54 protein-coding genes and 1 pseudogene (1 of these 55 cut by a window edge) are annotated in these 55,597 nt (G+C 72.1%); 35 read left to right on the top strand and 20 right to left on the bottom strand.

What is annotated here, in order from left to right:
- Positions 1 to 69: 69 nt before the first annotated feature.
- Genes ACWD4B_RS14220 through ACWD4B_RS14230 form a run of 3 tightly spaced genes read right to left on the bottom strand, consistent with a single transcriptional unit; the run spans position 70 to position 2,478 of the window.
- Positions 70 to 648 carry a hypothetical protein gene (locus ACWD4B_RS14220; protein WP_451420992.1) on the bottom strand — a complete coding sequence of 193 codons (579 nt, stop codon included), beginning with the start codon at positions 646 to 648 and terminating at the stop codon, positions 70 to 72.
- Between the two features lie 19 nt (positions 649 to 667).
- Complete coding sequence (locus ACWD4B_RS14225) at positions 668 to 1,516, bottom strand: siderophore-interacting protein (protein WP_451420993.1); 849 nt, start codon at positions 1,514 to 1,516, stop codon at positions 668 to 670.
- 56 nt (positions 1,517 to 1,572) lie between these two features.
- Entirely contained in the window at positions 1,573 to 2,478 is a 906-nt protein-coding gene (locus tag ACWD4B_RS14230) for a 5'-3' exonuclease (RefSeq protein ID WP_451421043.1), read from the bottom strand.
- A 159-nt stretch (positions 2,479 to 2,637) separates the two neighbouring features.
- Here ACWD4B_RS14230 and ACWD4B_RS14235 point away from each other — a divergent pair, with 159 nt between their 5' ends.
- The 3 genes from ACWD4B_RS14235 to ACWD4B_RS14245 all read left to right on the top strand — a co-directional run bounded on the left by ACWD4B_RS14235 (position 2,638) and on the right by ACWD4B_RS14245 (position 6,358).
- Complete coding sequence (locus ACWD4B_RS14235) at positions 2,638 to 3,684, top strand: quaternary amine ABC transporter ATP-binding protein (RefSeq protein ID WP_451420994.1); 1,047 nt, start codon at positions 2,638 to 2,640, stop codon at positions 3,682 to 3,684.
- Positions 3,677 to 5,485 carry an ABC transporter permease/substrate binding protein gene (locus ACWD4B_RS14240; protein ID WP_451420995.1) on the top strand — a complete coding sequence of 603 codons (1,809 nt, stop codon included), beginning with the start codon at positions 3,677 to 3,679 and terminating at the stop codon, positions 5,483 to 5,485. The genes ACWD4B_RS14235 and ACWD4B_RS14240 overlap by 8 nt, the downstream gene beginning before the upstream one ends.
- Before the next feature lie 144 nt (positions 5,486 to 5,629).
- Positions 5,630 to 6,358 (top strand): helical backbone metal receptor, encoded by a 729-nt coding sequence (locus ACWD4B_RS14245; RefSeq protein ID WP_451420996.1) that lies wholly within the window; start codon positions 5,630 to 5,632, stop codon positions 6,356 to 6,358.
- On the opposite strand, the gene ACWD4B_RS14250 is transcribed toward ACWD4B_RS14245, so the two are convergent.
- Positions 6,285 to 7,373 (bottom strand): TDT family transporter, encoded by a 1,089-nt coding sequence (locus tag ACWD4B_RS14250; protein ID WP_451420997.1) that lies wholly within the window; start codon positions 7,371 to 7,373, stop codon positions 6,285 to 6,287. The genes ACWD4B_RS14245 and ACWD4B_RS14250 overlap by 74 nt on opposite strands.
- Positions 7,374 to 7,443: 70 nt before the next feature.
- Between ACWD4B_RS14250 and ACWD4B_RS14255 the strand changes: the two genes are divergently transcribed.
- The gene (locus ACWD4B_RS14255) at positions 7,444 to 8,391 is read left to right on the top strand and encodes a LysR family transcriptional regulator (RefSeq protein ID WP_451420998.1); all 948 of its coding nucleotides are present in this window, start codon (positions 7,444 to 7,446) and stop codon (positions 8,389 to 8,391) included.
- A gap of 414 nt (positions 8,392 to 8,805) precedes the next feature.
- Here the strand turns inward: ACWD4B_RS14255 and tgmC are convergent, their stop codons facing one another.
- From tgmC to ACWD4B_RS14270, 3 genes are read right to left on the bottom strand one after another with little or no spacing between them, the layout of a single operon-like run.
- Positions 8,806 to 9,927, bottom strand: coding sequence for an ATP-grasp peptide maturase system methyltransferase (tgmC, locus tag ACWD4B_RS14260; RefSeq protein ID WP_451420999.1), 1,122 nt, complete (start codon positions 9,925 to 9,927; stop codon positions 8,806 to 8,808).
- Positions 9,924 to 10,880 (bottom strand): ATP-grasp ribosomal peptide maturase, encoded by a 957-nt coding sequence (gene tgmB, locus ACWD4B_RS14265; RefSeq protein WP_451421000.1) that lies wholly within the window; start codon positions 10,878 to 10,880, stop codon positions 9,924 to 9,926. Before tgmB ends, tgmC begins: the two co-directional genes overlap by 4 nt.
- A gap of 10 nt (positions 10,881 to 10,890) precedes the next feature.
- Positions 10,891 to 11,112 carry a putative ATP-grasp-modified RiPP gene (locus ACWD4B_RS14270; protein ID WP_451421001.1) on the bottom strand — a complete coding sequence of 74 codons (222 nt, stop codon included), beginning with the start codon at positions 11,110 to 11,112 and terminating at the stop codon, positions 10,891 to 10,893.
- Between the two features lie 917 nt (positions 11,113 to 12,029).
- Here ACWD4B_RS14270 and ACWD4B_RS14275 point away from each other — a divergent pair.
- Both ACWD4B_RS14275 and ACWD4B_RS14280 read left to right on the top strand, forming a co-directional pair.
- On the top strand, positions 12,030 to 13,349 hold the full coding sequence (locus tag ACWD4B_RS14275) for a tetratricopeptide repeat protein (RefSeq protein ID WP_451421002.1): 1,320 nt from the start codon (positions 12,030 to 12,032) through the stop codon (positions 13,347 to 13,349).
- Positions 13,350 to 13,614: 265 nt separating this feature from the next.
- Positions 13,615 to 14,214 (top strand): SMI1/KNR4 family protein, encoded by a 600-nt coding sequence (locus ACWD4B_RS14280; RefSeq protein ID WP_451421003.1) that lies wholly within the window; start codon positions 13,615 to 13,617, stop codon positions 14,212 to 14,214.
- A gap of 56 nt (positions 14,215 to 14,270) precedes the next feature.
- Here ACWD4B_RS14280 and ACWD4B_RS14285 read toward each other — a convergent pair whose 3' ends face one another.
- From ACWD4B_RS14285 to ACWD4B_RS14300, 4 genes are all read right to left on the bottom strand, one after another.
- Positions 14,271 to 14,573 carry a hypothetical protein gene (locus tag ACWD4B_RS14285; RefSeq protein WP_451421004.1) on the bottom strand — a complete coding sequence of 101 codons (303 nt, stop codon included), beginning with the start codon at positions 14,571 to 14,573 and terminating at the stop codon, positions 14,271 to 14,273.
- Positions 14,574 to 14,741: 168 nt separating this feature from the next.
- Complete coding sequence (locus ACWD4B_RS14290; RefSeq protein ID WP_451421005.1) at positions 14,742 to 15,449, bottom strand: gamma-glutamyl-gamma-aminobutyrate hydrolase family protein; 708 nt, start codon at positions 15,447 to 15,449, stop codon at positions 14,742 to 14,744.
- 29 nt (positions 15,450 to 15,478) lie between these two features.
- Positions 15,479 to 16,939, bottom strand: a complete 1,461-nt coding sequence (eat, locus tag ACWD4B_RS14295) for an ethanolamine permease (RefSeq protein WP_451421006.1) — start codon at positions 16,937 to 16,939, stop codon at positions 15,479 to 15,481.
- Between the two features lie 108 nt (positions 16,940 to 17,047).
- A complete protein-coding gene (locus ACWD4B_RS14300) occupies positions 17,048 to 17,776 on the bottom strand; it encodes an FCD domain-containing protein (protein ID WP_336414272.1) in 729 nt (242 codons plus the stop codon).
- Positions 17,777 to 17,860: 84 nt separating this feature from the next.
- On the opposite strand from ACWD4B_RS14300, the gene ACWD4B_RS14305 reads away from it, so the two are divergent.
- The 4 genes from ACWD4B_RS14305 to ACWD4B_RS14320 all read left to right on the top strand — a co-directional run bounded on the left by ACWD4B_RS14305 (position 17,861) and on the right by ACWD4B_RS14320 (position 22,771).
- Positions 17,861 to 19,228: a glutamine synthetase family protein gene (locus ACWD4B_RS14305; RefSeq protein WP_451421007.1), complete on the top strand. Its 1,368-nt coding sequence runs from the start codon at positions 17,861 to 17,863 to the stop codon at positions 19,226 to 19,228.
- 11 nt (positions 19,229 to 19,239) lie between these two features.
- The gene (locus ACWD4B_RS14310; protein WP_451421008.1) at positions 19,240 to 20,613 is read left to right on the top strand and encodes an aldehyde dehydrogenase family protein; all 1,374 of its coding nucleotides are present in this window, start codon (positions 19,240 to 19,242) and stop codon (positions 20,611 to 20,613) included.
- A gap of 19 nt (positions 20,614 to 20,632) precedes the next feature.
- Positions 20,633 to 21,418, top strand: coding sequence for a 3-oxoacyl-ACP reductase (locus ACWD4B_RS14315; protein ID WP_336414275.1), 786 nt, complete (start codon positions 20,633 to 20,635; stop codon positions 21,416 to 21,418).
- 81 nt (positions 21,419 to 21,499) lie between these two features.
- A complete protein-coding gene (locus tag ACWD4B_RS14320) occupies positions 21,500 to 22,771 on the top strand; it encodes a haloacid dehalogenase-like hydrolase (RefSeq protein ID WP_451421009.1) in 1,272 nt (423 codons plus the stop codon).
- A gap of 193 nt (positions 22,772 to 22,964) precedes the next feature.
- Here ACWD4B_RS14320 and ACWD4B_RS14325 read toward each other — a convergent pair whose 3' ends face one another.
- Positions 22,965 to 24,185, bottom strand: a complete 1,221-nt coding sequence (locus ACWD4B_RS14325) for an alanine racemase (RefSeq protein WP_336414277.1) — start codon at positions 24,183 to 24,185, stop codon at positions 22,965 to 22,967.
- Between the two features lie 199 nt (positions 24,186 to 24,384).
- Between ACWD4B_RS14325 and ACWD4B_RS14330 the strand changes: the two genes are divergently transcribed.
- From ACWD4B_RS14330 to ACWD4B_RS14345, 4 genes are all read left to right on the top strand, one after another.
- Positions 24,385 to 25,218: a hypothetical protein gene (locus ACWD4B_RS14330; RefSeq protein ID WP_451421010.1), complete on the top strand. Its 834-nt coding sequence runs from the start codon at positions 24,385 to 24,387 to the stop codon at positions 25,216 to 25,218.
- Positions 25,215 to 26,360 (top strand): type VII secretion-associated serine protease mycosin, encoded by a 1,146-nt coding sequence (gene mycP / locus ACWD4B_RS14335; protein ID WP_451421011.1) that lies wholly within the window; start codon positions 25,215 to 25,217, stop codon positions 26,358 to 26,360. Before ACWD4B_RS14330 ends, mycP begins: the two co-directional genes overlap by 4 nt.
- 184 nt (positions 26,361 to 26,544) lie before the next feature.
- Positions 26,545 to 27,282 (top strand): SseB family protein, encoded by a 738-nt coding sequence (locus ACWD4B_RS14340; RefSeq protein WP_451421012.1) that lies wholly within the window; start codon positions 26,545 to 26,547, stop codon positions 27,280 to 27,282.
- A gap of 97 nt (positions 27,283 to 27,379) precedes the next feature.
- Complete coding sequence (locus ACWD4B_RS14345; protein ID WP_451421013.1) at positions 27,380 to 28,186, top strand: MIP family channel protein; 807 nt, start codon at positions 27,380 to 27,382, stop codon at positions 28,184 to 28,186.
- A 94-nt stretch (positions 28,187 to 28,280) separates the two neighbouring features.
- Here the strand turns inward: ACWD4B_RS14345 and ACWD4B_RS14350 are convergent, their stop codons facing one another.
- Entirely contained in the window at positions 28,281 to 28,643 is a 363-nt protein-coding gene (locus ACWD4B_RS14350; RefSeq protein ID WP_336414280.1) for a DUF1844 domain-containing protein, read from the bottom strand.
- Between the two features lie 342 nt (positions 28,644 to 28,985).
- On the opposite strand from ACWD4B_RS14350, the gene infC reads away from it, so the two are divergent.
- From infC to ACWD4B_RS14400, 10 genes are all read left to right on the top strand, one after another.
- Positions 28,986 to 29,630, top strand: a complete 645-nt coding sequence (infC, locus tag ACWD4B_RS14355) for a translation initiation factor IF-3 (protein WP_171085848.1) — start codon at positions 28,986 to 28,988, stop codon at positions 29,628 to 29,630.
- 125 nt (positions 29,631 to 29,755) lie between these two features.
- The gene (gene rpmI, locus ACWD4B_RS14360; RefSeq protein ID WP_171085849.1) at positions 29,756 to 29,950 is read left to right on the top strand and encodes a 50S ribosomal protein L35; all 195 of its coding nucleotides are present in this window, start codon (positions 29,756 to 29,758) and stop codon (positions 29,948 to 29,950) included.
- A 101-nt stretch (positions 29,951 to 30,051) separates the two neighbouring features.
- Positions 30,052 to 30,438: a 50S ribosomal protein L20 gene (gene rplT, locus ACWD4B_RS14365; RefSeq protein WP_171085850.1), complete on the top strand. Its 387-nt coding sequence runs from the start codon at positions 30,052 to 30,054 to the stop codon at positions 30,436 to 30,438.
- Between the two features lie 122 nt (positions 30,439 to 30,560).
- Positions 30,561 to 31,415 carry a TrmH family RNA methyltransferase gene (locus ACWD4B_RS14370; protein WP_336414281.1) on the top strand — a complete coding sequence of 285 codons (855 nt, stop codon included), beginning with the start codon at positions 30,561 to 30,563 and terminating at the stop codon, positions 31,413 to 31,415.
- Positions 31,416 to 31,454: 39 nt separating this feature from the next.
- Entirely contained in the window at positions 31,455 to 32,573 is a 1,119-nt protein-coding gene (locus ACWD4B_RS14375; RefSeq protein ID WP_451421014.1) for an ATP-binding protein, read from the top strand.
- Positions 32,574 to 32,738: 165 nt separating this feature from the next.
- Positions 32,739 to 33,860 carry a phenylalanine--tRNA ligase subunit alpha gene (pheS, locus tag ACWD4B_RS14380; RefSeq protein ID WP_451421015.1) on the top strand — a complete coding sequence of 374 codons (1,122 nt, stop codon included), beginning with the start codon at positions 32,739 to 32,741 and terminating at the stop codon, positions 33,858 to 33,860.
- A complete protein-coding gene (gene pheT / locus ACWD4B_RS14385; RefSeq protein WP_451421016.1) occupies positions 33,860 to 36,364 on the top strand; it encodes a phenylalanine--tRNA ligase subunit beta in 2,505 nt (834 codons plus the stop codon). The genes pheS and pheT overlap by 1 nt, the downstream gene beginning before the upstream one ends.
- Positions 36,365 to 36,603: 239 nt before the next feature.
- Complete coding sequence (locus ACWD4B_RS14390; protein WP_451421017.1) at positions 36,604 to 37,725, top strand: PP2C family protein-serine/threonine phosphatase; 1,122 nt, start codon at positions 36,604 to 36,606, stop codon at positions 37,723 to 37,725.
- Positions 37,726 to 37,809: 84 nt separating this feature from the next.
- Positions 37,810 to 39,147: a tetratricopeptide repeat protein gene (locus ACWD4B_RS14395; protein ID WP_451421018.1), complete on the top strand. Its 1,338-nt coding sequence runs from the start codon at positions 37,810 to 37,812 to the stop codon at positions 39,145 to 39,147.
- A gap of 56 nt (positions 39,148 to 39,203) precedes the next feature.
- On the top strand, positions 39,204 to 39,734 hold the full coding sequence (locus ACWD4B_RS14400; RefSeq protein WP_336414287.1) for an NUDIX hydrolase: 531 nt from the start codon (positions 39,204 to 39,206) through the stop codon (positions 39,732 to 39,734).
- A 65-nt stretch (positions 39,735 to 39,799) separates the two neighbouring features.
- Here the strand turns inward: ACWD4B_RS14400 and ACWD4B_RS14405 are convergent, their stop codons facing one another.
- Together ACWD4B_RS14405 and ACWD4B_RS14410 are read right to left on the bottom strand one after the other, a co-directional pair.
- On the bottom strand, positions 39,800 to 40,060 hold the full coding sequence (locus tag ACWD4B_RS14405) for a hypothetical protein (RefSeq protein WP_451421019.1): 261 nt from the start codon (positions 40,058 to 40,060) through the stop codon (positions 39,800 to 39,802).
- A 153-nt stretch (positions 40,061 to 40,213) separates the two neighbouring features.
- A complete protein-coding gene (locus ACWD4B_RS14410) occupies positions 40,214 to 41,071 on the bottom strand; it encodes a 3-hydroxybutyryl-CoA dehydrogenase (protein WP_451421020.1) in 858 nt (285 codons plus the stop codon).
- A 158-nt stretch (positions 41,072 to 41,229) separates the two neighbouring features.
- Here ACWD4B_RS14410 and ACWD4B_RS14415 point away from each other — a divergent pair, with 158 nt between their 5' ends.
- On the top strand, positions 41,230 to 42,468 hold the full coding sequence (locus ACWD4B_RS14415) for a glycoside hydrolase family 10 protein (protein ID WP_451421021.1): 1,239 nt from the start codon (positions 41,230 to 41,232) through the stop codon (positions 42,466 to 42,468).
- A gap of 13 nt (positions 42,469 to 42,481) precedes the next feature.
- Here the strand turns inward: ACWD4B_RS14415 and ACWD4B_RS14420 are convergent, their stop codons facing one another.
- Both ACWD4B_RS14420 and ACWD4B_RS14425 read right to left on the bottom strand, forming a co-directional pair.
- A complete protein-coding gene (locus ACWD4B_RS14420; RefSeq protein ID WP_451421022.1) occupies positions 42,482 to 42,682 on the bottom strand; it encodes a DUF1918 domain-containing protein in 201 nt (66 codons plus the stop codon).
- Between the two features lie 56 nt (positions 42,683 to 42,738).
- The gene (locus ACWD4B_RS14425) at positions 42,739 to 43,632 is read right to left on the bottom strand and encodes a DMT family transporter (RefSeq protein WP_451421023.1); all 894 of its coding nucleotides are present in this window, start codon (positions 43,630 to 43,632) and stop codon (positions 42,739 to 42,741) included.
- On the opposite strand from ACWD4B_RS14425, the gene ACWD4B_RS14430 reads away from it, so the two are divergent.
- Positions 43,631 to 45,064, top strand: a complete 1,434-nt coding sequence (locus tag ACWD4B_RS14430) for an aminotransferase-like domain-containing protein (RefSeq protein ID WP_451421024.1) — start codon at positions 43,631 to 43,633, stop codon at positions 45,062 to 45,064. The two genes, ACWD4B_RS14425 and ACWD4B_RS14430, sit on opposite strands and share 2 nt — an antisense overlap.
- A 20-nt stretch (positions 45,065 to 45,084) precedes the next feature.
- On the opposite strand, the gene ACWD4B_RS14435 is transcribed toward ACWD4B_RS14430, so the two are convergent.
- On the bottom strand, positions 45,085 to 45,993 hold the full coding sequence (locus ACWD4B_RS14435; protein ID WP_451421025.1) for a LysR family transcriptional regulator: 909 nt from the start codon (positions 45,991 to 45,993) through the stop codon (positions 45,085 to 45,087).
- Between the two features lie 67 nt (positions 45,994 to 46,060).
- Here ACWD4B_RS14435 and ACWD4B_RS14440 point away from each other — a divergent pair, with 67 nt between their 5' ends.
- Together ACWD4B_RS14440 and ACWD4B_RS14445 are read left to right on the top strand one after the other, a co-directional pair.
- Entirely contained in the window at positions 46,061 to 47,467 is a 1,407-nt protein-coding gene (locus tag ACWD4B_RS14440) for an MFS transporter (protein WP_451421026.1), read from the top strand.
- Positions 47,468 to 47,872: 405 nt separating this feature from the next.
- Positions 47,873 to 48,420 (top strand): annotated as a pseudogene (locus ACWD4B_RS14445) (transposase); the annotation flags it as partial.
- 66 nt (positions 48,421 to 48,486) lie between these two features.
- Here ACWD4B_RS14445 and ACWD4B_RS14450 read toward each other — a convergent pair.
- The gene (locus ACWD4B_RS14450; RefSeq protein ID WP_451421027.1) at positions 48,487 to 49,170 is read right to left on the bottom strand and encodes a type III effector protein; all 684 of its coding nucleotides are present in this window, start codon (positions 49,168 to 49,170) and stop codon (positions 48,487 to 48,489) included.
- A 126-nt stretch (positions 49,171 to 49,296) separates the two neighbouring features.
- Here ACWD4B_RS14450 and ACWD4B_RS14455 point away from each other — a divergent pair, with 126 nt between their 5' ends.
- Both ACWD4B_RS14455 and ACWD4B_RS14460 read left to right on the top strand, forming a co-directional pair.
- Positions 49,297 to 49,728 carry an Hsp20/alpha crystallin family protein gene (locus ACWD4B_RS14455; RefSeq protein ID WP_451421028.1) on the top strand — a complete coding sequence of 144 codons (432 nt, stop codon included), beginning with the start codon at positions 49,297 to 49,299 and terminating at the stop codon, positions 49,726 to 49,728.
- A 102-nt stretch (positions 49,729 to 49,830) separates the two neighbouring features.
- Positions 49,831 to 50,226, top strand: coding sequence for a DUF2267 domain-containing protein (locus tag ACWD4B_RS14460; protein ID WP_451421029.1), 396 nt, complete (start codon positions 49,831 to 49,833; stop codon positions 50,224 to 50,226).
- A gap of 150 nt (positions 50,227 to 50,376) precedes the next feature.
- Here the strand turns inward: ACWD4B_RS14460 and ACWD4B_RS14465 are convergent, their stop codons facing one another.
- Complete coding sequence (locus ACWD4B_RS14465; RefSeq protein WP_451421030.1) at positions 50,377 to 51,597, bottom strand: beta-ketoacyl-[acyl-carrier-protein] synthase family protein; 1,221 nt, start codon at positions 51,595 to 51,597, stop codon at positions 50,377 to 50,379.
- Between the two features lie 244 nt (positions 51,598 to 51,841).
- Between ACWD4B_RS14465 and argC the strand changes: the two genes are divergently transcribed.
- The 5 genes in view from argC to ACWD4B_RS14490 are tightly spaced (at most 26 nt apart) and all read left to right on the top strand, a layout consistent with a single transcriptional unit that may run on beyond the window.
- Complete coding sequence (gene argC, locus ACWD4B_RS14470; RefSeq protein WP_451421031.1) at positions 51,842 to 52,870, top strand: N-acetyl-gamma-glutamyl-phosphate reductase; 1,029 nt, start codon at positions 51,842 to 51,844, stop codon at positions 52,868 to 52,870.
- Complete coding sequence (locus ACWD4B_RS14475; protein ID WP_451421032.1) at positions 52,867 to 52,992, top strand: hypothetical protein; 126 nt, start codon at positions 52,867 to 52,869, stop codon at positions 52,990 to 52,992. The genes argC and ACWD4B_RS14475 overlap by 4 nt, the downstream gene beginning before the upstream one ends.
- Complete coding sequence (gene argJ, locus ACWD4B_RS14480; protein ID WP_451421033.1) at positions 52,989 to 54,140, top strand: bifunctional glutamate N-acetyltransferase/amino-acid acetyltransferase ArgJ; 1,152 nt, start codon at positions 52,989 to 52,991, stop codon at positions 54,138 to 54,140. Before ACWD4B_RS14475 ends, argJ begins: the two co-directional genes overlap by 4 nt.
- Positions 54,137 to 55,045, top strand: a complete 909-nt coding sequence (gene argB / locus ACWD4B_RS14485) for an acetylglutamate kinase (RefSeq protein WP_451421034.1) — start codon at positions 54,137 to 54,139, stop codon at positions 55,043 to 55,045. The genes argJ and argB overlap by 4 nt, the downstream gene beginning before the upstream one ends.
- A 26-nt stretch (positions 55,046 to 55,071) precedes the next feature.
- On the top strand, positions 55,072 to 55,597 hold the 5' portion of the coding sequence (locus ACWD4B_RS14490; RefSeq protein ID WP_451421044.1) for an acetylornithine transaminase. Its footprint extends 656 nt past the window's final position; only the first 526 of its 1,182 coding nucleotides appear in the window; the start codon lies at positions 55,072 to 55,074; the stop codon falls past the right edge of the window.

Below are 55,597 nucleotides of genomic sequence, written 5' to 3' on the forward strand. Positions count from 1 at the left end.
GACTCTCGTACCGACGGGTGCGCTCCCCACACCCACGTCCCCCCCCCCCCCCCCGGGGCGCGGGGCGGGTCAGGGGCTCCTCCTCCTGCGCCGCGTCACCAAGTACGTCGCCGCAGACGCCAGCACGGCGGACAGCACCGCGGTCCCCGCGATCACCGCCGCCAACTCGCCCAGGCCGACGCCCCCGTCGCCGTCCTCGTCCGGATCCGGTGCCGTCTCGCTCGTCCGGTCCACCGCGTCCTCGTAACTCGCGTGCGACGCACAGAAGTCCCGGTTCCCCGGGTCCATGTCGGAGGTGACGGTCAGTTCGGCGGTGTCCACCGTCTCGTCGTCCTCCTTCAACTCCACGGGGTACGTGCCCGGTTCGATGTCGCAGGGGACCATGCCGGCCACCCTGGTGTAGAGCTCGCCGTCCTTGCCCGTACGGAACCGTTTCTCCCCGAGCGTGAGCTTCTTCACGAATGCCTCCGACTCCACGGTCAGACTGCCGTGGCCCTGGTCGGCCGTCACCGTGAAGACCGTCTCCCGGCCGCGCTGGGCGGCGCTGCCCTCGTGCACCAGCGACGAGTCGCCGGAGCCGGGGTCGGGGGAGGACAGGGCGAGCGTGGCCACGGTGGCCGCGGCCACGGCTGTCCGGGCAAGAATCATGCAGCGAGGATACGGGGCGTCAGGCCGCTGCCGGGCCTTCCTGTTCGGCCTCGACCTGCTGGTTCCACTCGCGCTTCGACGCCTGCCAGCCGTCCTCGTCGTGGCCCCGGCGCCAGTAGCCGGAGATCGACAGCCGCTCGCGCGGCACCCCGCGCTCCATGCGCAGGTGGCGGCGCAGCTCCTTCACGAAGCCGGCCTCGCCGTGGACGAAGGCGTGCACGTCGCCCGGCGGGAAGTCGAGCGAACGCACCGCCTCCACCAGGGCCTTGCCGACCGGCGCGCCGTCGCGGTGCAGCCAGGAGACCTCCACCCCGGCGGGCAGCTGCAGCTCCTGCCGCTCCCGCTCGTCGGCGACCTCGACGAAGGCGTGGACCACGGCGCCCTCCGGCATCCGCTCCAGCGCCGCGGCGATGGCCGGCAGCGCGCTCTCGTCGCCCACGAGCAGGTGCCAGCCGGCGGCCGGGTCGGGGGCGTAGGCGCCGCCGGGGCCCAGGAAGAGGATCTCCGTGCCCGGTTCGGCGCGGACGGCCCACGGCCCGGCGAGGCCCTCGTCGCCGTGGACGACGAAGTCGACCGTGAGCTCCTGCGCCGCGCGGTCGAAGGCGCGGACCGTGTACGTGCGGGTCCGCGGCCATGCGTGGCGCGGCATGTCGCGGCGGATCGCGTCGATGTCGAACGGCTCGGGGTAGTCGACGCCCTCGACGGGGAAGAGCAGCTTGACGTAGTGGTCGGTGCACTCGCCGGCGCCGAACCCGGCGAGCTCCTCGCCGCCGAGCACCACTCGGACCATGTGCGGGGAGAGGCGCTCGGTGCGCACCACGCGGGCGCGGGTCACCTGCGATTTCTTGCGGACGGGACGCTCTGCCACGGCTGTCTCCCTGGGGCGCGATGCAACGATTGGTAAGGTGTGCCTAACTTTACAGCTCACCCGGCCAGGACGGTGAGCAGCCGCTGCAGGGATCCGCCCAATCCCCAGCGCGCCGCGAGCATTTCCAGCGCATCCGGATCGCGGGGCCCGGCCGGCAGGGCGATGTCGCACGGCGGCACCGGCACGTCGGAGGCGACCCGCACCACCGTGGGCGCCACCTCCAGGTACGGGCGGGACTCCAGCAGCCGCCTGCGCTGCGCGGGTGTCAGCCGGGACGCCGGGTCCTCCGCGGCGGCCATGATCCCGGCGAGGTTCCCGTACGCCGCCAGCAGCTTCGCGGCCGTCTTCTCGCCGATGCCCGGCACGCCCGGCAGTCCGTCGCTGGGGTCGCCGCGCAGCAGCGCCAGGTCCGCGTACCCCGGCCCGTCCACCCCGTACTTCTCGCGCAGCACCGCCTCGTCCACGGTCTGCAGCGTGCCGACGCCCTTGACCGGGTACAGCACGCGCACGCCGCGCGCGTCGTCGACGAGCTGGTAGAGGTCGCGGTCGCCGGTGACGATGTCCACCGGGCCCCGCGCCCGCGCGGTCAGGGTGCCGATCACGTCGTCCGCCTCGTACCCCGCGGCGCCGATGCGGGCGATGCCCAGCGCGTCGAGCACCGCTTCGATCACCGGGACCTGGGGGGACAGCGTGTCCGGCGTCTCTTCCTCGTCCGGCCCGCCCTCGACCTCCTCGGCCACCCGGTGCGCCTTGTACGAGGGGATCAGGTCCACCCGCCACTGCGGGCGCCAGTCGGCGTCCATGCAGGCCACCAGGTCGTCCGGATGGTGGTCGGCGACGAGCCGGGCGATGAAGTCGAGCAGGCCGCGCACCGCGTTCACGGGCGTGCCGTCCGGGGCCTTCACCGACTCCGGCACGCCGAAGTAGGCGCGGAAGTACAGGGAGGCGGTGTCGAGGAGCATCAGGCGTCGCGTCACGGGTCAGATGATGCCGTATGCCACCGACATGTGAACTGGCTCACTGTTCGGTTTGACCGGAATGGGCCGGGGCAGGCGCGGTCCGTTGTACACCCGGCTCGTCGGGGGAGGCCGGGTGAAACGAGTTCGACCCGAGAGGTGTATGTGATCAGGCTGCAGGCCGAGCACTTGTACAAAGTGTTCGGCAAACGACCCGAAGCCGCCGTGCCGCGGCTCAAGAGCGGCGCGAGCCGCGAGGAGCTGCGTGCGGAGGGCACCACGGCGGCGGTCATCGACGCCTCGTTCGAGGTCGAGGCGGGCCAGATCTTCGTGGTGATGGGTCTCTCGGGATCCGGCAAGTCCACGCTGCTGCGCATGCTCAACGGACTGGAGGACACCACCGCCGGCCGGGTGCGCTACGACGGACAGGACCTGACCGCCCTGTCCCCGCGCGAGCTGCGCGAGGTCCGCTCCCGGAACATCAGCATGGTCTTCCAGCACTTCGCCCTCTTCCCGCACCGCAGCGTGCTGGAGAACGCGGCCTACGGGCTGGAGGTGCGCGGCGTGCCCCGCGGGGAGCGCGAGGAGCGGGCCACCGAGGCGCTGCACCTGGCCGGGCTGAAGGGCTGGGAGAAGTCCTGGCCCGACGAACTCTCGGGCGGCATGCAGCAGCGCGTCGGCCTCGCCCGCGCGCTGGCCACCGACGCCGACCTGCTGCTGATGGACGAGTCCTTCAGCGCCCTCGACCCCCTGATCCGCCGCGACATGCAGGACCAGCTGCTCGACCTGCAGAAGCGACTCAAGAAGACGATCGTGTTCATCACCCACGACCTCAACGAGGCCATGCGCCTGGGCGACCGGATCGCCGTCATGCGCGACGGCCGCATCGTCCAGAACGGCACCGCCGAGGACATCCTCGTCCGGCCCGCCGACGACTACGTCGCCTCCTTCATCCAGGACGTCGACCGCTCCCGGGTCCTCACTGCGGGATCCATCATGGAAAAGGCCGCTGCCGTCCCGGACGGCGCCGCGACCGTGAGCGCCGAGGCGCCCGTCGCCGAGCTGTTCGCCCCCTTCGCGTGCAACGGCGACCCGGTCGTCGTCACGGACGAGGCCGGACGGCCCACCGGCGTGGTCACCCGGGACCGCCTCATGGCGGCCCTGAGCGACCGGCCGGTGCAGCGCGCCGAGGAGGTGACCGCCGGTGCCTAGGATCCACCTCGGAAGCTGGGCCAAGAGCGCCGTCGACTGGCTCCAGGCCCATCTCGGCGGTCTCTTCGACGCCATCAGCACCGTCCTGAGCGGTATGTACGACGGCGTGGACGCGGTGCTCGGCGCCCCGAACGCGCTGCTCATGGCCGGCATCCTCGCGGTCGTCGCCTGGTGGCTGCGCGGCCTGCTCGCCGCCGTGCTCGCCTTCGCGGGCCTCGCGCTCATCGACTCCTTCGGGCTGTGGCACGAGGCCATGTCCACGCTGTCCCTCGTGCTCGTCGCGAGTGTCCTCACCCTGCTGACCGCCGTGCCGCTGGGCATCTGGGCGGCCCGCAACCGGCGGGTCAGCGGCGTGCTGCGCCCCGTCCTGGACGTCATGCAGACGATGCCGGCCTTCGTCTACCTCATCCCCGGCGTGATGTTCTTCTCCATCGGCACCGTGCCGGGCCTGATCGCGACGGTCGTCTTCTCGATGCCGCCGGGCGTGCGGATGACCGAGCTCGGCATCCGCCAGGTCGACGGCGAACTCGTCGAGGCGGCCAAGGCGTTCGGCACGCCGCCGCGCGAGACCCTCACCCGGGTCCAGCTGCCGCTGGCGCTGCCCACCATCATGGCGGGCGTCAACCAGGTCATCATGCTCGCGCTGTCCATGGTCGTCATCGCCGGCATGGCGGGCGCGGGCGGCCTGGGCGAGGCCGTGTACGCGGCCGTCACCCAGGTCGACATCGGCCGCGGCGTGGAGAGCGGCCTCGCCGTCGTCGTCCTCGCCATGTACCTGGACCGGATGACGGGCGCGCTCAGCCGCCGGGTCTCGGCGCTGGGCCGCCGGGCCGCCGCGGCGCAGGGTGCCGTGGGCCTCTCGCGCTACGCGAGCGTCCTGCGCTACCGGCCGGGCACGGCCGTGGCCACCGTGGGCGTCGTCGTCCTCGCACTCGTCGCGGGCGGCATGCGGATCGCCGGCGGCGACGGCGACCGGGACACCGTGGCCGCGGGCAAGAACGTCGGCCAGGGCAAGACCGTGAAGCTCGGCTACTTCCCGTGGGACGAGGCCGTCGCCTCGACCTACCTGTGGCAGAACATCCTGGAGGACCGCGGCTACAAGCCGGACGTCAAGCAGCTCGACCCCGGGCCGCTCTACACGGCCCTGGCCCAGGGCCAGATGGACGTCCAGTTCGACTCGTGGCTGCCCACGACGCACAAGCAGTACATGGACCGCTACGGCGACAAGCTCACCGACCTCGGCTCCTGGTACGGGCCGACCTCGCTGGAGCTGACCGTTCCCTCGTACGTCAAGGACGTCAACTCGCTGGCCGATCTCAAGGGCCGGAGCGCCGAGTTCGGCGGGAGGATCGTCGGCATCGAGGCCAGCGCCGGGATGATGGGCAAGCTCAACGACAAGGTGCTCAAGGAGTACGGCCTGGACGGCGAGTACAAGGTCGTCTCGTCCTCGACGGCCACGATGCTGGCCGACCTGGACCGGGCCATCAAGAAGAAGGAACCCGTCGTGACCACCCTGTGGTCGCCGCACTGGGCCTACGGCACCTACGACCTGAAGAAGCTCAAGGACCCCAAGGGCGCCTGGGGCGAGGGCGAGCAGATCCACGCGGTGGGCAAGAAGGACTTCGCCAAGGACTTCCCGAAGATCGCGGAGTGGGTGAAGAACTTCAAGATGTCGGAGAAGGACCTGTCGTCCCTGGAGGCGGAGATCCAGAAGGGCGGCAAGGGCAAGGAGAAGGAGTCCGCACGTCGATGGCTCGACGCGCGGCCGGGGCTGGAGGACAAGATGGCGCCGGTGCACTAGCGCCCCGAAGGGGCGCGGGGAACTGCGCGACCAGCCACGACGCGCCCGCAGTCGACGCACCGCCCCGGACCCCGCCGAGGGTCCGGGGTTCGGGGCGAAGCCCCGAGAAACGGCGAAAGGGTGGGACCGGGGCATCATCACCCCATGACCGTCCGCCGAGTCGTCTCCCTCGTCCCCTCCCTCACCGAGGCCGTGGCCGCCACCGCCCCCGAACTGCTCGTCGGTGCAACCGACTGGTGCGACCACCCCGCAGACCTGGACGTCGTCCGCATCGGCGGCACCAAGAACCCCGACACGGCCCGCATCGCGCGCCTCGCGCCCGACCTCGTCATCGCCAACGAGGAGGAGAACCGCGCCCCGGACCTGGACGCGCTGCGCGCCGCGGGGCTGACGGTGCTCGTCACCGAAATCCGCACGCTGGACCAGGCGTTGAGCGAGCTGGAGCGCGTCCTGGTGGACGCCTGCGGGCTGTCGCGCCCCGCCTGGCTGGACGCGGCCCGTACCGCCTGGCACCAACTGCCGCCCGCAGGGCCCCCGGTGCGGGCCGTCGTGCCCGTGTGGCGCCGGCCCTGGATGGTCCTCGGCCGGGACACCTTCGCGGGCGACCTCCTCGCCCGCCTCGGCGTGGCCAACGTCCACGCCGGGCACGCCGAGCGCTACCCCAGCATCCCCCTGGACGAGCTCAACTCATCCGGCGCGGAACTGGTCGTCCTGCCCGACGAGCCCTACCGCTTCGCACACGACGACGGCCCCGAGGCGTTCCCGGGGCTGCCGTCCGCGCTCGTCAGCGGGCGTCATCTCACCTGGTACGGACCATCACTGGCACAGGCACCAGAGGTGCTGGGGCGGGCGCTGCGAGCAGCCGTCCGCTGACCAGCCCGGCCAGCGTGCGGGTCCCGGCCACCGCCCAGGCGGTCACCAGCAGCACGTACAGGGCGACGGCCAGCCAGGTGAAGGCGTGCAGCCCGGTATGGCGGCCCAGCGCGGCCGCGCCCGTGACGCAGGTGCCGACGGGGAAGGTGAACGCCCACCAGGTCATCGCGAAGCCCATGCCCCGCCGGAAGGCCCGTACCGTCATCGCCATGGAGATCAGCAGCCACAGCACGGCGAAGCCGATCACGGGGACGCCGTAGAGCACGGCGAACGCGGCGGTGGCGGAGGCGTACGGGCCGCCCGCGGTGGCATCGGCGAGGTTGTTGACGGCCGTCACGGACTGGCCCAGCGGGCCCAGCACCAGGAACAGCGCCGGGGTGAGCGCGAGCGGCAGCGGCCCGTGGTGGACCAGCCGCGAGAAGACCAGCGGCAGGATGAGGAGAACGGTGAGCAGGCTCATGCCGAACAGGGCGTAGCAGCCCAGCGTCATCGCGTCCCGCCACTGCCCGGCAGGCAGGTGCGGTACGAGCGCGGGGCCCAGCGCGGCGGACACCATCGGCGCCACCACGGGCAGCAGCCACACCGGGGAGGCCTGGCCCGGCTCGATGCGGTGCCGGGTCACCATCAGGTACGGGACGCCGGCCGCCGCTATCAGGCCGACGACGGTGCCGGCGGTCCACAGCACGGCGTCGGCGGCCACGGCCGGGCCCTGCCCGATCACCCTGGAGCCGACGGAGAGGGTGGCGCCGCCCACGGCGAGGAGGGCCATGGCCAGGCAGCCGTAGAAGGGGGCGACGGCCGGGTCGTCCAGGTGCCGGCGGGCCTGGTCGGAGTGGCGGGTCCAGTGCACGGCCCGTGCTGTGAGCAGGGTCAGCAGCATGAGGGCGGCCAGCGCCCACACGGCTTCGTAGGCGCCGCGCAGTCCGGGCGCGTGCAGCGGGAGGGCGGCGCCGGCCGCGGCGACGATCGCCGTGCCCATGACCGAGGCGTACCAGTTGGGGCCGAGGTGTCTCATGGGTCCACGGTCTCCCGCGGCCGGGGCTCCCACCAGGGACGTTGTGGCTATGAGGGCATAAGCTGGGGTTATGAGCGAGGAGAACGGTCCGCAGGTTCCGCTGGCGCACCGGGTGCCCGACCTCGGGGCGCTGGAGCTGCTGCTCGCCGTGGCCCGGCTGGGCAGCCTGGGGCGGGCGGCCCGGGAGCTGGGCATCACCCAGCCCGCCGCCAGCGGGCGCATCCGCAGCATGGAGCGGCTGCTCGGCGTGGCCCTCGTGGAGCGGTCGCCGCGCGGCTCGCGGCTGACGGACGCCGGGGTGCTCGTCACCGACTGGGCACGACGGATCGTGGAGGCGGCCGAGGCCTTCGACGCCGGGGCACAGGCGCTCCGGGGGCGGCGCGACTCGCGGCTGCGGGTGGCGGCGAGCATGACGATCGCCGAGTACCTGCTGCCCGGCTGGCTGGTCGCGCTGCGCGCGCAGCGGCCCGGTACGGCGGTGTCGCTGCTGGCCGGGAACTCGGCGGCGGTGGCGGAACGGCTGCTGGCGGGGGAGGCGGACCTGGGCTTCGTCGAGGGGCTCGACGTGCCGGCCGGGCTCGACGGGGTGGTCGTGGGGCACGACCGGCTGGTGGTGGTGGCCCCGCCGGGCCACCCGTGGGCGCGACGCCGTTCCCCGCTGGACGCGGGGGAGTTGGCGGCGACCCCGCTGATCCTGCGGGAGCGGGGGTCGGGGACGCGGCAGGTGCTGGATGCGGCACTGGGGGGTGTGACGGCTGCGCCGCTGCTGGAGCTGGCGTCGACCACGGCCGTGAAGTCGGCCGTGGTGGGCGGCGCGGGGCCGTCGGTGCTGAGCGAGCTGGCGGTGCGGGACGAACTCGCGTCCGGGCGCCTGGTCGAGATCCACGTGGCGGGGCTCGCTTTGCGGCGGGCGTTGCGGGCGGTGTGGCCGCACGGGCAACGGCCGACGGGGCCGGCGCGGGACTTGCTGGGGCTGACGCGGCCGGTGTCTTCTGGGGCTGCGCCCCGGTCCTCCTGAGAAACGGCGAATCCCGGTGTTCGTAGCTGGGCGTTTGCTCCTGCACGGGGTGTCCGCTCCTGGAATGGGACGGTCCGTCGTGACGGTGCTGGTATGGGGCCGGGGCGGCTCTGTCAGCGGGTGATGCGTCGTGTACCAGCTGCAGGGGCTTGAGGTTGAATACCGGGGTGGAAGGCGCTCTGTGGGAAAGACTCCCGTGCGACGTTCAGGCAGAGGTGGATCACCTCATTGCCGACGGGTGCAATGTTCAGGCGATCGCGCTGATGCGCGCGTGCGTGGGCGAGCCAGCGCCCAGCATCCATGAGTGCGTTGACCTGGTGGACCAACAGTTCGCTCGCCTCCGGCCCACACAGGGCTGAGGTGCGACGCGAGGTGGACGGGTCGGGTAGTGAGTTCAAGGCGCGTTGGTAGCGATCACGCCCACGCAAGGCGTTGCCCATCGGGGGTGACGTGCAGCTGCATTCGCTCGGCTGGTGGTTGCCCGTCCTTCTGCCACTGCGTGACGCGCTCGGTGATCATGTCCCACAGCCGTTCGGGGCCAGCTTGCCGGACCATCCACCGCCCGTCTTCCTGGTACAGGACTGCCCGCGCTTCGGCATGTACATCGATGATGACGTGTTCCGTCCGTCCGTTGCGTTCGAGCGTAAGCCTCTGGGCATTCGGCGTGGCGAACTGGGCGACGAACCGCGTCGTCCAGTCGTCCAGCACGTCAGCCCCGAGCCCCGCCGGAGAGGCTGTGCCCGAGTCGAGATCGGGCAGCAACCCGAACGGGGGCGGAAGCTGCGGGCGGGCGAGCATGAACGACACCTGCCCCCCGAGGATCGGACCGCTTGCCGTACCGTCTTCGGCGACTGTCAGTCGCACCAGCTCGGACGCGTTCATCCACCCGCCGACCGTCACCAGGACTTCCCCGCCGGGCCGAGTCTGCGCGACCCACTCAGCCGGGACGGTTTGGACGCCGCAGGTAGCGACCACCCGGTCGTACGGACTGCTGTGCGGGTAGCCCGTCAGGCCGTCCCCGACCACACGATTGGGCCAGTATCCGGCTTGGGCGAGAGCCATCCCCGCACGGTCGGACAGCTCTCGGTCCACTTCCACCGTGGTCACGTTGTCCTCACCGACGACGTGCGACAGAAGCGCAGTCGAGTATCCCGTCCCCGTCCCGATCTCCAGAACCTCCGTGCCCTCGGATACGTGCAACTCTTCCAGCATGCGGACCACAAGCCCGGGAAGTGTGGAAGACGACGACGGGGCACCGGAAATGCGTCCCTCTACCTGCTCAGGGAACACCGAACCGGCCACCTGCGTCACAAGGGTGTCGTCCTCGTACACCCGTGCCAGAGCTGTAGCGGAGTCGGGGTGTACGGGGCGATACCAGCCACCCCCGTCGTGCTCGAACCACCCTCGCGACAGAAACGCTTCACGGGGTACGGCCGTCACCGCGGCTTCCCACAGCGGGTTTCGGAGCACGCCGGCTTCCTTGAGTCGGCGGGCGAGTCCGGCCCGCAGATGCTCGGACGACTTGGGGTCGGTCATGGTTGGCGCTCTCCGTTCTCCAGCACATCCGCAATCGCAGCAGTGATCGGCAGTCCGGCCGCATCTTCCAGCCAAGCCCACTGACCATTCGGGTTGCACTCCAGGAACCACCACGAGTCCTCAGCGGTTACAGCGAAGTCGAAGGCACCGAACTTGAGCCCGAAGTCTCTGACGAACTGCACCAGGGCACGGCGTACGTCCTCGGGACACCCGGCGGACTCGTAGGTCAAGTTCCGGTAATCGGCTCGCCAGTCGAGCACGCCGGGCGGTGCCGTGATGCGCACGCAGAACGCCCGGTCATCCACCACCACAGCGCGCACGTCGGCCACCTTCGGTACTTCTGCTTGAAACAGGTGAGCGCTGTGCTTCACGGCATCGTCGATCTCGCCCGCTTCCACGCGAGCGGCCCAGATACCTGCTGGCTCGTCGTCCATGGTGTACGCGCCCGCGTGCAACGGCTTGTAGATCGTGGCTTGTCGGGCGCAGAACTCTTTGGCTCGTGCAGGGTCGTTGGTGATCAATGTTTCGGGCACTAGCAGCCCGAGCCGCAAGGCCGCGGCGAGCTGTGCGGGCTTGTACTCCGTGTGGGCAATGGCCTGCGGGTGACTGAGGTAGAGGCACCCGGGCAGCGCACCGAGCACGCCCCCCAGCCCGCGGCGGTTCTCCTGGGCCGCGAACACTGAGTTCTGGTCGTCCCCGTTCGGTGTGAACGGGTTCGGTCGTCGGTGATAGAGCGCGCGCACGCTGTGCAGCTCGGCTGTCCGGCCCCCGATGGCCAGGGTGCCGGACCAACCGTCCTCTCGGGTGCTCGCCGTGAGCACGGCGGCCCCGGGGAAGTCTTGTCCGGGGTCGAGCCGTAGGACGGGCACCCGGCGACGGTTCAACTCGGCTATGACGAGATCAGCGGTCGGGTCCTCGTACTCGGTCGAGACCAGCACCGGGCGTCCGTCCATGGGGTCTCCCTTAATCCTGGGTCGCGTCGTGGCCCGAGTCGCTGTCCTGCTTACCGTCCTTGCTCAGCTGCGTGGGCGGGTAAGTGTTGACGGATGTTCCGTGTTTGCCGAGTTCGGCGGGGGTCATCTGACCGTCGCTGCCAACCCAACGGCCGGTCTGTGTCTGTGGGTCGAGTCCCGCGTACTGCCACGGGGAGGCCTCGCCATTACGGAGCGGTTCCATGCGGCGCATGCCCCAAGGGACAGTAGTCGCCGACGTGTTATGCACGATCACTCCTTTGGTTGATAACTCGTAGTTCCCGAGCCGTCCGGTTGCCAGCTGGTTCGACGCGCTGACGGCCTAACGGCCCCGCCCTCCTGACACGGGCCAGCGAAGGTGACCCGAGTGGTCAGGGGGCGTCTGCCGCAGCGGCATTCTCCTTACACCTCTCCCGCGCGGCGATCAGGTTGCGGCAGGTGCTGCAGTCCACGTAGTGAATCGAGCCGCCAGTTGCCGTGTGCGGAAGGGATACGACCGGCGGGGCCGGATAAGTGATCGGATGAACGTGTGGACGGGGCATCAGCGCGCCGACCCCCGCGCGGCTCGTCGGCGACGGACGCGAGCCCGGACCTGGCGACCACGATCCTGCGGCGAACAGCCTTGCTGTTCACTGCGTGCTCTTGGTCCTTCGCCCCGCGAGCCGCTGACAGCCTCACTGTTGAGTCCGGTCGGCCCCGTCCCTCGCGGTGCTCGGCACAGATGCAGTCGGGGTACTTCATCGTGCCCGGAGTGAGGTCCGCACTGTCCGCTGACTCTCCGAAGCCGTCGGGCCGGTACTTCAGAGGCTGGAGCTTGGCGCTCTCCACCAGCAGGGCACCGCCCTTTCCCTGAGCGGCCATCATCGGGCCCAGGTGGGCCGGTGATGTGCTCCTCACGAGGCCTACCGCCGGGTAGCCCCCTGCCGACCGACTAGGACGGACAGGTGTCCGTAGGTGCTCGTCTGTGCGGGTTCCTGAGGAGATGAACTCTATGTTCACTTATGGCCTCCGCTCTCGGCGATCTCTCCCGACCTCTACGCAACCGCGCGGACACGCGCGGCGGTAGCGTTGCAGCGGAGCGGCGGATTTAAAACGTTTAACGCGTCGTGGTGAGCGGGGAGTTGAGCGACCATGTCGAATGAGGGTCTGCAAGCACTGTTCAAGGAAGCCGGCTGGAAGCTGAGCCAGTGCGCGCGAGCGGTGAACCTTGTGGGCGCGGAGGACGGCACCCCTTTGCGGTACAACGCATCTGCGGTGCATCACTGGCTGACTGGGACAAAACCCCGGGAAGGGGTGCGACCCTACATTATCGAGGCATTCTCACGGCGCCTCGAACGTCAGGTCACCTATACCGAAGCTGGCTTCGGAGTTCCGGCGGACGACCAGGGACAACCGCTCGATACCCTGGCGGAACTGGTCGAACTGGGGAAGGCCAGCATGTTTCCTTCGCGGCGGGGCATCCTCGGTGCTGGTCTCTTCTCTGTCGCGCTGACGATCCCTGAGTGGCCGGACGTTGTAGGGCGCTTGGAAGCCGTTCAGGCAGGCCACGCTCGCCGCATCGGGATGAGGGAAGTAGATGCGGTGGTGGCCATGACGGAGAAGGTCTCAGAACTGGACGACCAGTTCGGAGGGCGACACGCACGCCCTATGGCCGCCGCCTTCCTCGTCAACACTGTGGCCGCTCATCTACGGGCCGACGCTTCCGAGGTTGTCCGCAAGGCGCTTCTGTCTGCGACAGCTGACCTCTTGTACTTGACGGGGTTCATGGCCGTCGATGAGGGAGCCCATGGTCAGGCACAGCGGTACTACTCGCTCGCCCTCAAGTACGCCGGGGCGGCCGAGGACCACTTGACGTTCTGCACCACCTTGCGTGGTATGAGCCTCCAAGCAATCGACCTCGGACACACCGCCCGCGCTATGCGGTTGGCGGACTCTGCCGCCTCGGCGTCCCCCGCAGCAGGGCCACGGATGCGCGCATTTCTTGCTGGCCAACAAGCCCACTCCTACGCTGCTGACGGTGACCGAACGCAAGCGCTCGCCTACATCAAAGAGGCGGAAGTCGCCATGGACAAGGCCGAGTCGAGGGCAAAGGCCTTCGGCAGCTACGCGCCGTCGTCCCTGGCCTACCACGTCTCACAGGTCCGATACGGGCTCGGAGACAAAGCCGGGTCAATTGAGTCTCTGAAGGAATCAGATCGGCTGCGTGACAGCCACTATCGACGAAGCAGCGTCCGCTACAACGCCCTGTTGGCCGAACGGCAGCTGGAGCTAGGCCACTTGGAAGAGGCCTGTGCAACGTGGAATCACGTGCTGGACGACTACCCTCTCGTGCAATCAGGAAGCGCGGATGTCAAGATCCAAAACATGAAGGCACTGATTCGACCGTATCTCCGCAAGGGAGCGGCTCAGCGTCTATACGAACGCGCGCAGGCTGTGACTCTTCCCGCGTAATCGCCTTGGCAGCCACCGTTGGACCGCGGAGCGCACGGTGGTGTAGCTGTCCGGATGCCGCTGTCTGCGTCGCCGCTACGAGCGCAAGGCCGAACACTTTCGGGCCTTCGCCGGCACCTCCGCGGCCCTGATCTGCTACCGCAGGCTGACGGCCTGACCGGCGAGACCTCCGAGCTGGGATGATCCATGCTGTAACCGGAATGCCCCCGATAGAGGGCTGCCTGTCGTCCTGCCGCAAAGACGGCGCGCACCAGCGAGGACCATCATGACCGACTACCTGGCCGCCGCCATAGCGATGCTCGGCCCGGCTCAGAATCGCTACGCGGACCCCGCCTCCTGGGACCGTCTCCACACCGAACTCGGCATCCGGCTGCCGTCCGACTACCAGGCCCTCGTGGATGCGTACGCTCCCATCCAGCTCAACGGCCACCTGTACCTGCATCACCCTGCGACTGAACGCTGGAACCTGGGCCAGGGCATACGGGACGCGGTCCATGCCTGGTCCGAGGTGTCCTGGGAAGACCTCGACCCGGACGAGGACCCTCGCTTGCTGTTCGGACTCACGGAGTTGAGCTTCGGCACCCGCAACGGACTATGGCCGATCGCCAGCACCGACCGAGGCGAGACGCTCTTCCTCGTCGCTGCGGACGACACGGTCCCCTGGCTCCTGGTCGAAGACGGCGAAGGCGGCTGGGTACGGTACGACATGAGCTTCGCCGAATGGCTCTACCGCTACCTCATTGGCGAAGACATGGCCAGCCCCAACACCTCCGCCTACCATCCCGGTCCAGTACAACTGCGTCGGCTTCCGATGACGGTCGACGAACGGCCAGAGCCGTGGAGCGGCCCGGACCGCGGCATGTAGCCCCACCCGTCCCGACAGCCGCAGCCTGTGTCGCGACCAGGGTCGCTACTGATCGCCTATGAGCCGACTGATTCTGCCGACTCATAAGCTGTGAGGGTGAGACGGCCGCCGTGCTCCGCTGTAACGACGTTGACCAAGATCTCGCTTCCCTCGTCGAATCGCAGGGTGAAGACCGGGTCGACCTGCACCAAGACGTCGAAGCTCTCCTGATGGTCTTCCGGCAGGGGATCTTCGAGGACCGCGTCACATGTCCAGCCACTGCCGGTAGCGCAGGCCGTGACGCTCACGTTGAACCCTCCCAGGATCGTTGAGCGATTGGCCTGCCACTCAAGCCCCGCAGGGCCCTCATAGGTATCCATCTACCAAGTATTGCGGGAAGTCGGACAGCCAAACGCGAGTGGCTAGCACCTGTGTCGACAAGATCGTGTTACGAGCTCTCAGGGGCCTTTACCTGGGATGATGCCGCCACTCCTGATTACTCCAGAGCTACCCGTCAGGAAAATCGGGAAGAGGGCAGGCCCGGCCCATCAACCCCTAGCCGCCTCCACCACCCCCCGCACCAGCCCGAATTCGTCCCCCACCTCCGGGTGCCACTGCACCCCCACCGCGAAAGTGGTGCCCGCGAACTCCACGGCCTCCACCGTCCCGTCCTCCGCAAACGCGCTGGCCACGAGCCCCTCGCCCAGCCGGGCCACCCCCTGGTGGTGATGCGTCGCCACCGCCACGGCCCCGGGCTCCACCAAGGACGCCGTCCGCGTCCCCGGTACCACCGTGACCGCATGGTCCCTGAACGCCCCCACCACCGGGTTGTGCCCCTCGTGTCCCACCTCGTCCGGCAGGTGCTGGCACAGCGTGCCGCCCGCGTGGACGTTCATCAGCTGCATGCCGCGGCAGATGCCCAGCACCGGAACCCCCTGCTCCAACGCCGCCTCCAGCAGCGCCAGTTCCCAGCGGTCCCGCTCGGGCACGGGAGCGCCTGCACGCGCATGCGGGCGCTCCCCGTAGAGCGCCGGGTCGAGGTCCTCGCCGCCTGCGAGTACGAGCCCGTCCAGGCGGCGCAGCAGCGGGGCCGCCGCCGCGGGGTCGTCCGGCGGGAGCATCGCCACCAGGCCGCCGCCGCGCCGGACGTACTGCGGGTACGCGTCCGGCAGCAGTGCCGCCGGGAGGTCCCACGCGACGCCCCAGCGGGCCCGGCACAGGTAGGTGGTGACGCCGATGAGGGGCTGAACGGGCATGTTCCTTACGATCCTTTCGGTTGTGCGGGTCACTCGCGCGACAGCTCCGCCTCGGCCGCCGCCAGGGCCGCGAACTCCTCCTCGGGTGCGTTCGCCACCAGCCGGTGGCGGCTGTAGAACCCGAAGTAGGCCGCCGCGACCGCGTAGACGCCCAGCGCGATGAAGGCCGCCGTCACGTCCACCAGGAACGTGGCCACCAGCGCCGAACAGGCCAGTACGAAGGCCACCGTCGACGTCACCGTGCCGCCCGGGGTGCGGTACGGGCGGTGCAGCCCCGGTTCGCGGCGGCGCAGCACGATGTGGGAGAGCGACATCAGGGCGTACGAGATGGTGGCGCCGAAGACCGCGACGTTGAGCATGCGTGCCCCGTCCCCCGTTGCCGCGGCGAGGGCGAAGCCCAGGGTGCCCGGTACCAGCAGGCCGAGCCAGGGGGCCTTGCGGCGGCTGGTGAGGGAGAGGAAGCGGGGGAGGTAGCCGGCCCGGGAGAGGGCGAACAGCTGGCGCGAGCCGGCGTAGATCAGGGAGAAGAAGGAGGCCACGAGGCCTGCCAGGCCGGCGTAGTTGACGATCCTGCTCAGGGTGGTGGCGTGCCCGTCCGGCTGCAGCGCGGTGACCAGCGGGTTGCCCGCGTCCTTGATCGCATCGGCGCCGCCCGCCCCGCCGGCGGCGACGAACGTGAGCAGGGCGAGGAGCAGCAGGATGCCCATGGACGTGGCCATCGCCTTCGGGAGCGTGCGCGCCGGATCCTTCGTCTCCTCCGCGGCCAGCGGCACCCCCTCGACGCCGAGGAAGAACCACATGCCGAACGGGAAGGCCGCCCAGATGCCCAGCAACCCGAACGGCAGCCAGGAGGAAGCCCCGACGGCCGAGTGGTCGACGGGGATGTCGTTCAGCCGTCCGGCGTCGAAGTGGGTGAACGCCCCGGCGGCGAAGACCAGCAGCGCGGCGACCGCGATCCCGGTCACCACGAAGGAGAAGCGGAGTGCCTCGCCCACGCCCCACAGGTGGATGCCTATGAAGACGGCGAAGCAGGCCAGGTAGACGGGCCATCCGGAGGTGAGCCCGAACAGATGCAGCGAGGCGACGTAGTCGCCGATGAAGATGGAGATGGCGGCGGGCGCGAGGACGTACTCGATGAGGATCGCGGTCCCGGTGAGGAAGCCGCCCCACGGGCCGAGCGCGCGCCGGGCGAAACCGTAACCGCCGCCCGCCGTGGGCAGGATGGCGGCCAGTTCGGCGAGGGCGAAGACCATGCAGGTGTACATCACGCCCATCAGGGCGGCGGCCGCGGCGAGTCCGCCGAACCCCCCGTGCGCCAGGCCGAAGTTCCAGCCGGAGTAGTCGCCGGAGACGACGTAGGCCACGCCGAGTCCGGTGAGCAGCAAGGGGCCGGCGCTGCCCCGGCGCAGGGTGCGCTTCTCCAGATACGCGTCCTCGGGAGAGGGGGAGCCGACAGGCGCAGCGCCGGCGGTGTCCGTGCGATCGGCCATGAGCCGCTCCTTCGGGCAATGGTTTTGCGCCATACCTTTGCCGGACCGGCCGGCAAAACACAACCCCCCTGCGTTAAACCGGAGTAACGCAGCCCGGCATCACGCCCGTCACACCAGGAATCCGCGCAGCAACGCCGCCGTGCCGCAGCAGTGCTCCCGCATCACCTCGCGCGCCTGGTCCGCGTCCCCCTCCAGCACCGCCGCCACCAGTGCGGTGTGCTGCCGTTGCGAGTGCTCCAGGTTCCGCACCAGCAGGGGAATGCAGTCCAGCAGGTCGTTGACCGTGGCGCGCACGGCAGCGTACTGCGCGGCCAGCGAGGGGGAGCCCGACAGTTCGGCCAATGTCAGGTGGAGCCTGGTGTCCAGGCGGCGGTAGTCGTGCAGGGGGGCGTTGTGTGTGGCCGCCAGCGCTTCGTCCAGGCGCTGCGCCTGTTCCGCGGTCAGCCCGTGCGTCGCGCACAGCCCTGCCGCGCCCGTCTCCAGCACCTCGCGGAAGCGCAGCGTGTCCTCGACGTCCACCGCCGCGACCCGGCGCCGCAGTTCGGCCTCGCCGTGGGCCGCGGGCCGGGCGAGCACGAACGTACCGCCGTAGCGGCCGCGCCGGCTCTCCACCAACCCCTGGTCGTGCAGCACCTTCAGCACCTCGCGCAGCGTCACCCGGCTGATGTGCAGCCGGTCCGCCAACTCCCGCTCGGCGGGCAGCCGTTCGCCCTGTGCGACCAGACCCAGACGCAGGAGCTGGAGTATCTGCTGCAGGGCCTCCTCGAAGCCGTTGCCCGCACGGACCGGCCGCAGCACCGGCGCCAGCCGCTCCGCCGCATCCGCATCCTCGTTCATCGGACCCCTTCCCAATCAATGGTCTACCGGCCTACCTTAAGACCTCCGGTCGCACCGCCGAAGGCCCGACAGGGAGGCACCACCGTGGCAGACCGCACACCCCCGCTCGCCGTCGACGAACTACGTCGGCTCGTCGACGCCGGGGAGATCGACACCGTCGTCCTCGCCTTCACGGACATGCAAGGACGGCTCCAAGGAAAGCGGTTCGCCGCCCGGTTCTTCCTCGACGACGCCCTCGACCACGGCACGGAGGGCTGCAACTACCTCCTCGCCGTGGACACCGACATGAACACCGTCGACGGCTACGCGATGTCGTCCTGGGAGCGCGGCTACGGCGACTTCGCCCTGCACGGGGACCTCGCCACCCTCCGCCGCACCCCCTGGAACCCCGGCACCGCCCTGCTCACCGCCGACCTCGCCTGGCACGACGGCTCGCCCGTCCTCGCCTCCCCGCGGCAGATCCTGCGCCGCCAGCTCGACCGGCTGGCCGAGCACGGATGGACCGCGTACGCGGGCACGGAGCTGGAGTTCATGGTCTTCCGGGACACCTACGAGCAGGCCTGGAACCGCGGTTACCGCGACATGACCCCCGCCAACCAGTACAACTGCGACTACTCCGTCCTCGGCACCGGCCGCATCGAGCCCCTGCTGCGCCGCATCCGCAACGAGATGGGCGCGGCCGGCATGACCGTCGAGTCGGCCAAGGGCGAGTGCAACCTCGGCCAGCACGAGATCGCCTTCCGCTACGCGGACGCGCTCACCACCTGCGACCAGCACGCCGTCTACAAGACCGGCGCCAAGGAGATCGCGGCCCAGGAGGGCATGGCGCTCACCTTCATGGCCAAGTACGACGAGCGCGAGGGCAATTCCTGCCACATCCACCTCTCGCTGCGCGACGAGGCCGGGCACCCCGTACTGGCCGACGACAGCGGCCCGTACGGCATGTCCCGCGTCATGCAGCACTTCCTGGCCGGACAGCTCGCCGCCCTGCGGGACTTCACCCTGCTCTACGCCCCCAACATCAACTCCTACAAGCGCTTCCGCCCCGGCTCCTTCGCCCCCACCGCCGTGGCCTGGGGCCCCGACAACCGCACCTGCTCCCTGCGCGTCGTCGGCCGCGGGCACTCCCACCGCTTCGAGAACCGGCTGCCGGGCGGCGACGTGAACCCCTACCTCGCCGTCGCCGGCATGGTCGCGGCCGGGCTGTACGGCATCGAGCACGAGCTCGAACTGCCCGAGGTGTGCACGGGCAACGCGTACGCGGGGGACGCCGTGCACGTCCCGGCCACCCTGCGCGAGGCGGCGGAGTTGTGGGAGGCCAGCCCGATAGCCCGCGCCGCCTTCGGCGACGACGTGGTCGAGCACTACCGGCACATGGCCCGCGTCGAGCAGGAGGCGTACGACACCGCCGTCACGGACTGGGAGCGGTTCCGCTCCTTCGAGCGCCTGTAAGGACCCCTGTTGTGAACGAGCAGCACCAGCACGAGATCGTCAACCCGGCGACCGAGGAGGTCGTCGCCGTCGTCCCCGGCACCTCCCCCGAGGAGGTGGACGCCGCCGTCCGCCGCGCCGCCGCCGCACAGCGCCGCTGGGCGGCCCTCGCCCCCGGCGACCGTGCCCGCCAACTGCGCCGATTCGCCGCGGCCGTGGACGGGCACCTGGAGGAACTCGCCCTCCTGGAGGTCCGCGAAGCGGGCCATCCCCTCGGCAACGCCCGCTGGGAGGCGGGCAACGTCCGCGACCTGCTCGACTACGCGGCCGGGGGAGTGGAGCGGCTCCTCGGCGCCCAGATCCCCGTCGCCGGCGGCCTGGACGTCACCTTCCACGAGCCGCTGGGCGTCGTCGCCGTCATCGCCCCCTGGAACTTCCCCATGCCCATTGCCGCGTGGGGCTTCGCCCCCGCGCTGGCCGCCGGGAACGCGGTGCTCGTCAAACCCGCCGAGACCACCCCGCTGACCGCCCTGCGGCTGGCCGGACTCGCCCTGGAGGCCGGGCTGCCCGAAGGGCTCCTCCAGGTCCTGCCCGGGGCCGGGCCGGTCACCGGCAACGCCCTGGTCGAGCACCCCGGCGTCGCCAAGGTCGTCTTCACCGGCTCCACCGCCGTCGGACGGCAGGTCATGGCCAAGTGCGCGGCGGACGTCAAACGCGTCACCCTCGAACTCGGCGGCAAGAGCCCGAACATCGTCTTCGCCGACGCCGACCTCGAACACGCCGCGGCCGCCGCCCCCGGCTCGTTCCTCGACAACACCGGCCAGGACTGCTGCGCCCGCAGCCGCATCCTCGTCCAGCGCTCCGTGTACGACCGCTTCATGGAACTGCTGGAGCCCGCGGTGCTGTCCTTCGTCACCGGCGACCCCACCGACCCCGGTACGCAGATGGGCCCGCTCGTCTCCGCCGCGCACCGCGAGCGCGTCCGCTCCTACGTCCCCGAGACCGCGCCCGCCGCCATCCGCGGCAACGCCCCGGCGGGCAAGGGCTATTGGTACCCGGCGACCGTGCTGGAGGGCCGCCCGGAGGACCGCGCCGCGGTCGAGGAGGTCTTCGGGCCGGTGGCCGTCGTCCTCCCCTTCGAGGACGAGGAGGAGGCGGTACGCCTCGCCAACGCCACCGCGTACGGGCTGGCGGGCTCGCTGTGGACGCGGGACGTCGCCCGCGCCCTGCGCGTCTCGCGCGCCGTCGCGGCCGGCAACCTCTCCGTCAACTCCCACAGCAGCGTGCGCTACTGGACGCCCTTCGGCGGCTTCAAACGCTCCGGTCTGGGCCGCGAGCTCGGCCCCGACGCGCTGTCCGCCTTCACCGAGACCAAGAACGTCTTCATCAGCACCGATCAGCACTGACCAGCACTGAGGAGAGCAAGTGACCGACCAGACCCCCGTCTGCCGCCGCCTCGTGGGCCGCACGGCCGTCGTGACCGGAGCCGGCAGCGGCATCGGGCTGGCCGCCGCGCGGCGGCTCGCCTCCGAGGGCGCGCACGTCGTCTGCGCCGACATCGACGAGAAGGCCGGCAAGGCCGCCGCCGAGGAGGTGGGCGGCCTGTTCGTCAAGGTCGACGTGACCAGCCCGGAGGAGGTCGAGGCGCTCTTCAAGACGGCGTTCGACACCTACGGTTCGGTCGACGTCGCCTTCAACAACGCCGGCATCTCCCCGCCCGACGACGACTCCATCCTCACCACCGGCCTCGACGCCTGGAAGCGCGTCCAGGAGGTCAACCTGACCTCCGTCTACCTCTGCTGCAAGGCCGCCCTGCCGTACATGCAGCGCCAGGGCCGCGGCTCCATCATCAACACCGCCTCCTTCGTGGCCGTCATGGGCGCCGCCACCTCGCAGATCAGCTACACCGCCTCCAAGGGCGGCGTGCTGGCCATGTCCCGCGAACTGGGCGTGCAGTTCGCCCGCGAGGGCATCCGCGTCAACGCGCTGTGCCCGGGGCCGGTGAACACCCCGCTGCTGAAGGAGCTGTTCGCCAAGGACCCGGAGCGGGCGGCGCGCCGGCTCGTGCACGTGCCCGTGGGCCGGTTCGCCGAGCCCGAGGAGATCGCGTCCGCCGTGGCCTTCCTCGCCAGCGACGACTCGTCCTTCGTCAACGCCGCCGAGTTCCTCGTGGACGGAGGCATCGCGGGCGCCTATGTGACCCCGCTGTAGGGTCCATGATCGGATACGGAACCGGCCGTCCGGTCGGTTCCGGTGTCCTGCCCTGCCCGTTTCCTGCACCGAAGAGTTCTGATGCGCAAGAAGACCGCCATAGTCGTCGGCCTCGCTGCCGCCGCGACCCTCGCCGCCCCCCTGCCCGCCGGAGCGGCCCCCGCCCACGGCGCGCGGGCCGCGTGCCCGCAGCTCGACAAGAGCCTCGCCTGGTTCGGCGACAACCGCGACAGGCTGCAGAAGATGATCGACGAGCGCGGCACGTGCTCGGGCAAGGGCGGCCCCCGTCCCGTCGCCGCCTTCGACTGGGACAACACCGTCGTCAAGAACGACATCACCGACGCCACGCTGGCCTGGGCGCTGCAGCACGACATGATCCTGCGGCCGAAGTCCTGGAAGGACACCAGCAAGTGGCTGACCCCGGCCGCGGACGAGGCCCTCACCCGGGCCTGCGGCACCGCCGTGCCGGCCGGCCGCCCGCTGCCCACCTCCCGCAACACCGCCTGCGCCGACGAGATCTTCGAGATCCGCGAGAAGTCGCAGACCATGAGCGGCGCCGCCGCCTTCGCCGGTGACTGGAACCACCGCCGCACCGTGCCCGCGTACGCCTGGATCCCGCAGCTCTTCGCCGGGCACACGCCCTCCGCCCTGACCTCCTTCGCCCGCAAGGCCCGTACGGAGCAGCTGGCCGCTCCCGTCGGCAGCACGCAGACGGTCGGGACGCACAAGCTCGCCGGGTACGTGCGCTACTACGATCAGCAGAAGGACCTGATCCGCACGCTCAAGGCGGCCGGCTTCGACGTCTACATCGTCTCGGCCTCGTCCGAGCCGATCGCCGAGGCCTGGTCGGGCGGCGTGGGCATCGACCGCAAGCACACCATCGGCATCCGCAGCATCGTCCAGAAGGGCCGCCTGACCACCGGCATCCGCGGCTGCGGCGACGTCCCGGACGGGAAGGGCGAGGCCCTGCCGTACATGGACGGCAAGCGGTGCCTGATCAACCAGGAGATCTTCAAGATCAAGGGTGCGAAGGCGTGGGAACGGCAGGACGCCGCGCACCGCATCGCCCTCGGCGCGGGGGACGCGGACACCGACGTGACCTTCGTCGGCGACGCGACCGGTGCGCACGTCGCGATCAACCGGAACAAGGCCGAGCTGATGTGCCGGGCGTACGACGACGCGGACGGGCGCTGGGTGGCGAACCCGATGTTCATCGACCCGATGCCGCGGAAGTCGGGCGCGTACCCGTGCGCGACGAGCGCGTACACCGCGCCGGACGGTTCGCACGGGCCGGTGCGGCGGGCGGACGGCACGGTGGTGCCGGACCAGGTGGACAGGGCGTTCGCCCCGTAAACGGCTTCGCCGCGTGGGCGCGCGGCACGATGGCGCCCCGTCAGGGGCGCGGGGAACTGTGCGACCAGCCCCCGCCGGCCCGCAGCCGACGCACGACCCCAGGGGTCCGGGGCGCAGCCCCGAGCACCTCGGCTGCAGGCGCGTCGTGGCTGAGCGCGCAGTTCCCTGCGCCCCTGGCGGGGCGCGGAACCACTCAGAGGAACGCGTACCCCTCGCCGCGATACGTGGGCACCGTCTCCGTCACCCGGTCCCCGTCCACCAGGTGCAACACGGCGAAACGCTCGCACAGTTCGCCCGCCTTGGCGTGCCGGAACCACACCTTGTCGCCGATCAGCAGGTCGTCGGCGGCCTGTCCCAGCAGCGGCGTCTGCACCTCGCCCGCGCCCTCCTGCGGGGCGAGGCGCAGGCCCGCCGGGAGGTGCGGGACCGGCAGCCGGTCGCGGCCCGGCGCGCCGGAGGCGGGGTAGCCGCCGCCGAGCACGGTCACCACGCCCACGCCCGGCCGCCGCACCACCGGCAGGGCGAACAGGGCCGCCGGGCGGCCGTGGAAGGACGTGTAGTCGTCGAAGAGGCGCGGTACGAACAGCCCCGACCCCGCGGCGACCTCCGTCACCGCCGCCTCGGCCGCGGTGTGCTGCACGCTGCCCGTGCCGCCGCCGTTCACGAACTCCAGGTCCGCCACCGCCCGGACCGCCGCCACGGCCTCCGCCCTGCGGACCGCGAGCTCCCGGCGGGCGGCGGCCTGCATCAGCCGCACGGCCCGGGCCCGTACCGGGTGCCCGGCCGGGGCGTCACCGACACCGGCCACATGCGCCTCGTACGCCATCAGTCCCACCAGCCGCACGCCCCGTCGGCGCCCGACGGAGCGCGCCAGCTCCGCCAGGCGCTCCGGGTCGCGTACCGGGGAGCGCAGCGCCCCCAGCCGCACCCGGCCGCCGAGCAACTGCAGCGAGGTGTCCAACTCCAGGCAGACCCGCACCACTTCGCGCCCCGCGCGGGCGGCCTCGACCAGGGCGAGCTGGGCCGGGTCGTCGATCATCACGGTCACCGCACGCGCCAGCCCCGCGTCCGAGGTCAGCTCCGCGAAGCCCGCCCGGTCCGCCGACGGGTAGGCCACCAGCACGTCGTCGACGCCCGAACGCGCCAGCCACAGCGCCTCGGCGAGCGTGAAGGCCAGTACCCCCGCGAACCCGTCCCGGGCCAGCACCCGCTCCAGCAGCGCCCGGCAGCGCACCGACTTGCTCGCCACCCGCACCGGCTTGCCCCGCGCCCGGCGCACCAGGTCGGCGGCGTTGGCGTCGAAGGCCCGGAGATCGACCACGGCCAGCGGCGCGGTCAGACCGCCGGTGGCCCGGTCGAAGCGGGCCCGGTCGGCGGTGGAGCCGGTGACGCGTGGAGCGGTCGCTGACGGCATGGGCGCAGCTTGCCAGAGCCGATCACCGCTGACCAGGGGCCGGGAGAGGGCGGATGGCCGGGGCCTCCGGAGGCCCCGTAGAGTGGCGCGGACGCCCGGCCGCGGAGCCGTGGCGGCGAGATGTCGTGATACGAACCGGCCTGCCCCGAAAGGCGATCGGGCGATACGGCGAGCCGGCTCGCGAGGGGGAGCGCACAGGGTGAGCACCGAAGCGGACGCCCCGCCCTGCCCGACGGCACCGCCCCACATCCCGCCGTACCCCGCCCGCCCGCCGCGCCGCACCACCGGGCGCACCGTCGCGGCGGCCGTGTGCGGGGTGCTCGGCACGGGGCTCATCGCCGGGGCCCTCGCCGGGAGTTGGCTCGTGGACGGGCCGGACGCGCCCTCCGCCGCCGAGGCCGCCTACGCGCACGGCGCAACCCGCTGGCAGGAGGAGCCCGTCGACCGCCTCTTCCCCCCTGCGATCCACAGCGACGCGGCGGGACCCGGCGGCGCCGCCCGCGACTGGACGCGCCTCGGAGTCGCCCCCGACGGCGGCTGCACCGACGCCTTCGACCCGCTGCTGGCCCGGGCCCTGGCCCCGGCCGGCTGCCGGCGCCTGCTGCGCGCCACGTACGCCGACGCCACCTCCACCCGCGTCACCACGGTCGGCCTCCTGATCACGGACACCGACCGGGCGGGCATGCGCACCCTGAACCACCGCTTCTCCGACGAGCACCTCGACGAACGCACCGACCTGATGCCCCGCCCCTACGCCCCCGCCGGAACCGTCGCCGGGAACTTCGGCGACGCGCAGCGCGCCAGCTGGCGCATCTCGGTCCTCACGGACGTACCGGCCGTGGTGTACGCGGTCACCGGTTTCGCGGACGGCCGCACCGGCGTGCCGCCCCAGCCGGCCCCCGCGGCCGTCGCCCCCGGCGCCACGACGACCGCCGCCCAGGCCGGGCTCGGCAACGACGCGACCGCGCTGGCCGCCCAGATCGAGCGCGGCTACCGCGACGCGGCCCGCTCGGCGGACGGGGAGACCCCGTGAGGGCCCGCGCCCTGACCGCCGTCGCCACCGCCGCCGCGCTCGTCGCGCTGTCCGCCGGGCCGGCCGGCGCCGATGCGATACGGGACCAGGAGTGGGCGCTGGACGCCCTGCACGTCCAGGACGCCTGGCGGACGACCAAGGGCGCCGGCATCACCGTGGCCGTCCTCGACACCGGGGTCGACGAGGGCCACCCCGACCTGCACGGCCGGGTGCTGCCCGGCAAGGACTTCATCGGCTTCGGCGCCGCACCCGGCGAGCGCGCCTGGGCACGGCACGGCACCGCCATGGCCGGCATCATCGCCGGACGCGGCCACGGCCGGGACGACGGCGACGGGGTCGTGGGCGTCGCGCCCGAGGCCCGGATCCTGCCGGTGCGGGTGATCCTGGAGGACACCGACCCCGCCCGGCCGAAGGCCCGCAGCTCGCGCGGCGGCGCGCTCGCGGACGGCATCCGCTGGGCCGCGGACCACGGCGCCGACGTGATCAACCTGTCCCTCGGCGACGACAGCGACACCGCGCACCCCGAGCCCGGGGAGGACGCCGCGGTCCAGTACGCCCTCGCCAAGGGCGCCGTCGTCGTCGCCTCGGCCGGCAACGGCGGGGAGCACGGCGACCACGTCTCCTACCCGGCCGCCTATCCCGGCGTCATCGCCGTCACCGCCGTCGACCGCTACGGCAACCACGCCGCGTTCTCCACCAGCCGGTGGTACGCCGCCGTGAGCGCGCCGGGCGTCGACGTGGTGATCGCCGACCCCGACCGCCGCTACTACGAGGGCTGGGGCACGAGTGCGGCATCCGCCTTCGTCTCCGGCTGCGTCGCGCTGATCCGCGCCGCGCACCCCGGGCTGACCCCGGTGCAGGTCCGCCGCCTCCTGACGGCAACGGCCCAGGACGCGCCGGCCGGGGGCCGCAACGACGGGGTGGGGGCGGGGCTGGTGGACCCCGCGGCCGCCATCGCGGAGGGTTCGCGGCTGGGCCGCGACACCTTGGCGTCCCGGGCGTACGGGGCCAGGTACTTCGGGGCGGGGCCCCGGTCCCGGGGTGCGGAGCCCACTGGTGACGGCCCGCGGACGGCGGCGGTCCTGGCCGGCGCGGCCGGGGTGTTGCTGCTGGGCGCCGCCTTTGCGTTGCGGCGGCGGTGACGCGGGTACCGCGAGGTTGTGCGGCCCGGTGGTCGGGTTGTGCCCACCCGTTCCGCCTTGCGGAACGCCTGCCCACAACCGGAGGGGGCGCCCCCGTAAGGGGCGCGGGGAACTGCGCGACCAGCCCCCACCGGCCCGCAGCCCCCGGCAAACGTGGCCAAGACGCCCCCGATACCCTGCCCTGGTGGCCCTCAAGAACATTCCTGACCCCGGTTTCGCCGACGACGACGGCTCCGCCGACGTCGAACTGACCGCGGCCCTGGCCGCATGGGCGGCCGACCCGGCCACCGGCGAGCCCCGCGTGCTCACCGCCCTGCGCGGCGCCCGCCTGCTGGTGCCCGTCGTCGCCGTGCTCGGCGAGGTGGAGACCGGCCCGGACGGGCTCAAGCGCGAGAAGACCAGCGACATGGCCGTCCCCACCCTGCAGGCCCCGGACGGCCGCAAGGCGCTGCCCGCCTTCACCTCCCTGGAGACGCTGGCCCGCTGGCGGGCCGACGCCCGCCCGGTGGCCGTGCCCCTGCACCAGGCGCTGCAGGCCGCCGCGCACGAGAAGGCGGACACCGTCGTCCTCGACCTGGCCGGCCCGGTGACGTACCCGCTGACCGGCCAGGCCCTGCTCGCCCTCGCCGAGGGCCGGCAGAGCACCGACCCGCTGGCCGACCCGGCCGTCGTGGAGGCGCTCCGCACCGTGCTGGCCGCCGAGCCCGGCGTGCTGCGCGCCCACCTGGCCCCGTCCGCCGAGGCCGACGGGACTCTGGCGCTCGCCCTGGTCCCGGGCACGGCACCCGGCGAGACGGTGCCGCGGGTGGCCGAGGCCCTCGCGGCCGACGAGGTGCTGCGCGCCCGGCTCGTCCGGGGCCTGGACCTGGCCCTGCTGCCGCCGGAGGCGACGGTCCCGGGGGAGCCGCTCTTCAGCCGCTGAACCGGCCGCCGAGCCGGCCGCTGATCTCCGACAGGCGACCCGGGGCGGACCGTCCGACAATGCGAGAGGGACGGTCCGCGAGATCCAGGAGGTCGCCATGGTCGCCCTGAAGCTGGAAACCCTGCAGCTGAATCCCGTGAAGACCCGCGCCATCGCGTCCGAGTTCCTCGGGACCCTGCTGCTGGTCTTCTTCGCCGTGGGCTCCGCCGTCCTGGCGGCCGACTACATCGGGGTGCTCGGCATCTCCCTGGCCTTCGGCTTCACCCTTCTGGCCCTGGCGTACGCGCTGGGCCCGGTCTCGGGGTGCCACGTCAACCCGGCGGTGACGCTGGGGATGCTGGTGGAGCGGCGCATCACGCTCCACACGGCCATCGAGTACTGGATCGCCCAGATCCTGGGCGGCATCGTCGGCGCAGCGGTGCTGTTCCTGGTGGCCAAGCAGGTGCCGGGGCTGAAGACCAGCGGCTCCTTCGGCAGCAACGGCTTCGGCGACCGCTCCGCCGTGCACATCAACACGGGCGGCGCGTTCCTCGCGGAGGTCGTCCTGACCTTCCTGCTGGTCTTCGTCGTGCTCGCGGTGACCCACAAGATCGCCCTGGTGGGCTTCGGCGGCCTGGCCATCGGCCTGGCCCTCGCAGTGATCCACCTGGTCGGCATCCCGCTGACGGGCACCTCGGTGAACCCGGCGCGCAGCATCGGCCCCGCGCTCTTCGCGGGCGGCAGCGCGCTCTCGCAGCTGTGGCTGTTCGTCATCGCGCCCCTGGTGGGCGCCGTGCTGGCGGCGTACGCGCACCGCCTCACCCATCCGCCGCAGGCGCCTGTCCTGGTCGCCGACGAAATCGCCTCGGGCAGCTACGAGGCCCCGCCGGGCCACCTGACGGGCAAGCCCGAGAGCGCCCCGTAAGGAGAGCGCCCCGTGAGGGGCGCGGGGCAGCTACATCATGCGGCTCCGCCGCGTGGGCGCGACCAGCCACAGCGAACCCGCGCCCGAAGAACGGTCAGGCGTAAACCGGCCCGGTGAACTTCTCGCCGGGCCCCTGCCCGGGCTCGTCGGGCACGACAGACGCCTCGCGGAACGCCAACTGCAGCGACTTCAGCCCGTCGCGCAGCGGCCCCGCATGGAAGTTGCTGATCTCGGTGGCGCTCGCCGTGACCAGGCCGGCCAGTGCGGTGATCAGCTTCCGCGCCTCGTCCAGGTCCTTGTGCGCCTCGCCCTCCTCGGCCAGGCCCAGGTTGACCGCCGCCGAGCTCATCAGGTGCACCGCCACCGTGGTGATCACCTCGACCGCGGGCACCTCCGCGATGTCACGGGTCAGGGAGTCGAAGTCGGGGGTCTCGCCGGTGGGGGTTGCGTCGCTCATGCCGCACACGATACGTGCCGTCACCGAATCGGTTCGCCACGGGTTGGGCCCTCTGCCCGACAGCTGGTAATGTGGTGGATCGACCGGCTGGACACGTGCGTGCCCGGCCCACAAGTGGAGGCTCCGAACTCCCACCTCGCCGACCCCGGGTCGGCAGGTCGTTTCCGGTCAGGTGGTGGCCATCGTTCCGTACGGACGATGGAGCCGCCCGATTGCGCCCCGCGGCTTTCCGTGGCGGTGTTCCGGTTTCTTGGAGCCCCGCCTGTGCCGTCCGGGGCATTTTTTGTGCACCGGCGCGGTTGGTCCGTACGTACAACAGACGCGGCTGTCCGCCGGACGGCCGTGTGGTGCTACCGAGGAGGATCCATCAGCGCCGAGCCCCGCATCAACGACCGGATTCGCGTTCCCGAGGTGCGACTTGTCGGTCCCAGTGGCGAGCAGGTCGGCATTGTGCCGCTTGCCAAGGCCCTGGAGCTTGCGCAGGAGTACGACCTCGACCTGGTCGAGGTGGCGGCGAACGCACGCCCGCCGGTCTGCAAGCTCATGGACTACGGGAAGTTCAAGTACGAGTCGGCCATGAAGGCCCGTGAGGCGCGCAAGAACCAGGCGCACACGGTCATCAAGGAGATGAAGCTCCGGCCGAAGATCGACCCGCACGACTACGACACCAAAAAGGGTCACGTCGTCCGGTTCCTCAAGCAGGGCGACAAGGTCAAGATCACGATCATGTTCCGTGGTCGCGAGCAGTCCCGGCCCGAGCTGGGCTACCGACTGCTGCAGCGTCTCGCGGAGGACGTCCAGGACCTGGGTTTCGTCGAGTCGAACCCCAAGCAGGACGGCCGCAACATGATCATGGTCCTCGGTCCGCACAAGAAGAAGACCGAGGCGATGGCCGAAGCCCGCGAGGCGCAGGCCGCCCGCAAGGCCGCTCGTGAGGGCGGACCGGCGGACGCCGCGGACGCCGCCGAGGAGCCTGCAGAGGCGTGATCCCGGGGCCCTGTGCCCCGGATCGCCCCCGGGGTGAGAGCCCCGGACCGCAATCGAACACAGCTGACGCTCCCTTGTGCCCGCCCCGGCGGGCGGGAGCGCCACCGACGAGGAGATACGGCGCGATGCCGAAGAACAAGACGCACTCCGGTGCCAGCAAGCGCTTCAAGATCACTGGCTCCGGCAAGGTCCTGCGCGAGCGCGCCGGCAAGCGCCACCTGCTCGAGCACAAGTCGTCCAAGCTGACGCGTCGCCTCACCGGCAACGCCGAGATGGCCCCGGGCGACGCCGCGAAGATCAAGAAGCTTCTCGGCAAGTGACGCCCTGCACCCCGCACCGCGGGGTGCGCGTCCGACCGGGACCCCATCGATTTCCGGGTCGTGTGAGAACCCACCACGGCCCCGCTACAAGGAGTTAACAAGTGGCACGCGTCAAGCGGGCAGTCAACGCCCACAAGAAGCGCCGGGCGATCCTCGAGCAGGCCAGCGGCTACCGCGGTCAGCGCTCCCGCCTGTACCGCAAGGCCAAGGAGCAGGTCACCCACTCCCTGGTCTACAACTACAACGACCGCAAGAAGCGCAAGGGCGACTTCCGTCAGCTGTGGATCCAGCGCATCAACGCCGCTGCCCGCCAGAACGGCATGACGTACAACCGCCTCATCCAGGGTCTGAAGGCCGCCAACATCGAGGTGGACCGCAAGATCCTGGCCGACCTCGCGGTCAACGACGCCAACGCGTTCGCCGCGCTGGTCGAGGCTGCCCAGAAGGCGCTGCCGGCCGACGTGAACGCCCCGAAGGCCGCCGCCTGATCCGGCGCCCCACGGCACCCGAGCGGACCCGCAGGCCTCCGAGGCCTGCGGGTCCGCTGCCGTCTGTCACCCGGCGCGCGCCCGCGCCCGTACGCCCCACCCAGTGAAGTGAGCCGCCGCCCATGGGCACCCCCGAGCTGATCTCCCCGCGCTCCCCCCGCGTCGTCGCCGCCCGGCGGCTGGCCAGGAGAAACTTCCGGGTCAAGGAGCGCCGGTTCATCGCCGAGGGCCCGCAGGCCGTCCGCGAGGCCATCGAGCACCGGACCGCGGGCGAGTCCACCCTCATCGAGCTCTTCGCCACGGTCGAGGCCGCCGTGCGGCACTCCGAGATCATCGAGGCGGCGCTGGCCGCCGGCGTCCGGGTGCACCACGCCACCGACGAGACGGTGGCCGACATCTCGCAGACCGTGACCCCGCAGGGCCTGGTCGGCGTCTGCCGGTTCCTGGACACCCCCTTCGAGGAGATCCTGGCCGCCCGGCCCCGACTGGTGGCCGTCCTCGCCCACGTGCGCGACCCCGGCAACGCCGGCACGGTGCTGCGCTGCGCGGACGCCGCCGGCGCGGACGCCGTCGTGCTGACCGACGCCTCGGTGGACCTCTACAACCCCAAGTCGGTCCGCGCCTCCGTGGGCTCCCTCTTCCACCTGCCGGTCGCCGTCGGCGTCCCCGTCGAGCAGGCCGTGCGCGGGCTGCAGGACGCCGGGGCCCGGATCCTGGCCGCCGACGGCGCGGGCGAGAAGGACCTGGACGACGAGCTGGACCAGGGCACCATGGGCGGCCCTACCGCCTGGATCTTCGGCAACGAGGCCTGGGGCCTGCCGGAGGAGACCCGCGCACTCGCCGACGCCGTGGTGCGCGTTCCGATCCACGGAAAGGCCGAGAGCCTCAACCTCGCCACGGCCGCCGCCGTGTGCCTGTACGCCTCCGCCCGTGCGCAGCGCGCGTCCGGAGGGTGCCGCTCCGTGACCTCCAGCTAGTAGGGTGGCGCTCCTGGGGCTCGGGAGGGGTGTCGGGTGATGAACGTCAGGACGTCCGGGAGTGCGGCCGGGCGCTCCGCGCCCGCGGTCGCCGACGGGCCCCTGCCGCATCCCGACGACCTGCCGGACGGCCTGGTCGTCGCCGACGAGACCGGCCGCGTCACCTGCTTCAACGCCGCCGCCGCCCGGATCACCGGCCTCGGTTCCGCCGAGGCGCTCGGCCGGCCGCTGGAGAAGGCACTGCCGCTGGAGGATCTGGACGGCCGCCGCTGGTGGGCCCTGACCGACCCGTACGGCGGCCTCACCATCAGGGCGGGCCAGCCCGAGCGGAATCTGCTGCTGCCCGGCGGCCGCCAGGTGCTGGTCTCCGCCCGGTACGTGCGCGAGCGGCCGACCGGGCGCGTGGTGAGCGTGGTCGTCCAGCTGCGCGGCACCGAGGCGCGGCGCCGCACCGAGGCCAGTCACGCCGAGCTGATCGCCACCGTCGCCCACGAGCTGCGCTCGCCGCTGACCTCGGTCAAGGGCTTCACGGCCACGCTGCTGGCCAAGTGGGAGCGGTTCACCGACGACCAGAAGCGGCTGATGCTGGAGACGGTCGACGCCGACGCCGACCGGGTCACTCGGCTGATCGCCGAGCTGCTCGACATCTCCCGCATCGACTCGGGGCGGCTGGAGGTGCACCGTCAGCCGGTCGACATGGTCGCCGCCGTGCACCGGCACGTCGAGGCGCACACCCGGGCGGGGCAGCCGCGCGAGCGGTTCGTCGTCAAGGTCTCCGAGCAGCCGCTGCCCGCGTTGTGGGCGGATCCGGACAAGGTGGACCAGGTCCTGGGCAACCTCCTGGAAAACGCCGTGCGCCACGGCGAGGGACGGGTGACCATAGAGGTGGCACCGGCCCTGCTGACGGCGCGGAGGGAGGGGACGGCCGTGACGGTGAGCGACGAGGGCCCCGGCATCCCCGAGGAGTCCATGACGCGCGTCTTCACCCGCTTCTGGCGCGGCAGCAAGCGCGGCGGCACGGGCCTGGGCCTGTACATCGTCAAGGGCATCATCGACGCCCACGGCGGGACGATCACGGTCGGACGGGCCGCCCGCGGCGGCGCCCTGTTCCGATTTACCCTGCCCGTGGGCGCCCCGGCCTTCCTGGACCGGGCCTGACCGAAGCCCACGGGCCGCCACCCTCCACGCGCCCCTTAGACTCGACCTTTGGCACCCTTGGCACCGCCTCTGGACCAATCGCCGCCGGGCGAAGCCGCGCAGCGCAGCGAAGCCTGGGGGCACCTCCCAGCGGTAGCTGGGGGACAATCGGAAGCACGGGAAGAGATGTCCGCACCCAATAAGTCGTACGACCCTGTCGAGGTCGAGGCACTGAAACCGGAAGAGATCGAGCGCATGCGGGACGAGGCGCTCGCCGCCTTCGCCGCCGCGGCGAGCCTCGATGCCCTCCACGAGGCCAAGGTCGCGCACACCGGACCCACCTCCCCGCTCGCTCTCGCCAACCGCGAGATCGGCGCCCTGCCCCCGCAGGCCAAGGCCGAGGCCGGCAAGCGCGTGGGCATGGCCCGCGGTGCCGTCAGCAAGGCCCTCGCCGCCCGGCAGGCCGAGCTGGAGGCCGAGCGCGACGCCCGGGTGCTGGTCGAGGAGGCGGTGGACGTCACCCTGCCCTACGACCGCATCCCCGCAGGCGCCCGCCACCCGATCACCACGCTCTCGGAGCGCATCGAGGACGTCTTCGTGGCCATGGGCTACGAGGTCGCCGAGGGCCCCGAGGTCGAGGCCGAGTGGTTCAACTTCGACGCCCTGAACATCGCCAAGGACCACCCGGCCCGCGCGATGCAGGACACCCTCTTCGTCCAGGGACCGGACAAAAAGGCGGAGTCCGAGGTCGTGCTGCGCACGCACACCTCGCCGGTGCAGGTCCGCACCATGCTCGACCGCGAGCCGCCCATCTATGTGATCTGCCCGGGCCGCGTCTACCGCATGGACGAGCTCGACGCGACGCACACGCCGGTCTTCAACCAGGTCGAGCTCCTCGCCATCGACGAGGGCCTGACCATGGCCGACCTCAAGGGCACCATCGAGCACATGGTGCGCTCCCTGTTCGGCGAGGGCCTGACGACCCGGCTGCGTCCCAACTACTTCCCGTTCACCGAGCCGTCCGCCGAGCTGGACATGCAGTGCTACGTGTGCCGCGGCGCCTCGGCGGGCGACCCCGAGCGCCCCTGCCGCACCTGCTCCAGCGAGGGCTGGATCGAGCTGGGCGGCTGCGGCATGGTCAACCCGCGGGTGCTGACCGCTGCGGGCATCGACCCGGAGAAGTACAGCGGCTTCGCGTTCGGCTTCGGCATCGAGCGACTGCTGATGTTCCGCCACAACGTCGAGGACATGCGAGACATGGTCGAGGGTGACGTCCGCTTCACCCGGCCGTTCGGGATGGAGATCTGATGCGCGCCCCGCTTTCCTGGCTGCGGGAATACGTCGACCTGCCGGCCGGTGAGACCGGCCGCGACGTGCAGGCCAAGCTCATCGCCGCGGGCCTCGAGGTCGAGCGCGTCGAGCAGCTCGGCGGCGACCTCACCGGCCCGCTGGTGGTCGGCAAGGTGCTGGCCATCGAGACGCTCGAGGACTTCAAGAAGCCCATCCGCTACTGCCAGGTCGACGTCGGCCGGGCCAACGGCACGGGCGAGCCGCAGAACATCATCTGCGGTGCCACCAACTTCGCCGTCGGCGACAAGGTCGTCGTCGTCCTCCCCGGTGCCGTGCTGCCCGGCGACTTCCACATCTCCGCCCGCAAGACCTACGGCAAGGTCTCCGAGGGCATGATCTGCTCGTCCCGCGAGCTGGGCATCGGCGACGACCACGACGGCATCGTCGTGCTCCCGCCGGAGCACGAGGTCGGCACCGACGCGATCGAGCTGCTCCAGCTCGTCGACGAGGTCCTCGACATCGCGGTCACCCCCGACCGCGGCTACTGCCTGTCGATGCGCGGCATCGCCCGCGAGGCCGCCATCGCCTACGGCCTGCCGCTGCGCGACCCGGCCCTGCTGGACGTCCCGGCGCCCAACGCCCACGGCTACCCGGTGCAGATCGCCGACCCGGTCGGCTGCAGCCGCTTCACCGCGCGCACGGTCACCGGCATCGACGCCGAGGCCCGTTCGCCGCTCTGGCTGCAGCGCCGGCTGCAGAAGGCCGGCATGCGCCCGGTCTCGCTGACGGTCGACATCACCAACTACGTGATGCTCGAGCTCGGCCAGCCGCTGCACGCCTACGACCGTTCGCTCCTGGACGGCCCGATCGGCGTGCGCCGTGCGCAGCCCGGCGAGAAGCTCACCACGCTCGACGGGGCCAAGCGCGTCCTCGACGTCGAGGACCTGGTCATCACCGACAACCGCGGCCCCATCGGCCTCGCGGGCGTCATGGGCGGCGCCGAAACCGAGATCTCGGACCACGGGGCGGCGCAGAGCTCGTCCGAGGTCGTCGTCGAGGCGGCGCACTTCGACCCGGTGCCGATCGCCCGTACCGCCCGGCGTCACAAGCTGACCTCCGAGGCGTCCAAGCGCTTCGAGCGCGGCGTCGACCCGCAGGCCGCGTCCGCCGCGGCCCAGCGCACCGTCGACCTGCTGGTGCTGCTGGCCGGTGCCACGGCCGAGGCCGGCGTCACCGAGATCACCGCGCCGAGCGCGCCCCGCACGATCGCCATCCGTGCCGACCACCCTGACCGCGTGGCCGGCGTCGCGTACGGCCGGGAGACCGTCGTCCGCCGCCTCCAGCAGGTCGGCTGCGACGTCTACGGGCAGGACGAGCTGATCGTGACCGTCCCCAGCTGGCGGCCCGACCTCACCGACCCGAACGACCTGGCCGAAGAGGTCATCCGGCTGGAAGGTTACGAAAACCTGCCCGCCACCCTCCCGCAGCCGCCCGCCGGGCGAGGCCTGACCGGTCGTCAGCGCCTGCACCGCCGGGTGGGCCGGGCGCTGGCCGGTGCCGGGTACACCGAGGTGCTCAACTACCCCTTCATCGGGGAGGAGGCGCTGGACCACCTGGGCCTGGAGGCGGACGACGCGCGCCGCACCGTGGTGCGCGTGGCCAACCCGCTCTCGGACACCGAGCCCGCCCTGCGCACGACGATGCTGCCGGGGCTGTTCGCCGCCCTGCGCCGCAACGACGGCCGCGGTGAGCACGACCTGGCGCTCTTCGAGACGGGCCTGGTCTTCCTGTCCACCGGCAACGAGGTCACCCCGGCCCGCCTGCCGATCGACCGCCGCCCGACCGACGAGGAGATCGCCTCGCTCGACGCTGCGCTGCCCCGGCAGCCGCGCCGTGCGGCCGTCGTCCTGGCCGGTGCCCGCGAGCAGGCCGGCTGGTGGGGCAAGGGCCACCCGGCCGACTGGGCGGACGCCGTCGAGGCGGGCCGCACGGTCGCCCGCGAGGCCGGCGTCGAGCTGATCGTCCGCCAGGACCAGACGGCGCCGTTCCACCCGGGCCGCTGCGCCGCGCTGTTCGCCGTGGTGGACGGCGCGGAGACGCTCGTCGGCAACGCCGGTGAGCTCCACCCGCGCGTCACCAAGGCGTTCGGCCTGCCGGAGCGCACCTGCGCCATGGAGATCGACCTCGACCTCCTGGAGCGGGCGGGCACCGGTCCGGTCGAGGCCCCGCACGTGTCGGCGTTCCCGGTGGCCACGCAGGACGTCGCGCTCGTCGTGGACGCCTCGGTCCCCGCGGCCGACGTCGAGGCGGCGCTGAAGGACGGCGCGGGCGAACTCCTGGAGTCGCTGCGGCTGTTCGACGTCTTCACCGGCGAGCAGCTGGGCGAGGGGAAGAAGTCGCTGGCCTACGCGCTGCGCTTCCGCGCCTCCGACCGCACCCTGACCGCCGAGGAGGCCACGGCCGCCCGTGAGGCCGCGGTGCAGTCGGCCGTCGAGCGGACGGGCGCGGTCCTGCGCGGCTGACGCCACCCCGGTTCCCAGGGCGCCCCGGTCTTCCGGGGCGCCCTTTGCCGTACCACGCGCCGTCTATATCGCACCCTTGTCAGGCAATGCCTGCTGAATATCACTCAATAGGGTGGAGTCGGGACGACATCACCTTCCCCTGGCCGGAACCGTTCGGCGAGAATCATGCGCGTCGTTGCGCTAGGGGGACCGACGGAATGATCCGTACCGGGGCTCTTCTGCGGTGCCGGCGGGCTTTCGTGTTCGTACTTCCCGGGCTCTGGGTGTTCGCCGTGGTGGCCTGGGAGTTCGTGAGCCCTCTCGGTATCGAGTTCATGCAGCTGCTCGCAGCCGCGCCCGCCATCGCCTGTGCCGGCACCGGCCGCCGCCGGTGCGTGCTGCTCGGAGGGCTCTGCGCGCTGTTCGCGCTGCTGCCGGTCGGTCCCATCGCCCAGGCGGGGGTCGCCGCCCGGTTGGGCACGTGCTGCGCGATCCTTGCCGTCGTCGCCGCGAGCTATCTCACCAGCGGCCGCGGGCTGCGGCTGCTCGGCGAGCTGGAGCAGGTCCGGCAGGTGGCGGCTGCCGCCCAACTGGCCGTGCTGCGCCCGCTGCCGCCCCGGATCGACGGCATCACCCTGGCCGGCGTCCACCTGTCGGCCAGCGAGGGAGCCCTGATGGGCGGGGACCTCTACGAGGTGCTCGCCACCCCGCACGGCGTGCGCCTCGTCATGGGCGACGTGCGCGGGCACGGCATCCCCGCCATCGCCACCGTGGCCGCGCTGCTCGGCTCCTTCCGCGACGCCGCGCACGACGAGGCCGAACTGCCCGACGTGCTGCGCCGCTTGGAGCGCACCCTGCAGCGGCACCTGAGCGAGAAGGCCCGCACCGGGCCGCCCGGCCCGTCGGAGACCGAGGACTTCGCGACCGTCCTGCTCCTGGAGGTGCGCGAGGAGGGCCACGTCGCCGCCCTCAACTGCGGGCACCCCTGGCCGCACCACCTCACCCGCACACCGGAGGGCGCCGTGCGGGTCGTCGCCCTGGAGCCCGGCGAACCCCTGCCCCCGCTGGGGCTGTTCCCGCTCCCCGCCGAGCTTCCCCTGATGTCCCTGCCGCCGCTCGCGCCCGGTGAGGCCCTCGTCATGCACACGGACGGCGCCGAGGACGCCCGCGACCGGGCCGGCCGGCTCTTCCCGCTCGCCGGGGCCCTTGCCGACGCGGTCCGCAGCGCCCCGCTGGTGCCCGCGGCGATCGTCGAGCGCGTCAAGGCCGCCCTGCTGCGCCACACCCGCGGCCTGCTCGCCGACGACTTCGCCCTGCTCGCCATCGGCAACGACGGCCCGCACCTGCACCGCCCCCTGGCCCTGCCCTGTGGCCGGTCCTGAACGCCCCGGCGGCGATGGCCCGTTCACACCCCGTGCGAACGGATCCCCACTACGCTGATCCCACCGAGCGCACCGGAGGGCAGGATGGAGCCCAACACACTGCTCGACGCCGTCCTCGACGAGGCGGGCATCTCCCATGCCGGCCTGGCCGCCCACATCAACGCGGCGGGCCGGGCCCGGGGACTGGCGTTGCGCTACGAACACACCGCCGTCGCCCGGTGGTTGAAGGGCCAGCGGCCGCGCGGCCAGGTGCCGGACCTGATCTGCGAGGTCCTCGGCGAGCGGCTGCACCGCGCGCTGACCCTCGACGACATCGGCCTCGGCACCCCCGGCACCCCCCGGGTGCCCGGGACCCCGCTGTCCGGCTTCGTCGAGCGCGCCACCGCCCTGTGGCGCTCCGACGAACAGCAGCGGGAACACATCGTGCGGGCCCCCGCCGTCACGGGCACCCCCGCCGTCATCCCGGTCTGGGAGTGGGAGAACCCGCCCGAGGACGCCGACGTCTCCCGGCGCGGGCTGACCCGGGTCTCCATGGACGACATCGAGATGCTGCGTGCCGCCCGCGCGCACTACGAGCAGATGTACCGCAAGACCGGGGGAGTGGCGACCCGCGGCAGGGTCGTCGGCTTCCTCAACGCCGAGGCCGCGCCCCTGCTGCGCGGCAGCTACTCCGACGCCACGGGGCGGCAGCTGCACCGGGCCACCGGGGGCCTGGTCGCGGTCGCCGGCATCTGCGCCTACGACTCCGACGCGCACGGACTCGCCCAGCGCTACTTCCACCAGGCGCTGCGGCTCGCCAAGGCCAGCGGGGACCGGGGGCTGGGGGCGTATGTGATAGCGCTCCTCGTCAACCAGTCGCTCTTCATGGGGGAGCACCGGCAGGCGGTCGCCTTCGCCGAGTCGGCGCTGCGGGCCGCGGGCCCGCAGCTCACCCCGGCGCTTGCCGCCGATCTCTACGCCATGCAGGCCAAGTCCTATGCCCGGCTGGGGGACGGGGCCGGGGCGCTGGCCTGCATCCGCCGCGCCGAGTCCGCCGCCGAGCGCATCCACCGCGGCCAGGAGCCCGCCGAGACCGGCTATGTGCAGCCGGGGCTGGTGAACGTGCAGGTGGCGGAGGCCCTGTTGAGCCTCGGCGACCTCGGACCCGCCCGTGAGCACGCGGACCGGGCCGTCGACACCCCCGCGCACGACCGGGGCCGTGTCCACCGGCTCGCCATGCTCACGCACATCGAGCTGCGTCAGGGAGACGCGGACAAGGCGGTGGCCACCGCACGGGAGATGACCGAGCAGGCGAGAGGCATGGAGTCGCAGCGCTTACGGGACCGGCTCCGGGCGGTGCGCGAGCACCTGATCGAAAGCGGGTGCGCGGCCACGGCCGAGGCCGCCGAGATGATCGACGGGGCGTTGCGCGTGCCCTTGTGACCCTGGTGAGGACAGCCCCCGGGGAGGTGGCCACCTCGGCGGAAGGTGGCAGACACGTGCGCTGGAAGAATCTCAGGGAGCTGACCGTCTACGAGAACCGATGGTTCCGGGTCAATCTCGCGGACGTCGAACTCCCCGACGGCCGCCACCTCGACCACTTCCTCATCCGGCTGCGGCCCGTCGCCGTGGCCACGGTGGTCAATGCGGCCAATGAGGTCCTGCTGCTGTGGCGGCACCGCTTCATCACGGACAACTGGGGCTGGGAGCTGCCGGCCGGCGTCGTCGACGACGGCGAGGACATCGCGAGCGCCGCGGCCCGGGAGATGGAGGAGGAGACGGGGTGGCGGCCGGGTCCCCTGCGGCACCTGATGTCCGTCGAGCCGTCCAACGGGCTCACCGACGCCCGTCATCACATCTACTGGGCGGACGAGGCGGAGTACATCGGTGACCCGGAGGACGCCTTCGAGTCGGACCGCCGCGAGTGGGTGCCGCTGAAGCTGGTGCCCGACCTCATCGCCCGGGGCGAGGTGCCGGCGGCCAACATGGCGGCGGCCCTGCTCCTGCTGCACCACATCCGGCTCGGCTGACCGATCCGGTAACGGGGACAACGGGGACCACGGGGGTCGCAGAATGGATCACGCGCACCCCGCGCTCATCGGCCGGACGCCTGCCACACGGCGACCGCCAGGCCGGCCAGGCCGGTGAGCGCGGCCAGCGACGGCAGGGGCCACCGGCCGTGCTCCAGGACCCGCAGCCGCTCGGCCATCTCCTCCAGTTCGTGCTCCGCCTGTTCGCTGCGCTGGGTCAGGAGAGCGAGCCGGCCGTCGATGCGGACGACACCCACATCTAAGCTGCGCCGGAGCTCCGCGAGCTCAGCCGCCTTCGCGGCCGTGTGCTCGGGATGGATGGTCACGGTCCGTACCCCTTCCGGAAGGTGAATCTGTTGCTTGCCTGTTGAGGCGAGTCAACCGCTTCGCGGGGCGGGGCGGGAGCGTGTGCGGAGGGTGTTCGCGGGTCAGCGGCGCACACCCCGTGTGAAGAAGGCGCGCGCCGGCCCGGCGAGTCCTCAGTAGGTGTAGAAGCCCGAACCGGTCTTGCGGCCCAGACGGCCCGCGTCGACCATGCGCTGCAGCAGCGGGGGAGCGGCGTACAGCGGCTCCTTGTACTCGGCGTACATGCTGTCGGCCACCGAGGCGACGGTGTCCAGGCCGATCAGGTCGGAGAGCTTGAGCGGGCCCATGGGGTGGGCGCAGCCGAGCTCCATACCGTTGTCGATGTCCTCGCGGCTGGCGATGCCCGACTCGAACATCCGGATCGCGGACAGCAGATAGGGGATGAGCAGGGCGTTGACGACGAAGCCCGAGCGGTCCTGGGCGCGGATGGCGTGCTTGCCGAGGATCTGGCCGACGAGGGTGTCGGCGCGCTTGATCGTCTCCTCGGAGGTGGTCAGCGCCGGGATCAGCTCGACGAGCTGCTGCACCGGGGCCGGGTTGAAGAAGTGGATGCCGATGACCTGGTCGGGGCGGGAGGTCGCCACGGCGAGCCTGACCAGCGGGATGGAGGAGGTGTTGGAGGCCAGGATCGCGTCGGGCCGGGTCACGACCTGGTCGAGCACCTGGAAGATCTCCGTCTTCACCTGCTCGTTCTCCACGACCGCCTCGATGACCAGGTCGCGGTCGGCGAACTCGCCCAGGTCCGTGGTGAAGCTCAGCCGCGCCAGGGTGGCGTCCCGCTCCTCCTCGGAGATCTTGCCGCGCTCGGCGGCCTTGGCGAGGGAGTTGGTCAGCCGGGTGCGGCCGAGCTCCAGGGCCTCGCCGGTGGTCTCGGCGACCTTGACCTCCAGGCCGGCGCGGGCGCACACCTCCGCGATACCGGCGCCCATCTGGCCGCAGCCCACCACTCCCACGCGTTCGATGTCGCTCACGTCGTGCCTTTCGGTCTTCGCTGATCCTGCACTGCACTGATCCGGACTCTGCTCACGACGTTACCTCCGCAAGCGGGCGGTGCGGAGGGCCCCTGGGTGGGCATGCTGATGCAGACGGTGTGACTGTTCTGACAGGGTGCATTCAAGGAGGCGTGCATATGGGGCGAATCAGCCGAAGAGGCTTCACCGTGGCAGCCGCCGGAGCCATGACGGCCCTGCTGGCGACCGGCGAGGCCGGGGCCCTGGAGCCTCAGGGGCAGACCCGGCGGAAGCGGGAGTTCCGCGGCATGTGGACGGCGACCGTCGCCAACATCGACTGGCCCTCCCGGCCCGGCCTGGCCCCGGACCTCCAGCGGGCCGAGCTGCTCGCCCTCTTCGACACCGCCGTGGCCCGCCGGCTCAACGCCGTGATCCTGCAGGTCCGTCCGACCGCGGACGCCTTCTGGCCGTCCCGCTACGAGCCCTGGTCGGAGTACCTGACGGGCCGTCAGGGGCGCTCCCCGGGCTGGGATCCGCTGGCCTTCGCCGTGCGCGAGGCGCACAAGCGCCGCCTGGAGCTGCACGGTTGGTTCAACCCGTACCGCGTGGCCAACCACACCGACCCGGGCCGGCTGGTGCCGACCCATCCCGCGCGGGTGCACCCGGACTGGGTGCTGCCCTACGGCGGCAAGCTCTACTACAACCCCGGCCTGCCCGAGGTCCGCCGCTTCGTCCAGGACGCGATGCTGGACGCCGTCTGGCGCTACGACCTCGACGGGGTGCACTTCGACGACTACTTCTACCCCTACCCCGTCTCCGGCCAGGCCTTCGACGACACGGTGGCCTACGAGCGCTACGGCGCGGGCTTCCCCGACCGGGCGGCCTGGCGGCGCGACAACATCGACCGGCTGGTCCGGGAGACGGGCGAGCGCATCAAACGCCGCAAGCGGCATGTGCAGTTCGGCATCAGCCCGTTCGCCGTGTGGCGCAACCGCACGACGGATCCCCGGGGTTCGGACACCCGGGCCGGGGTGCAGACCTACGACGACCTGCACGCGGACACCCGCTCATGGGTCCGCAAGGGGTGGATCGACTACATCGTCCCGCAGGTCTACTGGGAGATCGGCAACCGCGCCGCCGACTACGCGAAGCTCGTGCCCTGGTGGGCGGAGACCGTCCGCGGCACGGGCGTGCACCTCTATGTCGGCGAGGCCCTCTACCGGGCCGGTGACCCCGCACAGCCCGCGCCCTGGCAGGACCCGGCGGAGCTCTCCCGCCACCTCACGCTGGACGCGGCCCACCCGGAGGTGCAGGGGAACGTCTACTTCTCGGCCAAGCAGGTCGTCTCCGACCCCATCGGGGCGATGGCGCGCGTGGTGCGGGACCACTACCCGCACCGCGCGCGCCCGCCACGGTGAGTCGCGGGGTCTGTCAGGTCTTGTCCGCGGCCCTGCGGTGGTCCACGACGGAGTCGGGTCCGGGCGACATGATGGTCTCGTGCCCCTTGTCGTCCCGGACCCGGTACGGCGGGTTGCCCTTGGGTCCCAGTACTTCGACGATCTCGACGGTGTGGTCCTGCTGCCCGACCACCCTGCCGTGCACCACCAGCCGGTCGCCCTTGCTCGCATGCATCGACGGTGCCCCTTCCGATGAGGTTGGACACGTGCACTGTGGGAATGCTGCCAAGTCTACGGTGAGCGCTGCGTCACCGCGATGCAGACGAGCACGCCCACCGCGGCGGCCGGCGCCGCCGGGGACAGCCGCTCGCCCAGCAGCGCCACCGACCAGACCAGCGTGAGCAGCGGCTGCGCGAGCTGCAGCTGGCTGGCCCGGGCCACCCCGATCGCGGCCATGCCGCGGTACCAGACGACCATGCCCAGCAGCTGCGAGCCCAGCGCCAGCCACAGCAGTCCGGAGACCGCGTGCCGGCCGATCCGCACCGGCTCGGCGGACAGCGCCGCGGCCGCCCCCGCGACGGCCACGGGCAGGCAGAGCACCAGCGCCCAGCCGACGACCTGCCACCCCGGCATCTCCCGGGCGAGCCGGCCCCCTTCGGCGTAGCCCGCGGCGCAGACCGCCAGGGCCGCGAAGAGCAGGAGGTCGCCCCGGGAGGGTGCCCCGCCGCTCTGCAGCAGCGCGAAGGCGACGACCACGGCCGCGCCGGCCAGCGCCGCCGCCCAGAACGTCCACGCGTGCCGGGTACGGGTACGCACCGCTGCGTACGCCGCCGTGGTGAGCGGCAGCAGGCCCACCACCACCGCCGCGTGCGAGGTCGTCGAGGTCTGCAGGGCCAGCGTGGTCAGCAGCGGGAAGCCGACGACGACACCGCCCGCCACGATGCACAGCCCGCCCCAGTGGCGGCGCGGGGGCACCCGCGCGCGCAGCGCCAGGAGGGCGCCGAGCGCCGTCAGTCCGGCCAGGGTCATCCGGCACGCGGTCACCGACCAGGGCCCGAACCCCTCCAGGGCCCAGGCGGTCGCCGGGAAGGTCAGCGAGAACGCCACCACGCCGAGCGCGGCCAGCAACGTTCCCCCGTTCACTGCTATCGTTCTTCTGTCGATAGCGCTATCTTGTGCTGTCATGAGTGAGCCTAACAGCGTGGCAAAACTGGCTGGCACTCTCCGCGTCGAGCTCGACCGCTACTCGCCGGGTGAGAAGCTGCCGTCCAGCCGGGCCCTCGTCGAACGCTTCCGGGCCAGCCCCGTCACCGTCACCCGCGCCCTGGCCGCCCTGGCCGCCGAGGGTCTGGTGGTCACCCGGCCCGGCGCCGGCGCCTTCCGGGCGGAACGGACCGGCCGGCCCGCCCGGAGCGGCGACACCTCCTGGCAGCAGATCGCCCTCAGCGCGGAGACCGGCGAGGAGGCGGTCCCCCGCTCCGTGGACGCCTCCGGCGTGCTCGACACCCTCGCCGAACCGCCGCCCGGCGTCATCGAGTTGAACGGCGGTTACCTCCACCCCGTCCTGCAGCCCGAGCGCGCCCTGGCCGCCGCCCTCGGCCGGGCCGGGCGCCGCCCCGGGGCATGGGGACGCCCGCCCGTCGAGGGAGTCGGCGAGCTGCGCGCCTGGTTCGCCCGCGAGATCGGCGGCCCCTCCGGCACCCTCGCCCCCTCCGACGTCCTGATCACCGCGGGCGGCCAGAGCGCCCTCGCCGTCGCCCTGCGCGCCCTGGCCCCGCCCGGCGCACCCGTGCTCGTCGAATCCCCCACCTACCCCGGCATGCTCGCCGCCGCCCGCGCCTCCGGGCTGCGCCCCGTGCCCGTACCGGCCGACGACCGGGGCGTGCGGACCGACCTGCTGGAGCGGGCGTTCCGGGCCAGCGGCGCCCGGGTGTTCGTCTGCCAGCCGCTCTTCGCCAACCCGACCGGCGCCGTGCTGGCCCCCGAGCGGCGGCAGGAGGTCCTGCGGGTGGCCCGCGAGGCCGGGGCGTTCGTCGTCGAGGACGACTTCGCGCGCCGCCTGGCCCACGAGGACGCCCCGCCGCTGCCGCCCGCGCTCGCCGCCGACGACCCCGACGGCATCGTCGTCCACGTCTGCTCGCTCACCAAGTTCACCTCGCCCAGCCTGCGGGTGGGCGCCCTCGCCGCCCGGGGCCCGGTCCTCGACCGGCTGCGGGCGATCCAGGTCGTCGACAGCTTCTTCGTGCCCCGCCCGCTCCAGGAGGCCGCCCTCGAACTCGTCGGCTCGCCCGCCTGGCCCCGCCACCGGCGCGCCGTCGCCGCCGCGCTGCGCACCCGCCGCGACGCGCTGCTCGCCGCCCTGCACCGGGAACTCCCGGAGACCGCCGTGGACTTCGTGCCGCCCGGCGGCTTCCACCTCTGGGCGCGCCTCCCAGACGGCACGGACGAACACGCCCTGGCCGCAGCCGCCCTGCGGGCCGGCGTCGCCGTCGCCCCCGGCCGCCCGTACTACTCCGCCGAGCCGCCCGCGCCGCACGTCCGGCTGAGCTTCGCGGGCGTGGCGGGCACGGCGGAGCTGGCGGAGGGGGTGAACCGGCTGCGGACCGCCCTGGGTTGACCGGCCTCAGTTGACCGGCCTCAGTCGAGGCTCTCCTCCTCCTGCGCCACGATCCGGGCCACCGCGGCCCGCAGCCACCGGTGGGCGGGGTCGGCGTCGACGCGGACGTGCCAGGCCATGCCGGTGTCGACCGGCGGCAGGGGCAGCGGGATCTCCCGCACCCGCAGCGGCATCACCCCGGCCGCCCGGACGGCCACCGCCTCCGGCAGCAGGGCCAGGGCGTCGGACTGCAGCACGAGGAAGCAGGCCGTGACGAAGGACGGCGCGGTGACCAGGACCCGGCGGGTCAGGCCGAGTTCGGCCAGCCGCTCGTCGACGATGCTGTGGGCTCTGCCGCGCCGGGAGACGGTGATGTGCGGGATCGCGGCGAAGCGCTCGACGGTCAGCGGCTCGTCCGCATGCGCGGCGCCGGTGCGGAAGACCGCGACGTGACGGTGCCGGGAGAGCGGGCTGCTGCGCACGTCGTGGGGGAGAGCGGGCAGGGCGCTGATGTCCAGGTCGATGCGGTCGCGCAGATCCGCGAGATCCTCGTCGCCCTCGGGCAGGATCCGCAGCCGGATGCCGGGCGCCTCCTGCGCGATGCGCTCGGTGAGCGCGGGACCGAGGACGACGGCCAGCCCGTCGTTGGTCCGCAGCGTGAACTCCCGCTCCACGGTGGCGATGTCGACGGGCTGCGGCGGTTGCAGCGCGGCCAGCGCCCCGAGGAGCGCCGCCTCGACCTGCGGCCGCAGCTCCAGCGCCCGCGGGGTGAGCGTCAGCCCGCGCCCCGAGGGCACCAGCAGGGGATCCCCGACCACGCGGCGCAGCCGCCCCAGGGTGCGGCTCATGGCGGAGGCGGAGACGTGCATCTCGGCGGCGGCGCCGGTGACGCTGCCCTCGCGGAGCAGGGCGTGGAGGGCGGGGAGCAGGTTCATGTCGGGGAGTTGCATGGGATGCAACTCTACTGTTCCGATTCGGAACTTGTGGTCAAGGGTCGGTGCCGCACACCATGAACGGGTGATCGACAGAAAACACCGCAACACCGCGCTCCTGGTCGCGGGATGTTTCTTCATGGAGAACCTCGACGGCACGATCGTGTCGACCGCCGCACCCCGGATGGGTGCCGCACTGGGCGTCGCCCCGACGGCGATCGGCCTGGTGGTGACGGCCTATCTGGTCACGCTGGCGGTCCTGATACCGCTCAGCGGGTGGCTGGCCGCCCGCTTCGGGCCCCGCCGCGTCTTCCTCGCGGCCATCGCCGTCTTCACCGTCTCCTCGCTGGCCTGCGCGCTGAGCCCGAGCCTCGGCTGGCTGGTCGCCATGCGGGTCCTGCAGGGCGCCGGGGGCGCGATGATGGTGCCGGTGGGGCGGCTGATGGTGGTGTCCGGGGCGGAGAAGCCCGACATACCCCGGCTGATCTCGTACGTCGTCTGGCCCGCCCTGGTGGCACCGGTGATCGCGCCGCTGCTGGGCGGGCTGATCACCACGTATGCGAGCTGGCCCTGGATGTTCCTGGTCAACCTCCCGCTGGGAGCCGTGGCGTTCGCCGTCGCGTGGCGCCTGATCGACGACGGGCCGGGCGCCGCGGCCCCGCCGCCGCTGGACCGGACCGGCGTCCTGCTGACCTCCACGGGCCTGGGCGCACTGACCTGGACGGCACACCTGCTGTCCGAGCCGCACGCGCAGTGGGCGCCGGTGGCCGTCTTCGGCGCACTGTCCGTGGCGTTGCTGGGCGCTGCGGCACGGCACCTGCTGCGCACCGCCCACCCGCTGGTCGACCTGCGCACCCTGCGGATCCCGTCCTTCCGGGAGTCGGTGACCGGCGGCTCCCTGTTCTGGATCACGGTGGCGGCGGTGCCGTTCCTGCTGCCGCTGCTCTTCCAGGAGGCCTTCGGCTGGAGCGCGGTGAAGTCGGGCACGGTCGTGCTGTTCGTCTTCGTCGGCAACATCGGCATCAAGCCGGCGACGACCCGGCTGCTCCAACGGTTCGGCTTCCGGCCACTGTTGGTGACGGCCACGGTGGGTGTCGTCGCGACGACGGCCCTCTGCGGGTTCCTCACCGCCGGCACGCCGATGGCAGTGATCATCGTGCTGACGGTGGTGAGCGGTGCGGCCCGCTCGCTGGGGCTGACGGGCTACCAGGTCATCGCCTTCGCGGACGTCCCGCAGGAGCGGATGGGCCACGCGAACACCCTCCAGTCCACGGCCCAGCAGGCCGCGGCCGGCCTGGGCGTGGCGGCCGCCACGGTGGCCCTTCGCGCGGGGGAGTGGGTGCGGCCGGATTCGGCGTACGCGGTGGCGTTCTGCCTGCTGGCGGTGGTGTCGGTGGGGGCGATGCTGGGGGCGGTGCGGATGCACCCGGGGGCGGGCGGTGCGGTGGTGGGCGGTGCGGCCCGGTCCCGCCCTGCCATGGTTCGGCGCTGATTCTGCCCGGTGCCGGGGGGCGGCAGCACCCGGGCCCCGCCCGTCAGAAGTGGATCACCGCAGCAACGCGGTGTACTGCTCGGCGAAGTGCCGCGGCCGGGCTTCGTACGCGCGAAGGAAAGCGTTCGCCGAAGCGCGGAATTGACGCTTGAGCGAACGGCCCGGGTGTCCGTTCGGGTTCCGTTCGGTCAGTTCCGGTCGGTGCTGGCGGACGATCTCGCGGCGGGTTGACGCTGAGCCGTATCGCGGGCCTGGCCCTGTCGCCGGCACCTCTGCCGCTCCCCGGGCCCGCGCCGGGTGGTGAGGGCGATGCCCGCCATGATCGGCAAGGTGACCCAGGAGCGCTACGACGAACTCGTGGCGGAGTCGAAACTCCTGGTGGAGACCGAGCGGGACACGCACTTCAAAATCCGCGACCAGCTCCGCCGCCGCATCCGCCTCGCCGCGGGCAAGACACCCAGACCGCCTCGGTCATCGTCGATTCCCAGTCCGTCAAAGCGTCCGAGGCCGTCAGCAGGGCAACGCGCGGGTGGGACGGCGGGAAGCTGATCAATGGGAGGAAACGGCACATGATCTGCGGCCATCGCAGTCTCGTCCTGCTCGTCATGGTCACCCCTGCCGATGCACAAGACTCCCTGGTGGCGCGGGAGTTGCTGTTCCGGCTCGCCCTGCTGCACCCGGAGATCGCCATCGTCTGGGCCGACTCCGCCTACGCCAAGAACGGACTGGTGGACTGGGCGAAGAAGTACCTCGACGTCACCATCAAGACGGTGCGCCGCCCACCGGACGCCAAGGGCTTCGTTGTGCTCCCGCGCAGGTGGGCCGCGGAACGGGGCTGGTCGTGGATCATGAGGGCCCGCCGCCACTGCCGTGACCACGAACGCCTGCCCGAGATGAGCGAAGCACTGATCACCTTTGCGGCGATCATGCTCATGACCCGGCGGCTCACCCGTCGCACGGCCCGCCCCGTCGAACGGCGCGACGTCGCCCACGGCTACGCGATATCGGAAGCCGCCTGATCACACGGTCGGTCCCGCATCTCGGTTCGGCTGAGAGGCCGCCGGGTTCGTGGCGGGGTTCGTCAGGGCATCGAGCTGGGCAGCGAGGCCGGGATGGTCGGGGGTGAGGTGGGGGCGGGTGGCGATGAGGGGGTGGATGAGGTCGGCGGGGTCGTCGTGGGCGAGGGCCGCGTGGAGCTGGATGAGCGGGTTGCGGGCCGCGGCGGGCAGGTCGGTGAGGGCGGTGATCTGGCCGGCGATGCGGCGCAGGTCGGCCGCGTTGCAACGGGCCCAAGTGGCGGTGGTGCGTTCGGCGGCACGGCGTTCGCGGGTGGCCTGCACGCGCTGTTCGCCGGTGGTTCCTGCGGGGCCGGGACGGCCGCGCAGGTAGCGGCGTTCGGCGGCCTGGCGGCTGGCGACGCCGAGGGGGTGGGCGAGGTCGGCCCAGCTGGCACCCGCGTGGCGGGCGGTTTCGATCAGGCCGGTTTCCCATCCGGCGAGCTGCTCGCGAACCTGCCGCAGCAGCAGGAGCGAGGCCAGGGCCTGCTCCGGGCCGATGTCGTGGGTCTCGGCAGTCCCGGCGGCCTCACGCCGGGCGGCATGCAGGGCGTCGTCTATGGCGTGCAGGGCTGCCGCGGCGGCGAGGAACGACGCCGGGCTGGGCGTGTCGGCGTCGGACGGTGCCGGCTGGTCGGCCGGGGTCATGGGCACCTCCCTCAGGCAGTCATCCTTTGGACGACACCATGTTTGTCATCCATCGGATGACATGTTACAACGGTTTCAGTGAGGCGCATTGGCAGCAACTGCCCGAACCTCTGGAGGTGTTTTCCGATGTTGATGCGCACTGACCCCTTCCGTGAGCTGGACCGTCTGGCCCAGCAGCTGATGGGACCGGGCACCTGGTCCAGGCCGTCCCCGATGCCGATGGACGCCTACCGCGAGGGCGACCAGTACGTGGTGGCCTTCGACATCCCCGGCGTCAGCGCGGACGCGATCGACATCGACGTCGAACGCAACATGCTCACCGTCAAGGCGGAGCGCCGGCCCGTAACGAAGGCCGACGGCGTGCAGATGGAGCTGTCGGAACGGCCGCTGGGCGTCTTCTCCCGCCAGATCGTGCTGGCCGACACCCTGGACACCGAGCACATCCAGGCCGACTACGACGCAGGCGTGCTCACCCTGCGCATCCCGATCGCCGAGCGCGCCAAGCCCCGCAAGATCGCCATCGGCGTCGGAACCGGCCACAAGGAGATCTCCGGCTGAGCCGGACCCGATAAGGGCTGAACAGCGGCGGAGGACGGGTATCTGATCTCCCCCCGGCCCGTCCTCCGCGCCCCCGTGGACCCGAGGAAGGGGGCGTCCGACGTGACAGTGCGACGCGAAGCGTTCCTCGACCATGTGAAGGAACGCGGCGAATACGAGACCCCGCAGGAAGCCGAACGCGCGGCCCGCGTGGTGCTCGCCCTGCTGGGCGCGCACCTGGTCGGCGAGGTCCGTGCCCGGCTGGCGGCGCGTCTGCCGGAGGGCTTCGCCCTGATCCTGCTCAATCCGCTGCAGAGCGCCGAGCCGCTGCCCCCGGAGCGGTTCGTGCGGGCGACCGCGGCCTGGATCGAGGGCGCCACCGAGCAGACCGCGGCCTGGGACGTCAGCGCCGTCCTGTCCACGGTCGCCGACGCCACCGGCGACGACCTCCTCAAGGAGATCCTGCTTCAGCTCCCCGCGGGCTACGACCTCCTCTTCGGCCGCCCCCAGCCCACCTGACCACCCACCCCCGGTGACCGCACACCGGCCACCACGACCTGGTGACAGAAAGGCAACCACCGCAGTGATGTCCGACCACAGGGCACCGCTCCAGCAGCCCTACGACAGGGCGTACGAGCACATGCTGGAAAAGGTCCGCTACGAAGGCGCCTACCCCACCCGCGTGAACACCAGCGACGCGTTGTGCCCGCCGAACCCGAAGGCGTTGGCCACCGCAGCCTCGTACCGTCCCCGCCGCGGCCCCCCGGCCACCACGTCCAGCTTCACCTCGGGATCCAGCACCTCAAGATTCCGCACCGCCGGAACCACCCCGTCCCGCACCGCCAGAATCGCCGCCAGCGCCCCCACGGCCCCCGCCGCCCCGAACAGGTGCCCCGTCATCGACTTCGTCGCGGTCACGGCCGCGTGCGGCCCGACCGCCTCCGCCACCGACTCGGCCTCCACCAGGTCCCCCTTCGGCGTGGACGTCGCATGCGCATGCACCACCCCGACCTCGCGCGGGGAGACCCCCGCACTCTCCAACGCGCTCCGCATCGCCCGCACCTGCCCCTCGGGATGCGCCGCGGTGATGTGGAACGCGTCCGACGTCACCCCGGCCCCGGCCAGCCCCGCATGCGCCCGCGCGGCCCGGGCCGCGGCGAACCCGGCCCGTTCGAGGACGACCACCACGGCGCCCTCGCCGATGACGAACCCGTCCCGGTCCACGTCGAAGGGCCGCGAGGCCCGCCCCGGTTCGTCGTTGCGCGTCGAGTGCGCCTTGGCCTGGGCGAAGCCGGCCATCGGCAGCGGATGGATGCAGGCCTCGGTGCCGCCCGCCACCACCACGTCCGCCCGCCCGAGGCGGATCAGGTCCAGGCCCATGGCGATCGCCTCGGCCCCGGACGCGCACGCGCTCACCGGCGTGCGGGCGCCGCCCCGCGCCCCGAGATCGATGCTGACCCAGGCCGCGGGACCGTTCGCCATCAGCATGGGAACGGTGTGCGGGGACACCTTCCGCACCCCCGAGGCCTCCAGGACGTCGTCCTGGCCGAGCAGGGTCAGCGCGCCCCCGGTGCCCGTGCCGATCACCACGGCCAGCCGCTCGGGGTCGACCTCCGGGCGCCCCGCGTCCGCCCACGCCTCGCGCGCGGCGACGAGCGCGATCTGCTCGCAGCGGTCCATGCGGCGGGCCTGCACCCGGTCCAGCACCTCGGTCGGCTCGGTCTTCAGCCGCCCCGCGATCCGGACGGGCAGCCGCTGCGCCCAGTCCTCCTCGATCGCGCGGATCCCCGACTCCCCGGCCAGCATCCCGGCCCAGGTCGAGGCGACGTCCCCGCCCAGCGGCGTCGTGGCTCCGAGCCCGGTGACGACCACGTCCTTCACAGCATTCACGGTGAACCCCCTTTGTTGTGGAGATACAACTCCCCGCCCTTGCACTGCGGTGCGGGGAGATCGCCTCGCCAGCGACTCTGTCAGGGGATTCGCCGTCGCAGCATGCCGCAGCCCACGGAGTCCGGCTTCCGGGATTTGGAGGGTTCGGCCATCGACGTCGGCTCGTTCGCACACTTATTCCGGGTATTGCATAAACGTGCAGCTCTCCGTATAGTCATGCCAACCAAGGAGGAGGGACGGACCCATGGCGATACGCGCGGCAGTGGCCGGAGCGAGCGGATATGCAGGCGGCGAGGTACTGCGCCTGCTCCTCGCGCACCCCGGCGTCCGCATCGGCGCCCTGACCGGGAACTCCAACGCCGGGCAGCCCCTCGGGGCCCTGCAGCCGCACCTGTCGCCGCTGGCGGACCGGGTGCTGGAGCCCACCACGACCGCCGCGCTCGCCGGGCACGACGTCGTCTTCCTCGCCCTGCCCCACGGGCAGTCCGCCGCCGTCGCCGCGGAACTCGGCGACGAGACGCTGGTCGTCGACTGCGGCGCGGACTTCCGGCTCACCGACGCGGCGCAGTGGGAACGCTTCTACGGCTCCCCGCACGCCGGCACCTGGCCGTACGGCCTGCCCGAACTGCCCGGTGCGCGCGAGGCGTTGCGCGGTGCCCGCCGGATCGCCGTGCCCGGCTGCTACCCGACCGCCGTCTCGCTCGCGCTCTTCCCCGCGTACGCGGCCGGGCTCGCCGAGCCCGAGGCCGTGGTCGTCGCCGCCTCCGGCACGTCCGGCGCGGGCAAGGCGGCCAAGCCGCACCTGCTGGGCAGCGAGGTCATGGGCTCGATGAGCCCGTACGGCGTCGGCGGCGGCCACCGGCACATCCCCGAGATGATCCAGAACCTCTCCGCCGTCGCGGGGGAGCGGGTCGGCGTCTCCTTCACCCCCACCCTGGCGCCCATGCCCCGCGGCATCCTCGCCACCTGCAGCGCCAAGGCCCGCCCGGGCGTGACCGCCGAGACCCTGCGCGCGGCGTACGAGAAGGCCTTCGAGGGCGAGCCGTTCGTCCGCCTGCTGCCCGCGGGCCAGTGGCCGGCCACCGGCTCCGTCGTCGGCTCCAACACCGCCCTGGTGCAGACCGTCCTCGACGAGGACGCGTCCCGCATCGTCGTGGTGAGCGCGATCGACAACCTCACCAAGGGCACCGCGGGCGGCGCCGTGCAGAGCATGAACCTCGCCCTCGGCCTCCCCGAGGACCTGGGCCTGCCGGCCACGGGGGTGGCGCCATGAGCGTGCGCAAGATCGTCGCCACCGTCCTCGCGCGGCTGGCGCCGTGCGAGCCCCCGGCCCGCCCCCGGCGTGCCGTTCACCGGGACCCGTCCCCCCAGAAGGCCGACAAGGAGATGCAGTGAGCGTCACCGCAGCACAGGGATTCACGGCGGCGGGCATCGCCGCCGGGATCAAGGAGAGCGGCAGCCCCGACCTGGCCCTGGTGGTGAACGAGGGCCCCCGCCGGTCCGCCGCCGGCGTCTTCACCGCCAACCGCGTCAAGGCCGCGCCCGTCCTGTGGTCCCAGCAGGTCCTCAAGGGCGGCGAGGTCTCCGCCGTCGTCCTCAACTCCGGCGGTGCCAACGCCTGCACCGGCCCGGCGGGCTTCCAGGACACGCACGCCACCGCGGAGAAGGCCGCCGAAGTGCTCGGCCACAACGCAGGCGAGATCGCTGTCGCCTCCACCGGCCTGATCGGCGTCCGGCTGCCGATGGACAAGCTGCTGCCCGGCATCGAAAAGGCCACCGCCGCGCTGTCCCCGCACGGCGGTGAGAAGGCGGCCATCGCCATCAAGACCACCGACACCGTCCACAAGACCGCCTTCGCCCAGGGCGAGGGATGGACGGTGGGCGGCATGGCCAAGGGTGCCGGCATGCTCGCCCCGGGCCTGGCCACGATGCTCGTCGTGCTGACCACCGACGCCGACGTCGACGCCGCCGGCCTGGACGAGGCGCTGCGCACCGCCACCCGCACCACCTTCGACCGGGTCGACTCCGACGGCTGCATGTCCACCAACGACACCGTGCTGCTGCTCTCCTCGGGCGCCTCCGGCATCGCCCCGGACCCGGCGGCCTTCGCCGAGGCCGTACGGACCGTCTGCGACGACCTGGCCCGCCAGCTCATCGGGGACGCGGAGGGCGCCAGCAAGGACATCCGCATCGAGGTCGTCGGCGCGGCCACCGAGGACGACGCCGTCGAGGTGGGCCGGTCCATCGCCCGCAACAACCTCCTCAAGTGCGCCATCCACGGCGAGGACCCCAACTGGGGCCGGGTGCTCTCCGCCATCGGCACCACCTCCGCCGCCTTCGACCCCGACAGGCTCAACGTGGCCATCAACGACGTCTGGGTCTGCAAGAACGGCTCGGTCGGCGAGGACCGGGAGCTGGTGGACATGCGCTACCGCGAGGTCCGCATCACCGCCGACCTCGCCGAGGGCACCGAGTCCGCCGTGATCTGGGCCAACGACCTGACCGCCGACTACGTCCACGAGAACAGCGCGTACTCCTCATGAGCACCCCGACCCGCAAGCACACCGCACTCCCCAAGGCGCAGACCCTCGTCGAGGCGCTGCCCTGGCTGACGAGCCATCACGGCAAGACCGTCGTCATCAAGTTCGGCGGCAACGCCATGGTCGACGACGAGCTCAAGGCCGCCTTCGCGAAGGACGTCGTCTTCCTCCGGCACGCCGGGCTGCGCCCGGTCGTCGTGCACGGCGGCGGCCCGCAGATCAGCGCCGCCCTGGAACGGATGGGCCTGGAGTCGGAGTTCAAGGCCGGGCTGCGGGTGACCACGCCCGAGGCCATGGACGTCGTGCGCATGGTGCTCGCCGGACAGGTCCAGCGCGAGCTGGTCGGGCTGCTCAACCAGCACGGTCCGCTGGCCGTCGGCCTCACCGGCGAGGACGCCCGGACCATGACCGCGGTCAAGCACTACGCGGAGGTCGACGGCGAACGCGTCGACATCGGCCGCGTCGGCGAGATCACCGACATCGACACGGGCGCCGTGCAGGCGCTGCTGGACGACGGCCGGATCCCCGTCGTCTCCTCCGTCGCCCGCAGCGCCGACGACGGTCACGTCTACAACGTCAACGCCGACACGGCCGCGGCCGCCCTCGCCGCCGCGCTGGGGGCGGAGACGCTGATGGTCCTCACGGACGTGGAGGGCCTGTACGAGGACTGGCCGCACAGCGACGAGGTCATCAGCCGGCTCACCGCGAGCGAGCTGGAGGAACTGCTGCCGCAGCTGGCCAGCGGCATGGTGCCCAAGATGCAGGGGTGCCTGCATGCGGTCCGCAACGGCGTCACCACCGCGCGGGTGATAGACGGACGGGTCCAGCACTCGATCCTGCTGGAGATTTTTACGGATGAAGGCATCGGCACGATGGTCGTGCCGGACCCGGAGGAGGGGCAGGCGTGACCGATGCAGGTGTGACTGGTGCAGGTGTGACCAACGACGAGCTCACCCGGCGCTGGCAGGGTGCCCTGATGGGCAACTACGGCACCCCGCGCATCCCCCTCGTGCGCGGCGAGGGCCCGGCGGTGTGGGACGCCGACGGCAAGCGCTACCTCGACTTCGTGGGCGGCATCGCCGTCAACGCCCTCGGCCATGCGCACCCCGCGGTCGTCCGCGCGGTGACCGAGCAGATCGCGACCCTCGGCCACGTCTCCAACCTCTTCACCGCCGAGCCCACCGTCGCCCTCGCCGAGCGGCTGCTCGCCCTCGCGGGCCGTCCCGGGCGCGTCTACTTCTCCAACTCCGGTGCGGAGGCGGTCGAGGCGGCGTTCAAGATCGGGCGACGCACGGGCCGGACGCACATGGTCTCGGCCGCCGGAGGCTTCCACGGCCGCACCATGGGCGCCCTCGCCCTGACCGGCCAGCCCACGAAGCAGGAGCCGTTCCTGCCGCTGCCGGGGGACGTCACCCACGTCCCGTTCGGCGACGCCGAGGCGCTGCGCGCAGCGGTCACGA

This window comes from Streptomyces sp. NPDC002536, assembly GCF_053594995.1.

Excerpts from the sequence above, each read along its gene's own strand:
- ACWD4B_RS14420 (WP_451421022.1), bottom strand. The coding sequence starts at position 42,682 with ATGCATGCGAGCAAGGGCGACCGGCTGGTGGTGCACGGCAGGGTGGTC.
- ACWD4B_RS14290 (WP_451421005.1), bottom strand. The coding sequence starts at position 15,449 with ATGCCCGTTCAGCCCCTCATCGGCGTCACCACCTACCTGTGCCGGGCC.
- ACWD4B_RS14275 (WP_451421002.1), top strand. The coding sequence starts at position 12,030 with ATGTCGAATGAGGGTCTGCAAGCACTGTTCAAGGAAGCCGGCTGGAAG.
- ACWD4B_RS14415 (WP_451421021.1), top strand. The coding sequence starts at position 41,230 with ATGGGGCGAATCAGCCGAAGAGGCTTCACCGTGGCAGCCGCCGGAGCC.
- ACWD4B_RS14320 (WP_451421009.1), top strand. The coding sequence starts at position 21,500 with ATGCGCAAGAAGACCGCCATAGTCGTCGGCCTCGCTGCCGCCGCGACC.
- ACWD4B_RS14300 (WP_336414272.1), bottom strand. The coding sequence starts at position 17,776 with ATGAACGAGGATGCGGATGCGGCGGAGCGGCTGGCGCCGGTGCTGCGG.
- ACWD4B_RS14435 (WP_451421025.1), bottom strand. The coding sequence starts at position 45,993 with ATGCAACTCCCCGACATGAACCTGCTCCCCGCCCTCCACGCCCTGCTC.
- argB (WP_451421034.1), top strand. The coding sequence starts at position 54,137 with ATGAGCACCCCGACCCGCAAGCACACCGCACTCCCCAAGGCGCAGACC.
- ACWD4B_RS14255 (WP_451420998.1), top strand. The coding sequence starts at position 7,444 with ATGAGCGAGGAGAACGGTCCGCAGGTTCCGCTGGCGCACCGGGTGCCC.
- rpmI (WP_171085849.1), top strand. The coding sequence starts at position 29,756 with ATGCCGAAGAACAAGACGCACTCCGGTGCCAGCAAGCGCTTCAAGATC.
- ACWD4B_RS14395 (WP_451421018.1), top strand. The coding sequence starts at position 37,810 with ATGGAGCCCAACACACTGCTCGACGCCGTCCTCGACGAGGCGGGCATC.
- ACWD4B_RS14345 (WP_451421013.1), top strand. The coding sequence starts at position 27,380 with ATGGTCGCCCTGAAGCTGGAAACCCTGCAGCTGAATCCCGTGAAGACC.
- tgmB (WP_451421000.1), bottom strand. The coding sequence starts at position 10,880 with ATGGACGGACGCCCGGTGCTGGTCTCGACCGAGTACGAGGACCCGACC.
- ACWD4B_RS14280 (WP_451421003.1), top strand. The coding sequence starts at position 13,615 with ATGACCGACTACCTGGCCGCCGCCATAGCGATGCTCGGCCCGGCTCAG.
- pheS (WP_451421015.1), top strand. The coding sequence starts at position 32,739 with ATGTCCGCACCCAATAAGTCGTACGACCCTGTCGAGGTCGAGGCACTG.
- ACWD4B_RS14375 (WP_451421014.1), top strand. The coding sequence starts at position 31,455 with ATGAACGTCAGGACGTCCGGGAGTGCGGCCGGGCGCTCCGCGCCCGCG.
- ACWD4B_RS14325 (WP_336414277.1), bottom strand. The coding sequence starts at position 24,185 with ATGCCGTCAGCGACCGCTCCACGCGTCACCGGCTCCACCGCCGACCGG.
- ACWD4B_RS14370 (WP_336414281.1), top strand. The coding sequence starts at position 30,561 with ATGGGCACCCCCGAGCTGATCTCCCCGCGCTCCCCCCGCGTCGTCGCC.
- argC (WP_451421031.1), top strand. The coding sequence starts at position 51,842 with ATGGCGATACGCGCGGCAGTGGCCGGAGCGAGCGGATATGCAGGCGGC.
- ACWD4B_RS14430 (WP_451421024.1), top strand. The coding sequence starts at position 43,631 with ATGAGTGAGCCTAACAGCGTGGCAAAACTGGCTGGCACTCTCCGCGTC.
- ACWD4B_RS14455 (WP_451421028.1), top strand. The coding sequence starts at position 49,297 with ATGTTGATGCGCACTGACCCCTTCCGTGAGCTGGACCGTCTGGCCCAG.
- ACWD4B_RS14245 (WP_451420996.1), top strand. The coding sequence starts at position 5,630 with ATGACCGTCCGCCGAGTCGTCTCCCTCGTCCCCTCCCTCACCGAGGCC.
- ACWD4B_RS14425 (WP_451421023.1), bottom strand. The coding sequence starts at position 43,632 with ATGACAGCACAAGATAGCGCTATCGACAGAAGAACGATAGCAGTGAAC.
- ACWD4B_RS14285 (WP_451421004.1), bottom strand. The coding sequence starts at position 14,573 with ATGGATACCTATGAGGGCCCTGCGGGGCTTGAGTGGCAGGCCAATCGC.
- eat (WP_451421006.1), bottom strand. The coding sequence starts at position 16,939 with ATGGCCGATCGCACGGACACCGCCGGCGCTGCGCCTGTCGGCTCCCCC.
- ACWD4B_RS14450 (WP_451421027.1), bottom strand. The coding sequence starts at position 49,170 with ATGACCCCGGCCGACCAGCCGGCACCGTCCGACGCCGACACGCCCAGC.
- ACWD4B_RS14350 (WP_336414280.1), bottom strand. The coding sequence starts at position 28,643 with ATGAGCGACGCAACCCCCACCGGCGAGACCCCCGACTTCGACTCCCTG.
- pheT (WP_451421016.1), top strand. The coding sequence starts at position 33,860 with ATGCGCGCCCCGCTTTCCTGGCTGCGGGAATACGTCGACCTGCCGGCC.
- ACWD4B_RS14475 (WP_451421032.1), top strand. The coding sequence starts at position 52,867 with ATGAGCGTGCGCAAGATCGTCGCCACCGTCCTCGCGCGGCTGGCGCCG.
- tgmC (WP_451420999.1), bottom strand. The coding sequence starts at position 9,927 with ATGACCGACCCCAAGTCGTCCGAGCATCTGCGGGCCGGACTCGCCCGC.
- ACWD4B_RS14250 (WP_451420997.1), bottom strand. The coding sequence starts at position 7,373 with ATGAGACACCTCGGCCCCAACTGGTACGCCTCGGTCATGGGCACGGCG.
- ACWD4B_RS14220 (WP_451420992.1), bottom strand. The coding sequence starts at position 648 with ATGATTCTTGCCCGGACAGCCGTGGCCGCGGCCACCGTGGCCACGCTC.
- ACWD4B_RS14230 (WP_451421043.1), bottom strand. The coding sequence starts at position 2,478 with ATGCTCCTCGACACCGCCTCCCTGTACTTCCGCGCCTACTTCGGCGTG.
- ACWD4B_RS14270 (WP_451421001.1), bottom strand. The coding sequence starts at position 11,112 with ATGCGCCGCATGGAACCGCTCCGTAATGGCGAGGCCTCCCCGTGGCAG.